The organism is Aestuariibaculum sp. M13 (assembly GCF_024723255.1).
Taxonomy (GTDB): domain Bacteria; phylum Bacteroidota; class Bacteroidia; order Flavobacteriales; family Flavobacteriaceae; genus Aestuariibaculum; species Aestuariibaculum lutulentum.
The window spans coordinates 634,388-692,058 of record NZ_JANIAC010000002.1; the positions used below are offsets into that span (position 1 = coordinate 634,388).

The 57,671-nt window shown below is 35.6% G+C and carries 45 protein-coding genes (2 of these 45 running past the window's edge); 25 read left to right on the top strand and 20 right to left on the bottom strand.

Going from position 1 to position 57,671, the window contains the following annotated elements; genetic code table 11:
- From NO995_RS09785 to NO995_RS09810, 6 genes are all read left to right on the top strand, one after another.
- Positions 1-156 carry the 3' portion of a Maf-like protein gene (locus NO995_RS09785; RefSeq protein ID WP_258227350.1) on the top strand. It extends 438 nt beyond the left edge of the window, so 156 of the gene's 594 nt are visible here — the last part of the coding sequence; its start codon lies off the left edge, out of view; the stop codon is at positions 154-156.
- Between the two features lie 56 nt (positions 157-212).
- The gene (locus NO995_RS09790; RefSeq protein WP_240574591.1) at positions 213-752 is read left to right on the top strand and encodes a mechanosensitive ion channel domain-containing protein; all 540 of its coding nucleotides are present in this window, start codon (positions 213-215) and stop codon (positions 750-752) included.
- Between the two features lie 20 nt (positions 753-772).
- Complete coding sequence (gene corA / locus NO995_RS09795) at positions 773-1,840, top strand: magnesium/cobalt transporter CorA (RefSeq protein WP_240574592.1); 1,068 nt, start codon at positions 773-775, stop codon at positions 1,838-1,840.
- Positions 1,841-1,929: 89 nt separating this feature from the next.
- Positions 1,930-4,455: a PIG-L family deacetylase gene (locus tag NO995_RS09800; RefSeq protein ID WP_258227351.1), complete on the top strand. Its 2,526-nt coding sequence runs from the start codon at positions 1,930-1,932 to the stop codon at positions 4,453-4,455.
- 114 nt (positions 4,456-4,569) lie between these two features.
- Positions 4,570-6,330, top strand: coding sequence for a sodium:solute symporter (locus tag NO995_RS09805; RefSeq protein ID WP_258227352.1), 1,761 nt, complete (start codon positions 4,570-4,572; stop codon positions 6,328-6,330).
- A gap of 4 nt (positions 6,331-6,334) precedes the next feature.
- Positions 6,335-7,321 carry a Gfo/Idh/MocA family protein gene (locus NO995_RS09810; RefSeq protein WP_258227353.1) on the top strand — a complete coding sequence of 329 codons (987 nt, stop codon included), beginning with the start codon at positions 6,335-6,337 and terminating at the stop codon, positions 7,319-7,321.
- Between the two features lie 55 nt (positions 7,322-7,376).
- Here the strand turns inward: NO995_RS09810 and NO995_RS09815 are convergent, their stop codons facing one another.
- Positions 7,377-7,871, bottom strand: coding sequence for a hypothetical protein (locus tag NO995_RS09815; protein ID WP_258227354.1), 495 nt, complete (start codon positions 7,869-7,871; stop codon positions 7,377-7,379).
- A gap of 214 nt (positions 7,872-8,085) precedes the next feature.
- Between NO995_RS09815 and NO995_RS09820 the strand changes: the two genes are divergently transcribed.
- Positions 8,086-8,781: a DsbA family protein gene (locus NO995_RS09820; RefSeq protein WP_258227355.1), complete on the top strand. Its 696-nt coding sequence runs from the start codon at positions 8,086-8,088 to the stop codon at positions 8,779-8,781.
- Positions 8,782-8,835: 54 nt separating this feature from the next.
- Here the strand turns inward: NO995_RS09820 and NO995_RS09825 are convergent, their stop codons facing one another.
- A complete protein-coding gene (locus NO995_RS09825) occupies positions 8,836-9,684 on the bottom strand; it encodes a DUF2911 domain-containing protein (protein ID WP_258227356.1) in 849 nt (282 codons plus the stop codon).
- Between the two features lie 177 nt (positions 9,685-9,861).
- On the opposite strand from NO995_RS09825, the gene NO995_RS09830 reads away from it, so the two are divergent.
- From NO995_RS09830 to NO995_RS09915, 18 genes are all read left to right on the top strand, one after another.
- Positions 9,862-10,518 (top strand): TetR family transcriptional regulator C-terminal domain-containing protein, encoded by a 657-nt coding sequence (locus tag NO995_RS09830; protein WP_258227357.1) that lies wholly within the window; start codon positions 9,862-9,864, stop codon positions 10,516-10,518.
- A gap of 9 nt (positions 10,519-10,527) precedes the next feature.
- Positions 10,528-11,841 carry an AarF/ABC1/UbiB kinase family protein gene (locus NO995_RS09835; protein WP_258227358.1) on the top strand — a complete coding sequence of 438 codons (1,314 nt, stop codon included), beginning with the start codon at positions 10,528-10,530 and terminating at the stop codon, positions 11,839-11,841.
- Positions 11,838-12,467 carry a flavin reductase family protein gene (locus NO995_RS09840; RefSeq protein WP_258227601.1) on the top strand — a complete coding sequence of 210 codons (630 nt, stop codon included), beginning with the start codon at positions 11,838-11,840 and terminating at the stop codon, positions 12,465-12,467. Before NO995_RS09835 ends, NO995_RS09840 begins: the two co-directional genes overlap by 4 nt.
- A gap of 17 nt (positions 12,468-12,484) precedes the next feature.
- Positions 12,485-13,909, top strand: coding sequence for an SDR family oxidoreductase (locus tag NO995_RS09845; RefSeq protein WP_258227359.1), 1,425 nt, complete (start codon positions 12,485-12,487; stop codon positions 13,907-13,909).
- Between the two features lie 2 nt (positions 13,910-13,911).
- Complete coding sequence (locus NO995_RS09850) at positions 13,912-14,064, top strand: DUF2256 domain-containing protein (RefSeq protein ID WP_258227360.1); 153 nt, start codon at positions 13,912-13,914, stop codon at positions 14,062-14,064.
- Positions 14,034-15,347 carry a DASH family cryptochrome gene (locus tag NO995_RS09855; RefSeq protein ID WP_258227361.1) on the top strand — a complete coding sequence of 438 codons (1,314 nt, stop codon included), beginning with the start codon at positions 14,034-14,036 and terminating at the stop codon, positions 15,345-15,347. The genes NO995_RS09850 and NO995_RS09855 overlap by 31 nt, the downstream gene beginning before the upstream one ends.
- Before the next feature lie 3 nt (positions 15,348-15,350).
- Complete coding sequence (locus tag NO995_RS09860; RefSeq protein ID WP_258227362.1) at positions 15,351-16,883, top strand: cryptochrome/photolyase family protein; 1,533 nt, start codon at positions 15,351-15,353, stop codon at positions 16,881-16,883.
- A gap of 7 nt (positions 16,884-16,890) precedes the next feature.
- Entirely contained in the window at positions 16,891-18,375 is a 1,485-nt protein-coding gene (locus tag NO995_RS09865; protein ID WP_258227363.1) for a cryptochrome/deoxyribodipyrimidine photo-lyase family protein, read from the top strand.
- 90 nt (positions 18,376-18,465) lie between these two features.
- The gene (locus NO995_RS09870; protein ID WP_258227364.1) at positions 18,466-18,891 is read left to right on the top strand and encodes a hypothetical protein; all 426 of its coding nucleotides are present in this window, start codon (positions 18,466-18,468) and stop codon (positions 18,889-18,891) included.
- Complete coding sequence (locus tag NO995_RS09875) at positions 18,891-19,172, top strand: TIGR03643 family protein (RefSeq protein WP_258227365.1); 282 nt, start codon at positions 18,891-18,893, stop codon at positions 19,170-19,172. Before NO995_RS09870 ends, NO995_RS09875 begins: the two co-directional genes overlap by 1 nt.
- Before the next feature lie 48 nt (positions 19,173-19,220).
- Positions 19,221-19,451: a hypothetical protein gene (locus tag NO995_RS09880; protein ID WP_240574608.1), complete on the top strand. Its 231-nt coding sequence runs from the start codon at positions 19,221-19,223 to the stop codon at positions 19,449-19,451.
- A 1-nt stretch (position 19,452) separates the two neighbouring features.
- The gene (locus tag NO995_RS09885) at positions 19,453-20,136 is read left to right on the top strand and encodes an SDR family NAD(P)-dependent oxidoreductase (protein ID WP_258227366.1); all 684 of its coding nucleotides are present in this window, start codon (positions 19,453-19,455) and stop codon (positions 20,134-20,136) included.
- Between the two features lie 44 nt (positions 20,137-20,180).
- On the top strand, positions 20,181-20,696 hold the full coding sequence (locus NO995_RS09890) for a glutathione peroxidase (RefSeq protein WP_258227602.1): 516 nt from the start codon (positions 20,181-20,183) through the stop codon (positions 20,694-20,696).
- A complete protein-coding gene (locus NO995_RS09895; RefSeq protein WP_258227367.1) occupies positions 20,693-21,154 on the top strand; it encodes a TspO/MBR family protein in 462 nt (153 codons plus the stop codon). Before NO995_RS09890 ends, NO995_RS09895 begins: the two co-directional genes overlap by 4 nt.
- A gap of 3 nt (positions 21,155-21,157) precedes the next feature.
- Positions 21,158-21,619 (top strand): SRPBCC family protein, encoded by a 462-nt coding sequence (locus NO995_RS09900; RefSeq protein WP_240574611.1) that lies wholly within the window; start codon positions 21,158-21,160, stop codon positions 21,617-21,619.
- Positions 21,620-22,927, top strand: a complete 1,308-nt coding sequence (locus NO995_RS09905; RefSeq protein WP_240574612.1) for a deoxyribodipyrimidine photo-lyase — start codon at positions 21,620-21,622, stop codon at positions 22,925-22,927. It begins immediately after the preceding gene.
- A gap of 80 nt (positions 22,928-23,007) precedes the next feature.
- The gene (locus NO995_RS09910; protein ID WP_258227368.1) at positions 23,008-24,675 is read left to right on the top strand and encodes a formate--tetrahydrofolate ligase; all 1,668 of its coding nucleotides are present in this window, start codon (positions 23,008-23,010) and stop codon (positions 24,673-24,675) included.
- Between the two features lie 62 nt (positions 24,676-24,737).
- Entirely contained in the window at positions 24,738-26,144 is a 1,407-nt protein-coding gene (locus NO995_RS09915; RefSeq protein ID WP_258227369.1) for a hypothetical protein, read from the top strand.
- 19 nt (positions 26,145-26,163) lie between these two features.
- On the opposite strand, the gene NO995_RS09920 is transcribed toward NO995_RS09915, so the two are convergent.
- The 18 genes from NO995_RS09920 to NO995_RS10005 all read right to left on the bottom strand — a co-directional run.
- The gene (locus NO995_RS09920; protein ID WP_258227370.1) at positions 26,164-28,110 is read right to left on the bottom strand and encodes a sialate O-acetylesterase; all 1,947 of its coding nucleotides are present in this window, start codon (positions 28,108-28,110) and stop codon (positions 26,164-26,166) included.
- A 5-nt stretch (positions 28,111-28,115) separates the two neighbouring features.
- Complete coding sequence (locus tag NO995_RS09925) at positions 28,116-29,615, bottom strand: alpha-L-fucosidase (protein WP_258227371.1); 1,500 nt, start codon at positions 29,613-29,615, stop codon at positions 28,116-28,118.
- A 1-nt stretch (position 29,616) separates the two neighbouring features.
- Positions 29,617-31,701, bottom strand: coding sequence for a beta-galactosidase (locus NO995_RS09930; protein WP_258227372.1), 2,085 nt, complete (start codon positions 31,699-31,701; stop codon positions 29,617-29,619).
- Positions 31,691-33,220 (bottom strand): family 43 glycosylhydrolase, encoded by a 1,530-nt coding sequence (locus NO995_RS09935; protein WP_258227373.1) that lies wholly within the window; start codon positions 33,218-33,220, stop codon positions 31,691-31,693. The genes NO995_RS09930 and NO995_RS09935 overlap by 11 nt, the downstream gene beginning before the upstream one ends.
- Positions 33,221-33,231: 11 nt before the next feature.
- A complete protein-coding gene (locus NO995_RS09940) occupies positions 33,232-34,800 on the bottom strand; it encodes a glycoside hydrolase (protein ID WP_258227374.1) in 1,569 nt (522 codons plus the stop codon).
- A gap of 10 nt (positions 34,801-34,810) precedes the next feature.
- Complete coding sequence (locus tag NO995_RS09945; protein ID WP_258227375.1) at positions 34,811-36,325, bottom strand: cellulase family glycosylhydrolase; 1,515 nt, start codon at positions 36,323-36,325, stop codon at positions 34,811-34,813.
- Between the two features lie 15 nt (positions 36,326-36,340).
- Positions 36,341-38,590, bottom strand: a complete 2,250-nt coding sequence (locus NO995_RS09950; protein WP_258227376.1) for a glycoside hydrolase family 3 C-terminal domain-containing protein — start codon at positions 38,588-38,590, stop codon at positions 36,341-36,343.
- A 50-nt stretch (positions 38,591-38,640) separates the two neighbouring features.
- Entirely contained in the window at positions 38,641-41,517 is a 2,877-nt protein-coding gene (locus tag NO995_RS09955) for a TIM-barrel domain-containing protein (protein WP_308813196.1), read from the bottom strand.
- 170 nt (positions 41,518-41,687) lie between these two features.
- Positions 41,688-43,619: a hypothetical protein gene (locus NO995_RS09960; RefSeq protein WP_258227377.1), complete on the bottom strand. Its 1,932-nt coding sequence runs from the start codon at positions 43,617-43,619 to the stop codon at positions 41,688-41,690.
- A 24-nt stretch (positions 43,620-43,643) separates the two neighbouring features.
- The gene (locus tag NO995_RS09965; RefSeq protein WP_258227378.1) at positions 43,644-45,230 is read right to left on the bottom strand and encodes a RagB/SusD family nutrient uptake outer membrane protein; all 1,587 of its coding nucleotides are present in this window, start codon (positions 45,228-45,230) and stop codon (positions 43,644-43,646) included.
- A gap of 13 nt (positions 45,231-45,243) precedes the next feature.
- The gene (locus NO995_RS09970) at positions 45,244-48,675 is read right to left on the bottom strand and encodes a TonB-dependent receptor (RefSeq protein WP_258227379.1); all 3,432 of its coding nucleotides are present in this window, start codon (positions 48,673-48,675) and stop codon (positions 45,244-45,246) included.
- Between the two features lie 103 nt (positions 48,676-48,778).
- Positions 48,779-49,939, bottom strand: coding sequence for a FecR family protein (locus NO995_RS09975; RefSeq protein ID WP_258227380.1), 1,161 nt, complete (start codon positions 49,937-49,939; stop codon positions 48,779-48,781).
- Between the two features lie 147 nt (positions 49,940-50,086).
- The gene (locus NO995_RS09980) at positions 50,087-50,656 is read right to left on the bottom strand and encodes an RNA polymerase sigma factor (protein WP_258227381.1); all 570 of its coding nucleotides are present in this window, start codon (positions 50,654-50,656) and stop codon (positions 50,087-50,089) included.
- Between the two features lie 699 nt (positions 50,657-51,355).
- On the bottom strand, positions 51,356-52,777 hold the full coding sequence (locus NO995_RS09985) for a T9SS type A sorting domain-containing protein (protein WP_258227382.1): 1,422 nt from the start codon (positions 52,775-52,777) through the stop codon (positions 51,356-51,358).
- Between the two features lie 32 nt (positions 52,778-52,809).
- Positions 52,810-53,958: a cytochrome-c peroxidase gene (locus NO995_RS09990; RefSeq protein ID WP_258227383.1), complete on the bottom strand. Its 1,149-nt coding sequence runs from the start codon at positions 53,956-53,958 to the stop codon at positions 52,810-52,812.
- A gap of 4 nt (positions 53,959-53,962) precedes the next feature.
- The gene (locus NO995_RS09995) at positions 53,963-55,438 is read right to left on the bottom strand and encodes a hypothetical protein (RefSeq protein ID WP_258227384.1); all 1,476 of its coding nucleotides are present in this window, start codon (positions 55,436-55,438) and stop codon (positions 53,963-53,965) included.
- Positions 55,425-56,870 carry a RagB/SusD family nutrient uptake outer membrane protein gene (locus tag NO995_RS10000; RefSeq protein ID WP_258227385.1) on the bottom strand — a complete coding sequence of 482 codons (1,446 nt, stop codon included), beginning with the start codon at positions 56,868-56,870 and terminating at the stop codon, positions 55,425-55,427. Before NO995_RS10000 ends, NO995_RS09995 begins: the two co-directional genes overlap by 14 nt.
- 2 nt (positions 56,871-56,872) lie before the next feature.
- On the bottom strand, positions 56,873-57,671 hold the 3' portion of the coding sequence (locus NO995_RS10005; RefSeq protein ID WP_258227386.1) for a SusC/RagA family TonB-linked outer membrane protein. 2,357 nt of this gene lie beyond the right edge of the window; only the last 799 of its 3,156 coding nucleotides appear in the window; its start codon lies off the right edge, out of view; it ends in the stop codon at positions 56,873-56,875.

Below are 57,671 nucleotides of genomic sequence, written 5' to 3' on the forward strand. Positions count from 1 at the left end.
ACCTGTAAGCCTTTTGACAAAGCTGGTGCTTATGGCATTCAGGAATGGATTGGTCAAATTGGCGTTACCGAAATTAAAGGCTCATACTTTAATGTTATGGGCTTACCAACACACTTAGTTTATAAGACATTAAACAGTATTGCCGAAACTTTTTAATCTTACTTTAATTCGATTAAAATTGAGGCTCATGTTTAATTTTAAAAATTAATATTATGGTTTTAGACATTTTACAAGACAACAAAAAAGAAATTATATTTTCTACTATTGTCCTCGTTATACTTCTTATTATCTATTACACTTTAAATTTTGCAGTGACTAAAATTGCAAAAAAAAGCGGTTTTAACGATGCTCGTATCCGACTGGTTCGGCGCTATATTCACGTTACCTTATTCTTTACCGGACTCATTACATTGGCTTATATTTTTGGCACAGATTTTAAAGATTTAGCCGTTATTTTTTCATCGGTTTTTGCTGTTATTGGTGTTGGTTTCGTTGCCGTTTGGTCTATTTTAAGCAACATCACTTCAGGAGTTATTATGTTTTTTAACTTTCCGCATAAAGTGGGCGATAAAATAAAAATTCACGACAGCGATTTTCCTATTGTTGGCATTATTGAAGATATTGCCGCTTTTCATCTTCATTTAAGATTAGATAATGGTGATTTGGTAACCTACCCTAATAACTTAATGTTACAAAGAGCAGTAACATTAATCAAAAAAGACGCTATTGAGGATGATGCCGATGCTGTTTAAATATTCTATATATTTATAACATGGCTAAGAAAAGAACAAAAAAACAAAACAAAAAATCGGGTCTTGCTCCTGGAAGTGTTATTTACACCGGAGATAAATCCGATAAAAATCTGTTTATTGAAGTCTTCGATTACAATAAAGAGCAGTGTATTGAAAAGGAATTACACAGCATTGAAGAAGCTTTCGATTTTAAACTTACCGACTGTGTTTCGTGGATTAACATTAACGGTTTAAACCATGTTGATTCAATTGAAAAGCTTGGAAACCACTTTAGCTTACATCCTTTAGTAATTGAGGATTTGGTAAGCATTTCTCAAAGGCCTAAAATTGATGAATATGAAGATTATTTATTTGTTGTCCTTAAAATGCTTCATCTTGATGCCGAAGAAAAACTAAATTACGAGCAGGTCAGTTTTATTTTGGGGCCTAATTATGTGTTATCATTTCAGGAATCTGAAGGCGATGTTTTTGGTTCGGTAAGAGAACGAATCCGCCAAGGTAAAGGCCGCGTAAGAACCATGCAATCAGACTATCTGCTTTATATTCTTATGGATGCTATTGTCGATGAATATTTTAGCGTTATTGAAACTTTAGGAGATAAAATTGAAGATTTAGAAGCCGATATTTTTGAAGGAACCATAGATGAATCTGCAACAAAAAACATTCAGGAGCTAAAGAAAGAAGTTCTTAAAGTTAGACGTTCCATTTTCCCTCTTCGTGAAGTAATTAATCGTATTGAAAAACATGAGAGTGACCTCATTCAACAACGAACAAAAACCTATTACCGAGATATTTACGATCACCTCATTCAAGTGACTGAAAATATAGATATTTACCGAGAAATGATCTGGAGTTTAATGGATATGTACATGACAACCATTAGCAACAAGATGAACGAAGTCATGAAAGTACTTACCATTATGGCTTCTATTTTTATTCCGTTAACCTTTATTGCCGGTATTTATGGTATGAATTTCGAGTACATCCCTGAACTGCATTATAAGTATTCTTACTTTATTTTGTGGGGGGTTATGATTGTCCTTTTTATAGCCATGCTTATTTATTTCAAACGTCGAAAATGGCTTTAAACCTTAGTATTTTAACGTTAAAGAAATTCTAAACCCTTCGATTACCGCTATTAACTTTGGTATATTTGGATTTAGCTAACAACTCAACTATGCGAAAACTTACCCTATTGTTCCTTATTTTTTTCCTAACCTTTTCGTTTACACAGGCGCAAAAACCGAAAACACCAGCTTCGTCAGAGATTTTTGAATCTATTCAAAAACTAAACTTTTTGGGTTCTGTTTTATATATTGCTGCGCACCCCGACGATGAGAATACAAGACTTATTTCATACATGTCTAATCATGTTAAAGCAAGAACTGCGTATTTATCGCTTACTCGAGGTGATGGCGGTCAAAACCTTATCGGACCAGAAATAAGAGAGCTTTTAGGCGTTATAAGAACCCAGGAATTATTAGCGGCTCGCCGTGTTGATGGTGGCGAACAACTTTTTACCAGAGCTAACGATTTCGGGTATTCAAAACACCCGGACGAGACTTTGGAAATCTGGGAAAAAGATGAAGTTTTAAGCGATGTAGTTCTCGCTATTCGAGAATTCCAGCCAGATATTATCATAAATAGATTCGACCATAGAACACCAGGAACCACACATGGGCACCATACCGGCTCTGCGATGTTAAGTTTTGAAGCTTTCGATTTAGCCAGCGATAAATCGGCCTTTTCTGAACAATTAGAAACTACCGAAACATGGCAGCCAAAACGCTTATTTTTTAACACTAACTCCTGGTTTTACCGTAGTCAGGAAGACTTCGATAAAGCCGATAAAAGCAACATGCTAAGCTTTGATATTGGGGTTTATTATCCGTTGAAAGGTTTATCAAATAACGAAATAGCATCTATTGCCAGCAGTCAGCACCTGTGTCAAGGCTTCGGAAGGCTTCATCAGCGCGGTTCTCAAAAGGAATATATTGAGTTTTTAAAAGGCAACCCTGTAACAGATAAATCGGATGTATTTTCTGGCATCGACACTTCGTGGAATCGAATTAAAGGAGGAAATGCCATTGGAGATATTTTGAATGCTATTGAGCAAAACTTCAATTTCAATAATCCATCCATCCATATTCCTGAGCTTTTAAAAGCCTATGAATTACTACAAAACATTCAAAATGAACATTGGAAAATTCAAAAAACAAAAGAATTAAAAGCCATTATTGAAATGTGTGCCGGGTTGTATTTGGAAGCGTCCGCTGAAGCGCCTTCAAGCACACCTAATACCTCTGTGAAAATAAATATTGAAGCCTTAAACCGAAGCAACCAAAATATTGTTTTAGAAAGCATCACCCAAACCGATGGTAAAATCTTAGACAAACATCTTGTTCTGGAAAATAACGATTCAGAAAAATTTGAAAGTACATTTCACATTTCTGAAAATTCCGACTATACGACTCCTTACTGGTTAGAAAAGAAAGGAACTTTAGGCATGTATACCGTTGAAAATAAAAACCTGATTGGAAAACCCGAAACACCAAGAAGTGCTGTTTTCAACTTTAATTTAAAAATAAATAATACACCTATCACAATTAGTAAACCTGTTGTTTATCGCTATTCCGAGCCCGACAAAGGCGAATTATATCGTCCGTTTGAAATCATCCCCGAAACATCAGCTAAAATCACAGAAAAGGTTATTATTTTCGATAACGGACATGAACATACTATTACACTTGTTGTAAAGGCAGGACACGATAATTTAAAAGGGGCGGCTGAAATTTGTCATCCAGAAAACTGGAAAGTCTACCCTGAAAAACAAGACGTAAACATTGCTAACAAAGGCGAAGAACAAATACTAACATTTACCATTATTCCACCTATAAATCAGGATGAAGGTTATATTAGTCCTATCATTCATATTGGTGATAAAACCTATACCAAAGAACTTATAGAAATCAATTACGAGCATATTCCTTATCAAACTGTATTGCTTCCGAGTGAAAGTAAAGTGGTTAGATTAGATATAAAAAAACATGGAGAAAACATCGCTTACATTGCCGGTGCAGGTGATGTGGTGCCGGAAAGCTTAGAACAAATAGGTTATCAAGTACGTGTTATAAACCCTGAAGATATTACCAGAGAAACTTTAAGCCGTTTTGATGCCGTTGTTGTGGGTATTAGAGCCTACAACACTATTGACAATCTTAAATTCAAACAACAAATTCTTTTCGACTTTGTAAAAGAAGGCGGAAATATGATTGTTCAATATAATACCAATCGCGGATTAAAAACCGACAATTTAGCTCCATATAGTTTATCCCTTTCGCGAGATCGAGTAACCGATGAGAATGCTGAAGTTAAAATTTTAGACCCGAAGCATCCGTTATTGAATTCACCTAACAAAATCACACAAAAAGATTTTGAAGGCTGGACTCAGGAACGAGGCTTATATTTTCCCAATAAATGGGATAAAGCTTTCACTCCTATTCTGTCAATGCACGACAAAGACGAATCGGATAAAGAAGGTAGTTTATTAGTGGCGCAATACGGAAAAGGCTACTATATTTATACAGGATTGAGCTTTTTCAGAGAATTTCCAGAAGGTGTTTCAGGGGCTTACCGCCTATTTGCCAATATGCTTTCTATTGGAAAAGATCATTTACAACCCAACCAAAAACTAAACGACTAATTATGGAAAACAATGACCAACCCAAGCCCAAATGGTTAAAATTATATTCTCTGGTATTAATCGCCAATGCCATTTATTTTTTCATATTCTATCTAATTACCAAGGCTTTTTAATATGCAGACATTAAACTGGATAGATTGGGTCGTTCTTTCTTTAACTCTTTTTGCAATAGTTGCTTACGGTACATGGCAAACCCGTGGCAGTAAAAATGTAAAAGATTACTTAAAGGGAGGCAGCGCTTCGCATTGGTGGACTATAGGTTTATCGGTTATGGCTACACAAGCCAGCGCAATAACCTTTCTATCAACCCCCGGACAAGCATTTAATGAAGGTATGGGCTTCGTGCAATTTTATTTTGGCTTACCTATTGCCATGATAGTTATTTGTATGGTGTTTATTCCTTTATATCACAGATTAAAAGTTTACACCGCCTACGAATTTCTTGAAAATCGCTTCGATCTCAAAACCAGAACACTTACTGCGATCTTATTCTTAATTCAACGGGGCTTGGCCGCTGGAATTACCATTTTTGCTCCGGCTATTGTCCTTTCGGTAGTCCTAGGGTGGGATTTACTAACACTTAACATCATTATTGGTGTCATCGTAATAATTTACACGGTTTCTGGAGGAACACGTGCAGTGAATGTAACACAAAAACACCAAATGGTTGTTATTTTTATAGGTATGCTAGTCGCTTTCTTTTTAATTGTTAGCGATCTTCCGGAAGATATTACGTTTAGAGAAGCTGTGGATATTGCTGGTGCCAGCGGGAAAATGGAAGCTTTAGATTTCTCTTTTAACCTTAACAACCGATATACGTTTTGGAGTGGTATTATAGGAGGCACCTTTTTAATGCTTTCCTATTTCGGGACAGACCAAAGCCAGGTACAGCGTTACCTTTCTGGAAAATCGGTTAAAGAAATGCAACTTGGTTTAATTTTTAACGGACTTTTGAAAGTACCCATGCAGTTCTTTATTTTGTTTATTGGTGTTATGGTATTTGTGTTTTATCAGTTCAATGAAGCACCAATTAATTTCAACCCAACCGCAACAGAACTAGTCTTAAATTCTGAATATTCCGAAGACTATCAAACCCTTCAAAACCAACAAAAACATATTTTTAAAGAAAAAAAAGAGCTCATTTATTCTTTTGTAAATCAAGACAATCAGCAAGCTAAAGAACAACTGATTGAGATTAACGAAAAATCAAATAAGCTAAAACAACAAGCAAAATACTTAATTGAGCAAGCTGGTGAAAAACAACAGATTAAAGTTGAGAGTAACGATGAAGATTATGTGTTTATTCATTTCATTTTAAACAATCTACCCAGAGGTTTAATAGGCTTACTCCTGGCAGTAATTTTAAGTGCAGCCATGTCAAGTACTGCCAGTGAATTAAATGCGTTGGGCTCGACTACTACTATTGATTTATACAAAAGGAATGTAGGAGAAAAAACCGAAGAACAAATGGTTTCTGCATCAAAATGGTTCACTTTACTTTGGGGTATTATCGCCATAGGCGTAGCCTGTGTTGGTGAACTTGCTGAAAATTTAATTCAGCTAGTAAACATTATTGGCTCCATTTTTTACGGTAATGTGCTTGGAATATTTTTAGTCGCTTTTTTCTTTAAAAGCGTTAAAGGAAACGCCGTTTTTATTAGCGGTATTATAACCCAGATAATCATTATCGGATTATACTTTTTAAACCTTTATGAATTTATAAACTTGCCGTTTCTTTGGTTAAATTTCGTAGGCTGTATGGTTGTTATCATTTTAAGCCTAATTATCGATTTCAACAAAACAACTCACATCGACAAAGGTATTTTAGTAGCCTTAATAGGCATACTATCTTACTTTGGCTCTCTAATTGTCTAAACTTATGAAAACGCCAATTGAAAAAAGAAAAATACGTTGGGGCATTATAGGCCTAGGAAAAATAGCAGATAAATTCGCCACCGATCTGGCTACCATTCCTGATGCTGAACTTTATGCTGTAGCTTCCAGAAATCAAGAAAAGGCCAACGAATTTTCTAAAAAGCATAACGCTTTAAAAGCCTACGATAGCTACGAAACTTTAGCGAACGACCCCAATGTTGATGCCGTATATATTGCGACACCGCATACTCTGCATAGAGAAAACACCATCATGTGTTTAGAAAAAGGCATTGCCGTATTGTGTGAAAAGCCTTTTGCTATGAATGCTGAAGAAGTAGAAGAAATGATTTCTGTAGCCAAGGCAAACAACACCTTGCTCATGGAAGCGCTTTGGACCTACTTTTTACCACATTACCAATATGTTTTGAAACTCATAAAAGATAAAACCTTTGGTGACGTACAATCATTATCAGCAGATTTCGGGTTTCAACGCCCTTACGACACGAGCACAAGACTATTTAATAAAGACTTAGGCGGCGGCAGCCTTTTAGATATTGGCATTTACCCTGTTTTTGCTTCCCTGTCAGCTTTAGGATTACCTGAAAACATTGAAGCAAATGCTACTTTTTTTGAAAATGGAGCAGACTCTACTTGTAGCATGACATTTAATTACCCCAATAATGTGAATGCCTATTTAAAAAGTTCACTCATTGAAGAACTTCCTACACAAGCCATTTTTGAATGCGAAAAGGCAACCATTAAAATAAACACACAGTTTCATGCACCAACAACCGTATCTATCATTAAAGATGGACAAGAAGAAATAAAAGATTTTAATTATAACACTATTGGGTACAATTTTGAAACCATTCACTTTAACAACTTACTTCGTGAAGGAAAAACTGAAAGCAGTATCATGACATTCGACTTTAGTCGCAATCTTATAAAAACACTGGATAAGCTTAGAAAACTTATAAACCTGGAATATTAATGAAAAAGCAAAATCCCATCGGAAAGGGATTTTGCTAAAACATAATAAAAATAAATTAATATTTCAATGAACCTTCAGAATCGAGCTTTAACTTTTTTGTCTTGTTTCCTTTTTTTACTGTCACTTTATAAGTCTTATCCGCAACGGACTTATCAATATCATAAAGAACAGAATAATTAACCTGGTCTATCGACCAATCAGGAAATTCCTCATAAACAGAATATCTGATATGCTCAGGAATCTCAATGTCGTTGTACTTTTCCGAAGTACTTAATATTTTACCTTCTTTATCATAATACGCATCTATAAATCCTTTAGTTCCGGTTAAACGTGCTCTAAACTCTTCATCTCTGCCATCATACAATGGAGAATCCAATACATTATGCCTAGAAGCGGCATATTCTAATTTTCTCACAATTTTAGCAACATCTCTATCTTGAACTATAGCTAAATAATCGCCATTAATATTGGTTACCACTATATCATCCAATATCACTCTATGAAACTCCCAACCTCTATCTTGAGAAAAACCAAGATTAGTAAACCACATAAACAAAAAAACAATTAATAAATTTTTCATGACAATAGATTTAAATTAAACAAATACTATTGCTATTATTTAGGGAGAAAAATTCAATGTCAAAATTAGGTTTTTAATTAAATCAGCCATGCTACTTAAGTAGCTACTTTTAATATTTTTGTTTTAAACATTCTGAAAGTTTCAATTAAAGAACACGTCTAATTGCAAATACAAAGAAAAAATTATGCATATAAAAATATGGTCCGATATACGTTGCCCCTTCTGTTATATCGGAAAAAGACATTTTGAATCTGCTTTAAACAGCTTCCCTGAAAAAGAAAAAATAACCGTAGAATGGAAAAGTTTTGAGCTTGATCCTAATTTACAAACAACAACTACAACAGATGCCTTAACGCATTTTGTAGAGAGCAAAGGCATTGATCCTGAACGCGCCAAACATATGTTTAATAATGTGACGGCAATGGCTGCTAGTGCAGGATTAGATTTTTATCTGGAACAATCTGTTCCTGCCAACTCCTTTAACGCGCATCGTCTTTTACATTATGCCAAAGAAGAAGGACTAGCTAACAAAACAAAAGAAGCACTTCTTAAGGCACATTTAACTGAAGGTGAAAATATTGATGATCATACGGTTTTATTAGATCTTGCAAAATCTGTAGGCTTAAATACTTTAAAAGTGAAACAAATGTTAGAATCTGATGATTTCGCCTACGACGTAAGACAAGACCAAATGGAAGCCAGAAATCTGGGGATTAACTCTGTGCCGTTTTTTGTTTTAGATAACAAATATGGAATTTCTGGGGCACAACCTGTTGAAGTATTCTCTAAAGCTCTTCAGGATGCCTGGTATAAACACCAAAATAATTTAACAATAGTTGCGGACGACAACTCCTGCGATATAAATGGAAACTGTTATTAAAATAAAAAAAGCGCCTTAAATAAGGCGCTTTTTTTATATCATATTGAAATACCATTACATAGCACCCCACTCTTTTAAAGAATCTTTGTTCATTTTTACATAATCAGCATTTCCGGCAGCTTCAGCGCCAGATAAAGATTTCTTAGCAGCAGCAATAGCACCTTTCTTATCACCGGCCTTTGCATAAATTAAAGACTGTTGTCTTAACTGCCAAAACGGTGCTTTATCGCCAGACATCTCTATCGATTTATCAATCCATTCCTTCGCTTGATTAATGTCTTTACCTTCTTGTAAATAATATACAGCCGCAGAATAATAATCACCTGCACCCGGCCCATTCATCGTTTTTTCAATAGAAGCTGAAACTATAGACTCGGTTGGCACATCAATTTTTACGCCTACATAAACATCTTCCCATAAAATACCTAATATTGCCGAATTGTTTGTTAAATCGTCAAAGGTCATGGTAAAAGTTTCAATCTTTACCGGCATTTTGTAAACTTCGGCTTTAGCCTTAGCAACTACTTTAGAATCATCCCATTTTTGAGGTGTTCCCCAGTTTGACGTATCACTGTAAAACACAACCTCCCACGAGTCCTTTCCTGGCGTTGCAAAAACAGCATATTCCCCTGCCTTAACTTTAGAATCGCCAATAGTTACATCGGTGTTAAAACTAATTTTGGTGTTGGCATTGGCCCCCAAACGCCATAACTTGTTATAAGGAACCAAATCTCCAAATATAACCCGCCCTCTCATGCTTGGGCGACTGTATTCTAAAGTCATATTAGTTAATCCAACCATTTGTTCAATTTTAGAAGTCGGACTAGGTTGCGGTGTTTTAATCTGTGAAAAGCCTGTGAATGACATGGCCACAAATAAAACAGAAGCGATAATTTTTTTCATTTTGATGTAGTTGTTTAGTTATTGAATCTTAAAATTAATAAAACTTCTTATACTCCACTAAAAATAATCAAATCTCACGAAACAAACTCGATTATTAAAATTAACAAAATATTTTGTTTAACTTTAACTTTAAAAAATTAAACATTTTGTATCTTTACAAATAAATAAGCTTCAGTTATGGCTAAAAAAAAATCTATCTCGAAAGAAGACTTTATGTCTTATTATATGAATTATGTTCTGGAACATAACGAACGCCCAAAGACTATATTTTCATTATGTAAAGTTATGGGAACGGAAGAACCGTTCTTCTACGAATTCTTCGGTTCTTTTGAAGGTTTAGAAAAAAACATTTTCAATCAGTTCTATATAAACACCAAAAATCTACTTGAAAAAGCCCCTGATTTCAGCGCTTTCGATTCCAGAGACAAGCTTTTGAGTTTTTACTATACATTTTTTGAAATACTGACTGCTAACAGAAGCTTTGTAGTTTTTATGTTAGATGGTTATAAAACAGATTTGAAACGTTTAAAAGTACTTTCTACACTAAGACAAAGTTTCATTGAATTTATTGAAGACTTAAACATTGAAACCATTGAAACGAAACAAAAAGACATTGATAAATTTCAGCAAAAAGCATTGACCGAATCTGCCTGGCTTCAACTAGTAGTTACAATAGAATTCTGGCTAAATGATACCTCTGCAAAATTTGAAAAAACAGATATCTTCATTGAAAAATCGGTTAATACCAGTTTCGACATTATCAATACAACACCAATAAAAAGCATAATCGACCTTGGAAAATTTCTGTTTAAAGAAAAAGTACAAATGTCTTAAACAACAGCCATGAAAACCATAGATCACATACCAACATCCAAAATTCAAAGGGCCACGAAACTCGTTTCTACTGGTGCTAAAGTTGGCGTGAATTATTTAAAATATTACGGTGATAAAATCACTAAATCTGAGGCCGAAGCCTTAGAAACGCTTAACAAAAATAACGCTGAAGATATTTACGACAGCCTAAAACAGCTTAAAGGCAGCGCTTTAAAAGTGGCACAAATGCTTAGCATGGAAAAGAATATTTTACCAACGGCCTACGTCGAAAAATTTTCTTTGTCGCAGTTTTCTGTTCCGCCGCTATCCGCGCCTTTGGTGCTAAAAACATTTAAAACAAATTTAGGGAAGTTACCAAGCCAGATTTACGACTCTTTTAACCTTAATTCTGTAAATGCTGCCAGTATTGGTCAGGTACATGAAGCCGAAAAGGATGGGAAAAAACTTGCTGTGAAAATTCAATATCCTGGAGTCGCTAACAGTATTGCCAGCGATTTGGCTTTGGTAAAACCTATTGCCATTAAAATGTTTAATATTAAAGGAAAGGATTCTGATAAGTATTTTAAAGAGGTAGAAAACAAACTTATTGAAGAAACCAATTATATTTTAGAAGTTGAACAAAGTAAATTTATTGCAGAAAGCTGTAAACATATCCCGAACTTAAAGTTCCCCAATTATTACGAGAACTTGTCATCGGAGCGCATTATTACTATGGATTGGATGGACGGTGAACACCTTTCGGAATTCAACGCCCACAATTCCGATGATAAAACAGCTCAAAAACTCGGTCAGGCACTTTGGGATTTTTATATGTACCAGATGCATGTTCTAAAAAAAGTCCATGCAGACCCGCATCCCGGAAATTTTCTGGTTTCCGAACATGGAGAACTCATTGTTCTCGATTTTGGTTGTATTAAGACTGTTCCCGATAGCTTTTACAAACCTTATTTTGAGTTAGCAAAAAAGGAAAACATCAATAATCCAGAAGTTTTTAAGGCCAAAATGTTTGAATTAGAAATATTACGAGAAGATGACAGTAAAAAAGAATTAGAGTTTTTCTCAGCTATGTTTTTCGATATGCTTAGCTTGTTTACGCAACCATTTCATGCCGAAACTTTCGACTTTTCAAACAAAGCATTTTTTAGAGCTATTTCCGAAATGGGACAACGTTACAGTAAAAGTACCGAACTTAAACAAATGAATGGCAATCGGGGTTCTAAACATTTTATTTACATCAACCGAACCTTTTTTGGCTTATACAATCTCATGTTCGATTTAAAAGCAAAAGGCATAAAAATCAACAATTTTAAAACGCTTCAATAATGTATTTCAGTAGGAACGATATTAATGACATGCATCATCTGTACCGCATCAATTTAATTAATAGTTGTTCGGGATTTAAAAGCGCCAATCTCATTGGCACCAAATCTAAGGATGGCATTGAAAATGTGGCTGTGTTTAGCTCGGTAACGCATTTAGGTAGTCATCCGCCACTTCTCGGTTTCGTCCTGCGACCAACTACCGTTCTAAGAAATACCTACGAAAACATCAAGGAAACCGGTGTTTACACCATTAATCACATACATAAATCCATTATTGAAGATGCGCATCATACGTCGGCAAAATACAGTAAAGACGTTTCTGAATTTGAAGTAACAAACTTAATATCAGAATATAAGACTGGCTGTTTTGCTCCATTTGTTCAAAATGCTCCGGTGCAGTTACAAATGAGATATGTTTCTGAATATTTTATTAAAGAAAACGATACCATTCTACTTATTGGAGAAGTTGAAGGCTTGTTTTTAAATGATGATTTACTCGAAGACGACGGATTTATAAATCTTTCAAAAGCTGAAATTGCTTCCATTAACGGACTAGACGCCTATACGATTCCGAAGTTTGAAAAACGTCTGGAATACCAGCGCCCAAAGCAATTATCAGAAAACTAATTTAAAAATATACAACCATGAAAGTTCTCATTACAGGAGCAACAGGCTACATTGGGAAACGCATCATCCCTCTCCTTTTAAACGAAGGGCATAGTGTAGTTTGCGCTGTTCGCGGAAAACTGAGAACCGAACAAAAATTTTTTGATGAAGAGGACATTGAAGTTGTTGAAGCCGATTTTTTAAAACCCGAAACATTAGGAAATATCCCGAAAGATATTGATGCAGCCTACTACTTGATTCATTCCATGTCTACGTCGGTAGACCAGTTTCATAAAATGGAAGAAGCCTGTGCTGTTAATTTCAAAAACTATATCGAAACCACGAATGCCAGACAGGTTATTTACCTAAGCGGCATTACCAACGACACCAAGCTCTCTAAACATTTGTTATCGAGAAAAAATGTAGAAAACACTTTAAAATCTAAGGTTTATGCCTTGACCGTCTTCAAAGCAGGTATTATTGTAGGTTCTGGTAGTGCCAGCTTCGAAATCATTAGAGATTTAGTTGAAAAACTCCCTGTGATGGTTACTCCAAAATGGCTGAATACCAAAACACAGCCTATTGGTATTAGAGATGTTTTAAGCTTTTTGGTTAAGGCTTTAGGCCGAACAGAACTTTATAATAGATCTCACGATATTTTCGGTCCGGAAATTTTAACTTATAAAACCATGTTGCTGGAGTTTGCTGAAATCCGACAATTAAAACGATACATTGTTACGCTCCCGGTTATGACACCTAAACTATCCAGTTACTGGCTGTATTTTGTTACATCCACATCATACAAACTCGCCAGAAGTCTAGTAAACAGCATGGGGATAGAAATTATTGGAAAACCCAGTAATATTAATGCGTTATTAGAAGTTAAGCCTATGACTTACAAAGATGCTGTTGCATTAGCGTTCGAAAAAATTGAAAGTAATCATATTGCCTCAAGCTGGAAAGATGCCCTTATTAATAGCCGACACAAAAAACGCGCTTCAAGTAAATATTTAAAAGTTCCTAAATACGGTTGTTTTAAAGATATAAAAGAACGGCACGTCATAGACGAACAGCGCACGTTAGATAAAATATGGTCTATTGGTGGCGAAAACGGCTGGTATTATGGTAATTTTTTATGGCAAATTCGAGGGTTTTTAGACAAACTTGTTGGAGGGATTGGTTTACGTCGTGGTCGAACTAATAAAACAGAAATACACACCGGAGATGCTTTAGATTTTTGGCGTGTGCTTATAGCCGACAGACAGCAAAAACGGTTAGTTCTTTTTGCTGAAATGAAACTACCCGGAGAAGCCTGGCTGGAGTTTAGAGTCAACAAAGGTAAAGTCTACCAACGCGCCACATTTAGACCACGAGGTCTAGCCGGAAGACTCTATTGGTATTGTGTTTTACCTTTTCATGGTTTTATTTTTAAAGGCATGATTAACCAATTAGCCAAAGCTTAATTGTGCCAAAAACAGTAAAAAAAGAAAATTTACCGGTTAAAATATGCCCGGTTTGTAACCGACCCTTTTCGTGGCGTAAAAAATGGAAAAATCACTGGAACGATGTAAAATATTGTAGCGAACAATGCAAACGCTGGAAAACAAAACAAGCTTAATCTGGTTTCGAAATAATTTAAGGATTCATGATAATTCGTCCATAACAAAAGCCATTACTAAGGGCAAGAAAGTCATTGCTGTTTACTGTTTCGACCCCAGACAATTTAAAATGAACCGTTTCGGATTTAAAAAGACCGAAAAATTTCGTGCCAGATTTCTAATTGAATCTGTTTCCGATTTAAAAAATAATCTTAAAAAACATAACATTCCATTATTCGTTTATCTCGATAAACCTGAAAACTGCATTCCTAATTTAGTTGTCAACCATCAAGTTACCGAAATTTATCTTCAGGAAGAATGGACACCAGAAGAAACTTCTGTACTTAGAAAAGTTAAGAATCAACTTTCCAAGAATATTCTTTTTACAACATCTTACGATCAGTTTTTATTTCACCCACTAGATTTACCATTTAAAATTGAACATCTTCCAAATGTATTTACCGACTTCCGGAAAATTATTGAAAAACAGATTAATGTTCGGCCCATTTGTAAAGACTACCTCATTAATTTCAATCAACCAAAAATTAATAATACCACTAAAATTCCTTCGTTAACAGATTTAGGATTTGAAGATTTCAAGACACACCCTAAAAGCGCATTTCCTTTTAAAGGAGGTGAGACCAAAGCCTTAAAACATATTCAACATTATATGTTCAACACTAAAAACCTAGGGGTTTACAAAAACACAAGAAATGGACTTATTGGTACAGACTACAGCTCTAAGCTATCACCCTGGCTAGCCAATGGATGCGTTTCTGCTAAACTTATTTATTATAAAGTAAAGCAGTTTGAAAAAGAATATTTCAGTAATCAATCCACCTACTGGCTCGTCTTCGAACTCATCTGGAGAGACTATTTCAAATACCTATCTCTAAAAAACGGAAATCTCATTTTTAAAATTGAAGGCATCCTTGATAAAACTTACCCATGGTTAAACGATAATGATATCATTCTAAAATGGATAGAAGGCAAAACACCTGAACCTTTCGTTAATGCTAATATGATTGAACTTAACAAAACAGGCTGGATGAGTAATCGTGGTAGACAAAATGTAGCCAGCTACTTTGCTAAACATTTAAAATTAGACTGGCGCATTGGAGCCAGTTATTTTGAAATTCTGCTTCTTGATTACGATGTGCACAGCAATTATGGTAACTGGATGTATGTAGCAGGTGTAGGCAACGACCCAAGAGACCGAAAATTTAATATAAAGTCGCAAGCCGAAAATTACGACAAAAACGGTTCGTACCAACGCTTATGGCTTAAAAATACGCTGTTTTAAAATTTGAAAACCCTTAGACTTATACTAGGCGACCAACTAAACAGCAAACACAGCTGGTATAAAACAAAGCAGGATAATTACGTGTATTGTATGTTTGAAATGCGTCAGGAAACCGATTATGTCACGCATCATATTCAAAAAATTACTGGCTTCTTTGCTGCCATGCGCGATTTTGCAAGGTTATTAAAATCTAAAGGCTTCCAAGTTGAATACATCACGTTAGACAATCCTAAAAACACTCAAAATCTGGTTGAGAATTTAAATATACTCATCAATATCTTTAACATTGAAAAATTTGAATACCAGCTTCCTGACGAGTATAGATTGGACGAGCAACTACTTAATTTCACAAAAACACTGGCAATACCATCGCGAGCATTTTCAACCGAACATTTTTATACGAAACGCTTTGATTTAAAAACTTTTTTCAAGGATAAAAATCACCACCTTATGGAAACGTTTTACCGCCATATGCGTAAAAAACACAACATTTTAATAGTTGCGAATCAACCGGAAGGCGGCAAATGGAATTTCGATAAAAGCAATAGAAACAAATGGAAAGGCTCTCCCGATATTCCGCCATATAAGAACTTCGATAATGAGGTTTCAAATATTCTGGAATTGATAAAAAGTAAAAACATAAAAACCATTGGAATATTTGAGGCTCATACTTTCGAATACCCTATAAACCGAGAGCAAGCTTTAAGTCAACTTAAATACTTTTGTGAAAATCTTCTGGTTCATTTTGGCGATTATCAGGACGCTATGCACACAAAGGAAGTGAATCTATATCACTCTCGATTGTCATTTGCAATGAATTTGAAACTCATTTCACCAAAAAACGTTGTCGATACCGTTTTAAATTACTGGACCCAATACGGTAATCACATCCAGATTTCACAAGTAGAAGGCTTTATAAGGCAAATTATTGGCTGGCGAGAATATATGAGAGGCATGTACTGGGCTTTCATGCCGGATTACAAAACCTTAAATCATTTAAAAAGCACCCAAGCACTTCCTGATTTTTACTGGACAGGAAACACAAAAATGAATTGTCTGAAACATTGCATTACCAACAGCTTAAATAACGGTTATGCACACCACATTCAACGCCTTATGGTTACAGGTAACTTTGCATTATTAGCTCAAATTCATCCAGACGAAGTCGATAAATGGTATTTAGGGATATATATAGATGCTATAGAATGGGTGCAACTCCCAAACACGCGAGGCATGAGTCAATTTGCCGACGGTGGAAAAATCGCAACAAAACCTTACGTTTCCAGTGGAAGATACATTAATAAAATGAGCAATTATTGTGACTCCTGTCTATACAATAAAAATGAAAAATCAGGAGATAATGCCTGCCCCTTTAATAGTTTATACTGGAATTTTTTATTTGAAAAACGCAATGCTCTAAAAGATAACCATCGTATGCAGATGATGTTTAACCTTCTTGATAACATGGATAAAAATCAATTAATAAAAATAAGAGCACGAGCACAGAAAATTATTGAATCGCCAGATGAATTTTAACAAAAACATGAAACAAAATTTAAGCATTGTCTGGTTAAAAAGAGATCTTCGATTACATGATAACGAAGCTATTACGAATGCCATAGCAACTAATCATCGGGTACTCCTGCTCTATGTTTTCGAAGACTTCTTACTTCAAGACCAACATTATACCGAACGGCATTGGAATTTTGTAAAAGAATCTTTAAAAGACCTAAACAACACGCTTGCGAATTATCATTCAAAAGTATTTATCATCAATAGTTCCATTGAAAGAACGATACAATCGCTTCAAAATAGTTTTAACATTCAAGAGGTATTTTCACATCAGGAAACAGGAATAAATTCTACTTACAAAAGAGATATCGCTTTTGCTGAATTTTGCAAATTAAACAACATAACATGGAAAGAAAACATAAATAACGGCATTCAAAGGGGCCTTTCAAATCGAGCCACATGGATTAAGGACTGGGAATATTTTATGTCTATACCTGAATTCATTTTCAACCCTAAACCAGAACAACTACTTTCTATAAACGAAATCAACACCTTAGAAATACCTTTTAAGACGGTTAATTTAATCACACTTGGCACCAATACATTTCAGAAAGGAGGAACAACTATGGGCTTAAAATACATGAGATCTTTCTTTAACAATCGCTTTGAAAATTACATGATTCACATTTCAAAGCCCTCAGAGTCGCGAACTGCCTGCAGCCGATTATCCCCTTACCTGGCATGGGGTAATATATCTGTAAAACAGGTGTTAAACGCGGCCCAAAAAACTTATCAAAATTCAAAACATAAACGTCAATTAAACGCCTTTACATCACGTTTGCGCTGGCAGGCACACTTTATTCAAAAGTTTGAAATGGAACATGAGATGGAGTTCAGGAGTGTAAATAAAGGATATTCCATTCTAAAAAAACCAAAAAACAACGACTATCAGGAAGCCTGGAAATCGGGTAACACTGGTTTTCCTTTAGTTGATGCATGCATGCGCTGCCTTAAGGAAACCGGCTATTTAAACTTTAGAATGCGGGCCATGGTCGTTTCATTCTTCACGCATAATTTATGGCAACCGTGGGAAGATTTAAGCCCCTATCTTGCCAGTTTATTCCTTGACTTCGAACCTGGTATCCACTACCCTCAAATTCAAATGCAGGCCGGAGAAACCGGAATTAATACGTTACGTATTTACAATCCTTTAAAAAACAGTATAGAACTTGATCCCAAAGGTACATTTATTAAAAAATGGGTTCCTGAACTTGAGGGGCTGGAAACACCTTTTATTCACAACCCTAGTAAAATGACCTATTTTGACCAACAACTTTCAGGTTTTGAAATAGGAAAAGATTACCCATTTCCCATTGTAGACGAGCAAACTACCCGTCAACATGCCAGCAAAATTTTATGGAATATGAAAAATAATACATTAGTTAAACAAGAAAGCTTTCGCATCTTAAAACGTCATACCTTAAGTAGTAAGAACAACGAATTAAAAAATAAGTAAAGCCAAAACTGTGTAGATTGTTAATTTTTGTTTAACTTTTACAAACAAAAGATAAACATTATGTATTTTTGAATCATAAAATAACACCAATTGATTTTAGACACTTCATATACAAACAAGGCTAACAACGAATTAATAAATGATTTGGTAGGTAGACCTTACAGTATTTTTGAAAAATTAAAGTTAAGAGGCGTTGGATCTAAACGAATGATTATTGAGCAGGCAAGTCCTAATTTTAAACCTTTTTTGAATAGTAATTCAAATATTAATTACGCTAATTTAGAATTACGTCCTAAAGGCCTTTTAATTCGATTTAACAAAGGATTACAAACCTTCACCTGGATTATACCCTTTTATCATCTGACTTTATTTAAAATAAACGGATCCAGCATACATGCTCAAGGAAAATTTATTCATTTTAAAAACAACATCACGTTTAAAGAAAATAAGAATTTCTTTAAAAAATTAATCGATAGAAAATTACAGTTTGACAAACAATATAATTTCAATTTGTAATGATAAGCAGCATATTTTCAGAACGAGAACTTGACCGAATTATTGAAATGGCCTGGGAAGACCGTACACCTTTTGAGGCTATAACATTTCAATTTCAACTTAAAGAACAGGAAGTTATCGAAATTATGCGAAAAGAAATGAAACCCGGAAGCTTTAAACTTTGGCGTAATCGGATACAAGGAAGAGTCACTAAACATAAAAAATTGAGAGACTTCGAAAATGGACGATTTAAAAGTTACAGCCAAAAACAAATCACAGGAAACAAAATTTCAAAAAGGTAAACATAGTAGAGACTTAAAATAAAAAATAACATCTAAACTAAAAACACCATGAGTACAATTGAACAAGCCTTAGCATTTGAACAAACCAGCCTAAAATCATTATCTACTAACGATCGCATTAAATTATCCAGACAGGCAAAAGCCTTGATTTTAGATTTAAATCAAATCTACAAAGCAAAAAAAGACCAAAGCATTATGGATTTAATGAAACGCTTAACCGCCATTAAACGTAAAGTAGAAAAGCGCTTAAATGGTAAGCATTTACTAAACAATATCTAAAATGAAATCAGTAATTATTATTGGAGGAAGTAAAGGCATTGGCAATGCTATTTTAAATCAGCTTATAGACACACACAAAGTCATAAACCTGAGCAGAACAGCTCCCAGTCAGCAACATACCAACCTTCTACATAAAAATTACAACGTTTTAACTGACGAGTTACCGGAAATTGAAGCAGCCGATGCTTTAATTTACTGTCCGGGGAGCATTAATTTAAAACCCTTTTCAAGATTATCAATTGATGAATTTAAAGCAGATTTTGAAATTAATGTCTTAGGCGCCATTAAAGTAATTCAACACTATTTACCTGTTTTGAGGCAAGGAAAAAACCCCTCAATACTCTTGTTTAGTACGGTGGCAACAAAGTTAGGCATGCCATTTCACACCAGTGTAGCCATGGCTAAATCGGGCGTTGAAGGTTTGGTGAAATCTTTAGGAGCCGAACTCGCACCCAGCGTTAGAATAAATGGTATCGCTCCCTCGGTTACCGATACCGAATTAGCATCGAAATTACTTAGAAACGAAAAAATGATTGAAACGATTACAGAACGCCATCCATTAAAAAAACTATTAAAACCTGAAGAAGTTGCGGAATTGGCTGTATTTTTAATTTCCGATAAAGCATTAGCCATGTCTGGACAAATTTTCCAGATGGATAACGGCATCGTAACATTTAAAATCTAAATAAATAACATTCAATGAGAAATTCAATTTTAATCCTAATTACCATGTTTTCATTCTTTACAAAATCTAATGCACAAGCCACCCCTGTAGAATCCATTTATGACATACAAATTAACAGTCTTGAAAGTGAACCTATAGATTTATCAACCTTTAAAGGTAAAAATATACTTTTTGTTAATGTGGCTTCAAAATGCGGATTTACCGGGCAATATGAAGATTTGCAAAAGCTTTATGACACCTATCAAGACAACCTAATGATTATTGGAGTGCCTTGTAACCAGTTCGGTAGTCAGGAGCCTGGTACTGCCGAAGACATTCAAACGTTTTGCCAACGAAACTATGGGGTAACGTTTTTAATGACCGAAAAAGTCAATGTTAAAGGCGACAACCAACATCCGCTTTACCAATGGCTCACCCAAAAAGCAAAAAACGGGAATATGGATACCTCAGTAAAATGGAACTTTCAAAAATATTTGGTAAATGGCAATGGACAATTAGTTGATTACTACCTATCGGCTACAAAACCTTTAAGCGATAAGATTACACAACATTTACAATGAAAAAAGTAAAGTATTTTTTAGTCTTTCTTATCATAAATTTCGGAGCTTTAGCTTTAGGGGTCTGGTTGATGCAAAATGGCCCCCTTTCGGAATGGTATTTTAATTTAAATAAAGCCCCCTGGACACCTCCGGGCTGGGTCTTTGGTGCGGCATGGAGTTTCATTATGTTCTGTTTTTCAATCTACATTGCGTTTTTATGGAACAGCGATTCTTCAAAAAAAGTAAAATCACTTTTTACTGTTCAATTTTTACTAAATGTAGGTTGGAATTATGTGTTTTTTAATCGACATCTGGTAGGTTTGGGCCTTGTAGTCATACTGCTTCTAACAGCTATTATCTGTATTTTTCAATATGATTACCGAAAAATTCTGGGTTTAAAATCCTTGTTTATCACCCCATACATGCTTTGGCTATTTATTGCAAATTCACTTAACTTATACATTTGGCTTTACAACTAAATTATGAAGATTTATACTTTACATAAAAAGCAAAACTTACCCATTAGCGTTGACGAAGCCTGGGCATTTTTTTCGGATCCTAAAAATCTAAAAACCATCACGCCCGATTATATGAGCTTCGATATCCTTTCGGGTGCCGATCGTCCTATGTTTTCTGGTCAGATTATACAATATATCGTCACGCCTATTTTAGGCATAAAAACCAAATGGGTTACCGAAATTACACATGTGGTCGACAAACAATATTTTGTAGATGAGCAACGCTTCGGCCCCTACCGTTTATGGCACCATAAGCATTTTATAAAACCTATTGATGGGGGTGTTGAAATGGAAGATATTGTAGATTACAAGCTTCCTTTTGGATTTCTTGGTCAACTCGTTCATCCTATCATGGTTAAACCTAAACTTGAAGAAATTTTTAACTACAGAACTAAAAAATTAGAAGCCCTTTTCGGAACACTATAAATGAAAAAAACAATAAACATCTTCTGGTTTCGTCGCGATCTACGACTTCATGATAACCACGGACTTTTTGAAGCCTTGTCATCTGAACATCCTGTTTTACCTGTGTTTATTTTTGACATTGAAATCTTAGATAAACTCCCTAAAGATGATGCCAGAGTTACTTTTATTTTTGACGCACTTGAGCACATCAAATCCACTCTTAAAGGAAAGCATCGTAAATCGTTAGCCATTTATTTTGGTAAACCTTTGGATATTTATAAAACCATTTGCGAAACCTACCACATAAATACGGTGTTTACCAATCACGATTACGAGCCGTATGCTATGAAACGTGATGCAGAAATTGAAGCGTTCTTAAAAACCAAAAGTATAAATTTCAAAACATTTAAAGATCAGGTAATTTTTGAGCGTAACGACATTACAAAAGCCGATGGCACCCCTTATGTTGTGTATACGCCATATATGAAGGTTTGGAAATCACATTTTAAATCTCAAAAAATCACATCTTACCCAAGCGAATCTTTATTAAATGAAATAATTGATGAGCAATCTTTACCAAATGTCGATTTAGAAACTATCGGCTTTACAAGGTCGGCACAACATATTGAAGATTATAAAATAAATCCTGAACTCATTTCAACTTACGAAGACCTAAGAAATTTTCCTGCTAAAGACGCCACTTCAAAATTAGGCCCTCACCTACGTTTTGGTACGGTAAGTGTGCGAGTTATGGCCAATAAAGCCAACCAATCTAAAAATGAAGTCTTTCTTCAGGAATTAATTTGGCGTGAGTTTTTTATGCAGATTTTATGGCATTTTCCACATACGGTTACCAAAAGTTTCAAACCATCCTACGATAGGATTATCTGGAGAAATAATGAAGAAGAATTTAAAGCCTGGTGTGAAGGAAAAACAGGTTATCCTCTGGTTGATGCCGGGATGAGACAACTCAATGCTACCGGATTTATGCATAACCGTGTAAGAATGCTTGTTGGTAGCTTTTTATGTAAACATTTATTAATCGACTGGCGTTGGGGTGAAGCCTACTTTGCTGAAAAACTGCACGACTACGAGATGGCCAGTAATATTGGAAACTGGCAATGGGTGGCTGGATCTGGTGTAGATGCTGCTCCTTACTTTAGGATTTTTAATCCGACCACACAAATTGAAAAATTCGATAAAAATTTAGAGTATATCAGACAATGGGTTCCCGAATTTCAAGAACTCACCTACCCGCAGCCCATAGTCGATCATAAATTTGCTCGCGAACGCTGTTTGAAAGTCTATAAGGAAGCTTTAAACAATTAAAGAGTAAGTATAAAATGACAAAAATCACGTCATAACTAGTCTTTATTTTTTAACTTTAGAAGAACTAAAACTAAAATGACATGACTGATTTAGACATAGCAAAAACTGTTACTCTAAAACCTATTACTCAAATTTCTGAAATGTTTGGCATCAACCCCGACGACATTGAAATGTACGGAAAGTATAAAGCCAAGATTCCATTACAATATATTAACAAAGAAAAGGCTCAAAAAAGCAACCTGATATTAGTTTCTGCTATTTCACCTACTCCTGCAGGCGAAGGTAAAACAACCATGTCTATTGGGCTTTCTGAAGGCTTGAATCGGTTAAACAAAAAAACAACCGTTGTTTTAAGAGAACCATCTTTAGGACCTGTTTTTGGAATAAAAGGTGGTGCCACTGGAGGTGGATATTCGCAGGTACTTCCAATGGAAGATATTAACCTTCATTTTACCGGTGACTTTTCAGCCATTGAAAAGGCACACAACCTCTTGGCAGCCATCATCGATAATAATATTCAAAGCAAAACCAATTCGCTGCAATTAGACCCAAGAACCATAAGCTGGAAGCGTGTGGTTGATTTAAACGACCGTGCCTTAAGACGTGTTATTGTAGGATTGGGCGGAACAACATCGGGTATTCCAAGAGAAACGGGGTTCGACATTACGGCGGCCTCTGAAATTATGGCCATTCTTTGTTTGGCTCAAAATATTACCGATTTAAAAACACGATTAGGCAAAATTTTTATTGGCTACACCTTTAATAAACAACCTATTTACGCTAAAGATTTAAAAGCCGAAGGTGCCATGGCTGCTTTATTAAAGGATGCTATAAAACCTAATTTAGTCCAGACTATCGAAGGTAATCCGGCCATTATTCATGGTGGACCATTTGCAAACATCGCTCAAGGAACCAACTCGGTTATTGCGACACTTATGGGGATGTCGCATTCTGAATACACGGTAACCGAAGCAGGTTTTGGTTTCGATTTGGGTGCCGAAAAATTTTTCGATATAAAATGTCAAAGTGCGGGATTAAAACCAAAAGCCGTTGTGCTTACCACTACTATTCGCGCTTTAAAATATCATGGTGGTGCCGATTTAAAATCATTAACCGAAGAAAACATTGAAGTTTTAAAAAACGGACTTCCCAACCTTGAAAAACACCTTGAGAATATTGCAAAGTTTAACGTGATTCCAGTTATAGCCATTAATAAATTTTCAAGTGATACTCAAGCTGAAATAGATGTCATTAAAACCTTTGCTGCTGCAAAACAAATTAAAATAGCAGTAGCCGACATTTGGGCCAAAGGTGGTGAAGGCGCTTTAGATTTAGCTCAACAGGTTATAGATGTTGTAGAATCTCCCCATTCAGATTTTAAACCGTTATACAACTGGAAATCGCCTGTTAAAACTAAAATAGAAACTATAGCAAAAGAAATTTATGGTGCCGAGCATGTTGATTATACAGCAAAGGCAAAATCTCATCTCCAAAAAATTTCTGATTTAAAACTCGATCACTTACCCGTTTGTATTGCAAAAACACAAAAATCATTATCCGACAATCCTAAACTGTTGGGGCGTCCAAAGGATTTTATCATTACTGTTAGAGAAATAGAAATTGCAGCTGGAGCCGGCTTTTTAATTCCAATCACCGGCGACATTATGCGTATGCCAGGACTTCCCGCCCACCCTGCTTCAGAACACATAGACATTAATGATAATGGAGAAATTAGCGGGTTGTTTTAAAAAATAGTTTTTAAATTAGAAATTTTTTAAACACTGAACTTAACCCAATTCATCTTACTTATATGAATTTACTGAGAAGCTTCATTTTACTTCTAATATGTTTCTACACGCATTCGCAACAAAATAATAATTTATTTTCCTCCGAAGTAATAAACGCTAAAAATGAAGTTAAAACAATTGATTGGACACCATTTCAAGACCTTTCAAAATCGTCTCCACAACAAATTATGATGGGTAAAATATTACTCAACTCAAACAAATATGCATTAACAACCTGGTGGGAAAACCGTGGGTTTTCAGAAACGCCAATAAATAATTATCTAGATCTAAAAGGTATTACGGAACATAAAATTCGCCCTGTCGCTGCACAGGCGGAAGCTCTGGCTGGTTCTTTAAGAATGGGACTCTACAACTCTGAAATTACAGGAATTTCTGAAGGTGAAGCGCAAGCTAAAACGGTTCAGCTAATAAAAAGCTTAGCCCATACACATCAATCAAATTTTGAAGAAGGATGGGGACGAAAATGGCAATCGGCGTTATGGGCTGGTTACACCGGTTTCGCCGCATGGATGATGTGGGACAAATTAGATGAACAAACTCAGTTAGAAGTATTAAATATGATTTATAACGAGTGCGATTGGGTTATGAATAACAAAGATTCAAAATCCATAAAAACCTACCGAGACCTTACCGGAGTTATTATTAGTCCAGGAGATACTGGCGCAGAAGAAAATGCATGGGATAGCCTTATTCTTTCTGTTGCTTGTGCTATGATGCCTGAAAATCCAAACTATGATACGTGGATGAACAAAATGATTTTTCTTAACCTTAATGCCCTGGCGCGTCCATTAGATTTGAATTTAAATAAAAAATACAATGGCAAACCATTAAATGAATGGTTGGTTGGCACAAATATTAATGACGATGGTACTATTGTAAATCATCATTTTATTCATCCCGATTATATGACATCGCCTTTTGAGTTTAATCCTATACGTTTTTTTTCACTCGCCCAAACACCTGCTCCCAAAGCCTTAAAACGACATTTGGATTTAGTATATAAAGCATTTACAGAATTACATTTTCAGGAAGGAGATTCCATTACAGGTGGACAAGTAAAATCTCCCGGAGGAACCATTTTCAAAGAGGATACAAACACTATTTTTTACCCTTTAGGTACCGATTGGGGCGAAGGCAGACGCATGAACTTTGTCTCATTTTGCAGTACTGTAGGAACTTTTGCAAATAACCGTAAAATCAAAGAGGATGCCTCGATGTGGATTTTAAAATATGGGCAATTGGCTCTGGACATGCAAAGCCGATTTAACGATGGACATACCTACACAGATAAAAGTGAAGACAGTTACCCTTCCCGAGAAGAATGGGTGGCAGATAAGGCCTTAACAGCCTATCTAACTGAAACTTTAAAATTAATTAACAAAACTAAATTTACCAATAAATCGTATTGACGTTTTTTTCCTATTAATTTTAAAACTTATAAATTTCATCTTTGGTTAATGTCTTCCAATTATCAGTTCTAAATGGTAAGGCAGGAAAACCTTCGTTATTATACAGATTACAATCGCTTGCATCATCTGCCCATCCGTAGCGAACAGCCTGTGGATTTGTAACGTCTTTTGAATGTGCAATTACTTTATCTCCTTCAATATATGCTTGTGCATAATGAAAAATCTGATCTGCACCTGCTATTTCAAAACCTTTTAAATACCCATATTTGTCTGAAGTTTTTAATCCTGTTCCTATATTATTAAATATCAGGATTGCCTTGTTGTTATCAATTTCCATAGACTTAAATGCAGGACCACGGCTTACTATTTTTTCTTGATAAATATCGTTTAATGCCATCGCTGCCAGTCGCTTCCCTACCTCTTGTTTATTTGTAGGGTGTATATCTTTAGGATTTCCTATATCTATAGTTACTGCCATTCCGGTATTAATCACATTCGCTTCGGTGTTATTCTGCGCTTCTCTTAATTCTGCCCATTTACTACCCGCATTGCTATTACCTCCAAATTCATCAAACGTTGATAATTGGACAAAATAAAATGGAAAATCACCCATATTCCAATGTTTACGCCAATCTGCAATCATTAAAGGAAATGCCTTTTTGTATTGTGCTGCGCGATTAACATTAGCTTCTCCCTGATACCAAAGTACGCCTTGACAAGCAAAAGGTATTAATGGATTAATCATGGCATTAAATAACAAGGACGGATATGAATTAGGCGATACAGAACTTTTTACATCGGTTACCAAATATTTCCACTTCCCTGATAGTGGAATTTCAGTTTGACCTACATTCAATTTTAAATCTGAAGCTTCTCCCCATATTCCACCACCACCCGCATAATCGAATATTTTAATAGAAATAACATTTAAACCTTCTTTTAAAATGTTCTCTTTAATTTGATATACTCGGTCTTCATCATACCGATTGGTGGTTCCTACTTGTACCCCATTTACATAGGTCGTATCCTGATCGTCTATTTTTGCCAACTTCAACACAGCCACCTTACCAGCATCTTCTTTAGATACATTAAAGGTTTTACGCATCCATACAACACCATCAAGCTCTCCCAATTCCTGGAGTTCCCATAATTTAGGCGCATACATTTCAGGCCAATTCGAATCATTAAAACCTACATTTTTGTATTCCCCTTGATTAGATGCATTAATTATATTTCCTTGAACCTGTTCTATACGGCTGTAAACCTCACTTTTTTGTTGCTCCTGAAGTTCGTCAATATCGACGTCAGGCATTTGTGAAATCATATTTTTAAACTCTGTACTTCCCTGAAAAGCCTCTCTACTTGTCCAGGTTTCAACACAGGTACCACCCCATGACGTATTAATAATCCCGATTGGAATTTTTAATTTTTTATATAATTGTTTAGCAAAAAAGTAACCTACTGCGGTAAAGTCGCCTACTGTATTTTTATTACATATTTGCCAATTACCGCCTGTTAATGTTTTTTTTGGTTGCCCGCTCATAGCCTTTTCTACCAAAAACTGCCTGATTTCAGGGTAATCACTATCGTTTTGTTCTGTATAAAAATTATCAGCTTGACTTACCGGCCATTCCATATTTGATTGTCCGCTGCAAATCCAGACTTCGCCAATTAAAATATCTGTTAACTCGATCTGGTTTTTACCTTCTATAATCATTTTAAAAGGCCCTCCCGCTTCCTGGTCTTTTAAAACTACGCTCCAATTCCCGTTCCTATCTGCCTTTGTTTTTAAAACCTGATTTTTAAAAACTACCTTTATAGGCTCATGAGGTTTAGCCCACCCCCATACCGGTATAGGTTTATTACGTTGCATCACCATGCCATCTGAGAACAATTTTGGTAATTTAACCTGCGCACCCACAGTGATGCTTAAACATAGAATTAAAAATGATAAAATAGTTTTCATGGTTTTTACTTTATTTCAATTTTCACGACAAATGCTCTGTTATCAATTATTTCACGGGGTGTTTTAAAATGCAGTCCGGTGTCATTCTGATTAAACACGACATCTTGCTGGTAACCCAAAATAGAAAGCTTATCTACATTTGGCACTTGTTTACCTAATACGTCGCTTGTAAAAGAATTTAAAGTTACAGGCACATGCTCCCCTGGCCAACCTAAAACAATCGCATAAATAGTATTTCCTTTTTTAGTATAACGCACATCTTGCGCCGTATAAGTAATTTTATCTAAAAACATGCCTGATTTCTCCTGCTTGGTTGGACCTTCGCCAAAAACCTGCCAGGGCCGAGTTTCATAAATAGCCTCGCCATTAACATTTAACCACTCGCCTATTTCTAATATAATGTTTTGCTGATTTTCAGGAATAATTCCATTGGCTTTTGGGGAAACGTTAAGCATTAAAGCGCCATTTTTACTAACCACATCAACTAATACATGAATAATCTCGGCTGTTGTTTTTAAAGCTAAATTCTCTGTATAGCTCCAACTTCCCAACGATACTGTTTCGTCTGTTAGCCAAAATTCTTCGGTGATTCGGTTCATTCTTCCTTTTTCAAAATCCTCTAAACTCACAGATTTCGGGAACTCTCCCTCTTTATGTGTAAATACTACTTCTTTATTTTTCTTGTCGGCATCATTAAAATAATAAGCGGCAAATTCTTTTTTATAAGACTCTGGAATTTTTTGTGTCTGGCTATCAAAATAAATTAAATCCGGACTATAATTATCAATAACTTCTTTTAACTGACCCAGCCAATCTTCACTGAATTTATCTTTTGAAATATTGCCGTACATTTTAGCGAATAAAGGATCTTCTGAAGATGTTGGCATTTTAGGATTATACGGAAAATAAGAGGTATCATTTAACCATTTTTGTGGTTGCTCTTTAAATATCTGAAGATTTCTGGCCATATGAAAAGAAGCCACCAATTTCATGTCGCGCTCATGAATAGCCTTAGCCAATTCGCCATACACGTCGCGTTTTGGCCCCATATCAACTGCATTCCATGGATTTATTTTACTCCCCCAGTTGGACCAACCATCGTGATGTTCGGCTACCAGACCCGCAAACTTTGCTCCCGATTTTTTAAACAAGTCTGCCCAGGTCTCGGCATCAAAATTCTCGGCTTTAAACATGGGCACAAAATCGTGATATCCAAACTCAGAAGGTTTGCCATAAGTTTCTACATGGTGTTTATACTCATTACTCCCTTCAATATGCATATTTCGGGCATACCAGTCGTTGGCGAAAGCCGGCACCGACATAACACCCCAATGGGCATAAATACCAAATTTAGCATCTTTAAACCAATCGGCAGCTTCCTTGTAATTAGATAAAGATTCCCAGTCTGCTTCGTATTTATCATTAGTAATTTCGACTTTGGTTGCCTTTTCCTTACAGCCCCATATAAATATTACGAGACCTAATGTGCCTATTATTTTTTTCATTTTATTTTTCTTTCCAAACCGTTACACCTCCAGGTTTTAAAATGGTTGTTCCCATAATTATTTCTGAATTTGCAGGTATTGTTAACATATAATCTTCAGAAGAATAATTTACCGCTACCCAAAAACCATCTCGCCATTGTACATAAATACCTTCCGGATAATTTTCAATGGAAGCGCCAGTTTTTTGATAAACCGATTGTAGAATGTCCTTTTCCAGCTTAGCATCATCAGTATCTACACCAATATAAGTTACTGTGCCTTTACCAATGCTATTCGTTACAACTGCTGCTTTACCTGCATAAAACTGATTGGTATAAGTTGCCAGCACATTTCCTGAATGGTTAGCATCAATTAAGTCCGCCCAATTATTCCAGAAATATGTTTCACCATTCGCATTAATTGTACCCTTCATATTTGGTAATAAATGATCGAAATATTCTATTTCAGCATCTATTAACGGATACATTTTTGCCCCGTAACCCGATTGAAATAAATGTCCGTTATTATCTTTAACCCCTGTTCTGGTAGTTAGTACTAAATTACCTCCTTGCTTTACGTAGTTAGTCCATTTCTCAATAATTTCATCATCTATCAATTCAAAAGCAGGCGCTATAACAAGGGTATAATCACTTAAATCGTCATTTTCATAGAGTATATCAACAGGTGCACCGAAGGATTTAACTATTTCTAAATACTTCTGAAAAAATCCTAAAGTATGCCATTGACTGGTTTGTGCTTGTCTATCTAAACTCCAGCGGTTATCGAAACTCCAGAGCATAGCCGTTTTTCGTTTCTTTAATGCTTCAGGCATTTTAGCCGATGGATTATAAGCTTTTTTCAATAATTTCATTTCCTGAATAACCTGCTTATATTCCTTTCCACCTTGCGACAAACTCACACCATCTAAGGTGGTAATTCCACTATGATACTGCTCTGCTCCATAATTTATTTGACGATAACGATAGGAACAAGCAAAAGATAGGTCACCGCCAAAACAATGATACAACCACATACGTAACGCTCCAGGTTGTAACAACGGATTAATTTGCCCCCAATTCACAAAGCCTGGTTGTAATTCCATAACCCCGGAAATTGTATTTTGTTGTTTAAAAAAGCTCAAGGCAAAAGACAGTTCTTTGGGGTCTCCTAATCTAAAACCTAAATCTCCAATATTAGCCTGGCCTTTATTCGGGTAGCTGGTAAACGCATTAAAATCCAGATTTTTAGTTCGGCGCGGGTCTGCGCCATAAGTTGTCGCTGTATAATTGGTAGTGATATACTGATTTGTTGAAATTAATGGTCTTAAAATATCAGCTTGAAAATCTAAAAAATCAGCCTGAGTATCTGCTGAAAAACGTTTAAAATCCAACAAAGCGTGAGGATTTGTTCCCCACCACCCTACATGACTGGCATTATGAATTTGTACTTGATTAAAATCACTATAGGTCTGACTCCAGAATTGCGTGCCCCAGGCTTTATTTAAAGCTTCAATAGATTGGTATTTCTTTTCAAGCCATTTACGAAAAGCATCCTGAGAGGACGGACTATAATCTTCCTTTGCTTCAGGTTCATTATCTAATTGCCAACCAATTACCGTTAAATTATGTCCATATCGTTCGCCTAATTTTGTGATTATCTTTTCTGAAAACGCTCTCCAAATTGGATTACTTAACGATTGCTGAGCTCGTGTTCCATGTTCGGCGCGTAAATAATTTGCCCCCATAGCATAAATCTCGGGATATTTTATCCCCATCCATACCGGAGCTATCGCAGTTGGTGTTCCCAAAATAACTTTTAAATGATATTTTTCGGCTAAGGCAATGACCTCATCTAACCAACCAAAAGTATACACGCCTTCCTGTGGTTCTAAATTAATCCAAGCAAATTCTGCTAAATGTATAAACTCGAAACCTAACTCCGATATATTCTTAATATCACGTTCCCATTCGCTCTTATTCCAATGTTCAGGATAATAATAAATGCCTATAGACATTAAATCTTCCTTTTGAAAAAACACATGTTTTGATTGAGCATTAAGCCCAATTGAACAAATGAATACAAAAACTAAAAAAATACTATTCCTCATGAGTTATAGACTGGTATTTAAAGTTTTTAAATTTTACTTCACCATCGCCCATAGACACCAAACCAATACGTAAACTTAAAAATCCGCTGAGCACATTATGGTTATACGACCCAGCCTCTAATGAATTTTCTATTTTATTCCAGATTTTCCCATCTAAACTATAAAACATATCAACGGTATTCGACGTATTTTTCAATCGTAAAAACACGTGATTATTGATAACATTCGATTCGGTTACAAATTGCCATCCTCTTAGATTGGCCAAAATATTATTAGAATCTGCCAAAATACCAGAAAATGCACGTTCGTTATAAAACAGAATCAAACCACCAACAGCCTCATTACTTAGTTCCATTTCAACATCAACTATATAACTATGATCTAACGGAATAGTTAATAAAGGTGAAGTATTTGCTACGTTGTCACCCATAGCTTTCACTATTAAACTTTCATCGATTAAATGAAATCTATTATAACTGAAACCTTTATAAAACGTCCATTGCGATTTTAATGTTTCCCCTGAAAAATCATCGTTTAAATCGAACGATTTTTCAATATTATTTTTTAATGGCGGTACTTTAATAGGGCTTTCCAAATCTATTTCATCCGGTATTTTGTACCAGCCATCTTCTGTCCAAGTAATTGGTACAAGCATGGTTTGTCTTCCTTTATTATAAAATTCATTTTCATAACCATGAAACACCATATACCAGTTATCCTGGCTATCATTAAATACTGTTCCATGCCCGACAGACCACCATTTTTCATTTTTAGATGTGGTTCTTAAAATTGGATTTTGCGGTGAGTTTTCCCAAGGTCCCAAAGGAGACTTGGAACGTGCTGAAATCACCATGTGTCCTGTTGCCGGCCCCGCAGTTCCTCCTTCGGCGACGGTTAAGTAATAATAATCGCCACGTTTGAATAATTTTGGGCCTTCCATACAAAAGCATTCAATAGACCACTCCCGTGGTATTTCCCATCCATCATACACATGCTTTACATCTCCGGCTACCGAGAGCCCATCTTTTGATAGCGGCACATAACTTCCACTACTAAAATACAAATATCGGTTACCCTCATCATCGGTAATATGCCCCGGATCTATCATTGAAACTTTTAATTCTATTGGTGCACTCCAGGGACCAGCAATATTATCGGCTGTTATAACATAATTGGTATTACTTGCAGGAAAATAAATAAAATATTTATTCTCATATTTCACCAAATCTGGCGCCCATACCGACCCTAAATATTCGGTTAAAGCATGCGTTACCGGTTCCCAGTTAATTAAATCTGTTGAATGCCAGATTAAAAGTCCCGGATAATATTCAAATGAAGAATGCACCATATAAAAATCGTCGCCATCACGTAGTATACTCGGGTCTGGATAATCTCCTGAAAAAATGGGATTTGTATAAGTATTTGATGCAACTGACGGGGTGGCAACTTCTACCTTTATCTCCTCTTTGCAGGAAAAAATAAATAATAAAACCAAACAAGTTACTATCCTGAATTTCATATCATTATAATTTAAAGCCGCTTAAAATTTAATAGACATACTTCGTTTTCATTAAGAGGCATACTCTGTTTAAAAATTTGATTTGCAGGTATTTTGATTCTCTTCACTATTTCAGGTTTCCCTGAACTTTTATCCTTTAGCATTTCTACCTGCGCCTTAGTGAGTTGAGAAGGTTTATTTAATTCAAGATAATGTGTAAAAGGATCATTGTGTTTATAGCCTATTTTAGAAATTTCCAGTTGATAATTGCCTTTTGGAATATTTAAAATTTCAATTTCAATCTGTCCTTTTTCTTTTGAAGGCAAATTTCGATTGTAATAATCCTGATTATTCGTGTTCTCAGGTAAGGTATAGGTGTAATCCCATAATAACACCTGAACATCTCCGGCTTCAGATTTTGTTACCCATGACTCCCGATCTGAATTCTCCAATTCCAGATTTCCCAATGTATTCAAAAAGGCATAGGCGTGATATGCGGGCTTTTTAATCCCCTGGATATTCATTAAACCAAAACCACCATGAAAAGGTGTAAACCTGGGTCCTGGTTCCTCAAATATATCTGTAAACACCCAATAAGACATCGAATTTGCGGCGTTACCTATCTGTTTTATTTTTTGAAGAATATAGGCCGCCTCATGATAGCTATCATGCAATGGATCGGCAGGTGTATAAGAGGAACTCCACTCGGTGTAATGCAATTCTAAATCTGGTCTCGAAGATTCTAAAATTTCATGTTTAGACTCCTTAACTTCTTCGCTTACGCTCCATTCATTCTTACTTAAAACAGTACCTGCCCCCCCGTATTCATCTAAAAAACCAACATCTACGCCGTAGGCATGTGTACTTATAAAATCCAGCGGCACCTTGTTTTGTTCGCAATACTTAATCATTTCAGGTTCCCAGGCGGCTCCTGCTGTTGCCGGGCCTCCTATTCTATAATCTAAATTTACCTGTTTTACTGCCTGTGCAGCGTACTCATATAATTTAAAATATTCCGCCTGCGTTCCTGTCCAGAACCCAGGAGTTAAATTAGGTTCGTTCCAGACTTCAAAATACCAGGTTCTAACCTCATCACTTCCGTATCTGTCGGTCCAGTGCTGAACCAAATTTTCAACAAGTTTTCCCCATTCATTATAATCCTTTGGAGGTGTTACGTTACCCTTCCACCAAAATATAGTCTGGTTTCCGCTAGCCATTGCCGAAGGCATAAACCCAAGTTCTACAAACGGTTTCATTCCTATACTTAGAATATAATCGTAGAGTACATCAATGTATTGATAATTATAAACGGTCTTGCCCTGACGGTCTGTTTTATAAACCGCCATATCATCGCATAAAAGCCCATGCATTCTTATATACTTAAAATCGCAGTCTTGTTTTGCAATTTTTAACTGCTGTTGCCAGTCGGCTCTAAGTCCTTCATTTGCTCTGCCCGCACCAATACATTCTTTAAACATGGAGTTGGTTTTTCCCTTTTCTTTTAAAAAATCTACAGTTATATGCCTGTTCTGAGCAAAACCAGAAAACCCGGTTGTTGCTAGGTAGAATATAAATACATAAAACATGTGTTTGTTTGACATAAGAAAGCTATTAATTTAACCCATTGATTAAAGCATCTAAGGCCTGTTGATCATAAACCGTATTATTAGATCTGTTGAATAAAGCCGAAGAATGATTCCCCATATTTCCGGCATCCCAATAAAAAGGCAGCAAACCATTGGCTTTGGCCTGTTGCACCACCGATTTTAAGTAATACGCTCTGGAATTAAGATGTAACTGTAAATTTTCGCCTGATAAATTCTCACGTTTTATTGCTGCAAACTCTCCCAATACCACAGGAATACCTTTATCTACAAATTGAGATTTCATGAGTTTAAAATAATTTTGCAAAGCAGCTTCTTCCCCCCAATTGGCATTTCTGGAATTGTCGGTGGCAGAATGGTAGTTTGTTCCCCAGTAATAAAACATTTTTCCCCAGGTAGCATCTTCAGTCATTAAGGCAAATTGATAAGGTGTGTAGTAATGTACTTCGACCATTAAGCGGTTCTCGACAGCATCAACAGGTAAACTAGTCATTAACGTATTTGTTTTTTCTACATCGGTTGAAGGCCCTTGAACCACCAAGGTTCGATAAGCATTTTTACCTCCTGTAGAACGCACTGCATCAATAAAAGTCTGGTGATAACTGTTTAAAACAGCCATTTGCCCTTCATCTTCTGCGTTAGGTTCGTTAGCACTTGCAAACAATAAACGTTCGTCAAAATCTCTTAAATGAATAGCTATCTGCTCCCAAAATGCCTTTTGTTTGGCGTTTACATTTGTCTTACTGGTTTCATTAACATTGTTTTCCAGCCAACCGCCATCCCAATGAATATTTAAAATGACATGCATATCGTTATCTATACAATACTGCACCACCTCTTTTACGCGATTTAACCAGCTCTCCTTTAGTTTTGCATTATCCGCATCTTCTAAATACTGGTTCCATGAACAGGGAATTCTAATGGCATTAAAACCATTTGCTTTAACCGTGGAAATTAATTCTTTAGTAACCATAGGGTTACCCCAAGCGGTTTCTCCTCCTATAGCCTCCAAAGTATTTCCAATATTCCAACCTAATGAAATTTTTGCTGCTATTTCCTGAGCTGTACTGGACATACCAGTGGCATCAGCAGGAATAGGATTTAAATTATAATCCGGATAAATGCCATTACTTGAAAATGCCCCTTTTTGATTCACTGCAATTTTTACAGCTGAAATGCCATTGGCATTAACCGTTATTATAGCAGAGCGTGCAGCTATACTTGAATTATTTTCAGCAGAAATAGTTACCGTTGATACGCCTGAACTTCCGGTTGTTTTATCTAATGACAACCAACTGGTTCCTGAGGTACTAATAACCCAGGTTTCTACATTTGTATCAATAGATAACTCAAAATTGCCTTCTGCATTTTCAAAATCGATAGCATTAGCATTAACGGTTAACGTTTTTGCAACGGGTTCTTCTTCAACCTCTTCAATGGGGTTGCTATCGCTGCTACATGACCAAAATCCCAAAAGAATGATTGCCATAAAATGTCTTAAACTAAATACTTTAAATTCCATTTGATTAATTATTATCTATTTATGTATTTCTATAACAACCTCTTTTTCAATATGCCTTGAAGAATTCCCTAACTTAAGAATATACGTTCCCGGTTCTACTAACCAACTTTTTTTAACCTCGTTATAATAAGCTAATTCTTTAACCGGTAGTGTCATAACTACTTCCTGATCTTCACCTTGTTTTACAAATACTTTTTTAAAACCTTTTAGCTCTTTGGCGGCCTTCTCGACATAAGATTCGGGGTCGCTAACGTAAAGCTGCGCCACTTCCTTTCCACTAAAGTCACCCGTATTTTTCACTTTGAAAGAAACCTGAATAACCTCATCTGTTTTATAAGTAGACTTATTGGTTTTTAAATCTGAAAACTCAAAATTCGTATAAGATAATCCGTAGCCAAAAGGATATAACGGCGCTATATTTTTGGTGTCGAACCAACGATAACCAACAAGAATGCCTTCGGTATAATTAACCGATTCGTCACCAGGAAAACTATGTGTGGCATGTGCTGGTGAGTCTTCCAGTTTTTTAGGCATGGTCCATGGTAATTTACCTGACGGGTTTACATTTCCTAAAATAACATCTGCCAGAGCATTTCCACCTTCCGATCCGTTGAACCAGCTCCAGATTAGCACTGATGATTTTTGACTGATATTTTGAATATCGAAAGGTGCTCCTGCTATAATAACTACAATAGTATTCGGGTTAACCTCAAGAACTTTTTCGATAAGTTCCTCCTGACCAAAGGGTAATTTTAAACTCGCTCTGTCTGATGCTTCTGTTTCATAATCTCTGTTTGATCCGGCGAAAATAATGGCCACATCAGAGCTTTTAGCGGCCTTTATAGCCTCTTCTAACATATCGGGTTCCAGCTTATCAATAGTTACAGGCCCATTAAGTGTAATATCGCCTAGTTTTGCCTTTTCATCGTTAGAATAACGCTCTAAATACCCCTCGGCATAATTAATGGTTACCGATTCTGGTAATCGGTTTTGTAATCCTTCAAGAGGTGTGACTTCACGTTTGGTTTTCACACCAGCTCCAAATCCGCCCAAAGCATTTTTCTTTTTAGCATTGTTACCAATAACCGCAATACTTTTAACACCGTCTAGTTTTATTGGCAATTGATTGTTCTCATTTTTAAGCAACACTACCGATTCGGCTGCTATTTTGTATGCATCCTGAAAATGATCTTCTGTATTGATACTTCCTTTTGCACGACCAGCATCGTCTATACTTTTTAAACTAAACATGAGTTGTAAAACACGTTTTACATGTACATCGACATCGGCTTCAGCTATAACACCAGATTTTACTTTTTCTATCAAGGCATCGGCGTAATAGAATTCGTTAAAGGGCTTAGGTGTACCCATTTCAACATCCAGTCCGTTTTCTATAGATTTTTTAGTATCATGAACTGCTGCCCAATCGGAAATAACAATGCCTTTAAAACCCCATTCATCACGCAACACATCATTTAGCATATAACCATTTTCACATAAATATTCACCCCTAAATTTATTATAAGCTCCCATAAAACTGTAAGCCTGTGCTTCCTGAACAGCGGCTTTAAAGGCTGGCAAATAAATTTCACGAAGTGCTCTTTCATCAATTTGAACATCGACATAATCTCTATGTGTTTCCTGGTTGTTAGCGGCATAATGTTTAACACAAACCGCTACGTCGTTCTCCTGAACACCAACAATAAAAGGCACGGTTAATTTCTTGTTTAAGAACGGATCTTCGGTAAAATACTCGTAAGTTCTTCCTCCTAAAGGCGTCCTGATAATATTGATGGCAGGAGACAGTAAAACATCTTTATCCCTAGCTATAGCCTCCTCTCCTACACTGGTCCCAAACAAATACGATAACTCGGTATTCCAGGTAGCAGCCAGCCCGCCACCGGCAGGGTAATAGGTTGCAAAATCGTTATCCCATCCTGCAGCCGCCCAAGAATCTCTGGAAATTTCTTCTCTTACCCCTAAAGGCCCATCGGCCATGGTAAGTTCCGGAATTCCTAAACGCTCAATGGCTTTTGTTGCAAACATACTGTTACCATGTAGCATGCCCGTTTTTTCTTCAATCGTCATTAAAGCAATAAGGCTATCTATTTTAGAATCATATGCATTGGTTATCGGCACTCCTTGGTAGGTAACCTCAACCGTTTCTTTGGGTTTTATCGGTTCTGTTTCTTTTTCATTTTGCTTACACGAAGATGCAAACAAAAACGCAGATAAAACCGTCATGTACATTACATGCTTTTTCATTTGTTATTAGTTTAAGTTAAAGCCTGAAAAGACTTTCTAAATAATTTGGTTTAGTTGTTTTTTAATGAAATAATCTGAGATTCTCCATTATATTTAACCGTTATTCCCTGAGGATCGAACTGAAAAGGTTTGGGTTCTTCTTGACTCACCGGAACAACAATAAATATTCTGTTTTTCAGGACACCTTCAAAAGTTCCCTGTCTTTCACCTATGGTTAAAGTTTCTTCTGTATCATTATAGCTAAATGAAATGGTTGCATACGCGTCCTTTTCATAATTATAATTCACACCTTCATCTTCGTATAATTCAAATTGTCCGTCTTTACCTTTGTAAACAAACAACGTCATGGTTTCTGCAGGTTTTTCATCGGTATACTGAATCTCCGGCCCCACAGGAATTATCGCGCCTTCAGGAATAAATAAAGGAATTTGCTCGTAAGGAGCTTCAATATTTAGATGTTGACCTCCCTGTATATAGGCTCCCGAATAAAAATCGTACCAATTGCTTGTTTTAGGAAAATATACCTGTCTGTTTCTGGCTTCGTATTGGTATATAGGGCAAACCATTATGGAAGGCCCAAACATGAACTGATCGCTAATATTTTGAACCTTACTATCATTTTGATAATCCATTACCAAAGGGCGCATAATGGTATAATCGTCGAAATAGGTCTTTCCCGCCAAACTATAGATATACGGCATGAGTCGATACCTTAAATTGGTATAATACACAATAGATTGATATGCCGGGTGACCTTTAGGAGCAATATTCCAGACTTCACGAAACGGAAATTGCCCATGCGCTCTAAATAGTGGCGTAAAAGCTCCAAATTGATACCAACGGGTATTTAACTCGCGCCACTCTTTGTAATCGGCATTTTCTTGTCCGTTTTTATAATATTCAACTTGAGCGGCAACATAGCGGTCCTCAACACAAAACCCGCCAATATCCATGGTCCAGTAAGGAATTCCGCTAACTGAAAAATTTAATCCTGCAGCCAGTTGCGCTTTCATATCTTCCCAACGGGTAGCAATATCGCCACTCCAGGTAGCTGTAGAATACCGTTGTAATCCTGCAAATCCCGAACGCGTTAAAAGGAACACCCTTTTATTCGGGTTAACATCACGCTGCCCATTATAAATAGCTTCGGCATTCATTAAAGCATAAGTATTAAAAAACTCGGTTGAAGGCCCTAAAGCCGTTGGACCCTGAAGTGATTTTCGATAATCCATATCTGTACAATCAAGTACATTTGGCTCGCTGGCATCCATCCACCAGGCATCAATATTTAATGGATAATAATGTTCATAAATTTGATTCCAAAACAGTTTTCTGGCTCCTGCAGAATAGGCATCGTAAAACGATCCTATATAGCCAGGTCCTACCCAATCGCGTATACTATCCTTTATGGCTTGTTGGTACATCCAGCCTTTTCCATCAAATTCTTTAAAGTGTTCTGTGTTTTTATAAAATTTAGGCCAGACCGAAATCATCATTTTACCATGCATGGCGTGAATAGAATCGACCATAGCCTTTGGATCTGGAAAACGTGCTTTATCAAATTCATGACTTCCCCACTGGTCTTCTTCCCAATGATTCCAGTCTAAAACAATATTATCGATAGGTATTTCGCGTTCTCTGAATTCTTTAAGCACGCCTAAAATCTCATCTTCGGTTTTATAACGCTCACGGCTTTGCCAATACCCCATGGCCCATTTTGGCATAATTGGAGATTTTCCGGTAAGGGTTCGGTACCCTTTTATAACTTCATCCATGTTATCCCCATGAACAAAGTAATAATTTAAAGACTTGTTCATCTCACTCCACCATACCTGTTTCCCTAATTCTAATTCCGGCTGGGGTGTTCTAACACGTAATCCGCAATACGAAGTTCCTCCGTTCGGTTTCCATTCTATGCGCAATGGCACTCGTTTTCCTTGTTCTAAATTAAAATTAAATTTATAAGCATTCGGGTTCCACGCGGTTCGCCAGCGTTCTGGCACAACCAATTCGTTATTTACAAAAACCTTTATATATCCGGCATAATAGAGAATGAATTTAAATTCGCCTGTTTCTTGAGCTTCTATATCACCTTCATAAACCACATTGGCATTTTTTAAAGGAATATCTTTTGGCAAATTCTTGATGCTTTTCTGGTCTTCAAAAAAGATTGAAGGCTCCTTTCTTATAATATCATTCTGAATTTCTGATGCCGCGTATGTTCCTGTTAACCCACCTGATTCTCCGTTTTTATCATAGAGTTTAAACACGTCGTTTAATTGTTGATAAGAACGGCTATCACCAAATCGGCTTAACGAATAGCTATCCCAAAGCAGACCGTAATTTTTATTTGATACGATAAAAGGAACAGACACTTTAGTGTTGTACTGAAATAACTCTTCACTTTTATTTTTATAATTAAACTCATCAGACTGGTGCTGACCAAGCCCATAAAAAGCTTCGTCGTCTGGCGACTCAAAAATCTGACGCACGGTTTGGCCTTTTGTTCCTTCTACCTCTATAGATGTAAAGGTTTTTCCTCCTCCAGCGACTTCTGTTAAAACCGCCTGATCATTTTTGTCTTTAAAACAAATACCTCCATCTATTTTTGAAACCCAAACGCTAAGTTTAGAAGTTTTCAATATAATAGAATCCTGATGTTCTTTAACAGAAAAAGGTACTGTTTCTTGATCAGGTACAATAATTAAACTGGAATCCTTTGGAAATTCATTTTCAGGTGTTGCCGAAACATGTATGAGCTCCTCTCCCAACACCTTTAATTTCATTTTTTTTACTTGTGTATCTGGATTGTTTAAACTTATAACAATACCATCTTGAACCTGATTATAATTTTTATTTTCACAAGAGTATATTATGAATAAAAGAAAAATTAATGGATATAATATTTTCATTTTTGAATATTTCATTTGGTAGCATTTACTTCAATACACTCTCTATTTTTAGCACAAAAAAAACGCAACAAAACCCTGTAAACAAACCTCATAAGATTTATTCAATTCGTTTCATGCTGTTATTAGATAAATGTATTTTTAGATTATCCGGGGATATACCAGCAGCACATCCCCGGACTTTAATTTTATGATTTAGGAACAAATACCCAGGTAATCCAGAAAGCATCTTCTCCTGATCCGGCAGGGTCTCTGTTTGCTTGTAGTAACAAAGCTCCTGGTTCAATTTTAAAAGTTCTGATTGCGGTCCAGTCTGCCACGTAATTATCACCAACAAGGCTTCCGTTTACCTCATGAGTTGCAGACCAAGGATGTAACATTTCGGCAGTTATCGTTAATTCACCTTCAGTTACACTCCAGTTTCCTGTTAACTGCACCATAGATCCCGTATCTGCCCACTGGTTAACAACCATAGTACCATCGGCATTAAACGTCATATCTCCATAATCGACGCCTACATCTCCTGCTGCATATTGATCACCAGGCATTGGATTCCAAGCCCAGGTGGCAAAATCGGAATAAATTGTAGGCCCTTGTAAAGCACCATAACTGGTTGCTACATCGTAAGTTCTATTAGAATCTAATACCCATGTGTTACTGGTTAAAATTGACTTAACCTCAGCATCTGGGTCGGTATCTCCATTATCTAAAACAAAGTGGAATACCATATATTCACTTTTACCAGATTCATCTCGTTTACCAAACCAAATATCTGTAACGACAGAACCTGTAGTGGCAGTTTTAACAATTTTCCATTGGTTTTCTGATGTGGTCCCCACAGTTGCCCATGAACTTCCAATAGGGAAATAAGGTGTTATACCTTCAAAGGAAATTATGTTGGTTGATTGATCTGTTGTATAAGTTCCAGACATTTCTGTTCCATTACTGTCTATTGTTGTTACAGTACCATCGTTAGAAAACGTAATTTTATTATTTATAACAGTTGCCTGATCCGCAGAAGTGTACCCTGGCCAACCGGCAGCTTCATAGTCAGCAGCTGTTTGCCAACCATTTAATAACGTTCCGTTTAAGTCAGTCCAGTCGAAAGGACTATCCGGGCTTAAATGCCAGGTTTTTGTGGTCGTTGTTGTAGTAGATAATAAATCGCCAACTGTACCCCCATTTAAATCAATATCCGGTGTTGGATCTGGTACATCTTCAGGCACCCAATTGTCGTTATAATTTTTAGAAATGAAATTAAATACTAATAATACGCGGCCACCACAACCATCTTTTCTAAACACCCCTAATTGCATAGTATCTTCGGTAAGCGAAAAAAGTTTAGCATCAGACCAGCTTTCAACACAATCCTGATTTCCAAAATCATGTAACATGGTCGCATCTGTAAAAGTTAAGGTGTGATTATCTTTATCTAAAAAGTAGGTTCCTTCTTCATTTGTCCCCGTTGATAAATTGTTTGTAGTTACAAAAGGACCTCCATCCAAACTAAAGGTCATGGTTCCAAAATCTTCTGCACCGTTAGGGAATAACCATTCATTACCATTCCAATCGGGATTCCAGTTCCAGCAATCTCCGCCATAACATCCTCCATCTCCACCTTCAAGCCATCCCATATCTGTACCATAAAAATACATAGGGCCTGCAAAGTACTTAGAAACCCCTTCAGCATTTAAATCTAAATACCAGGTTTTAGAATTGCCAACCCCTCCGGATAGATACGTCCATAAAGGATCGTTTACATAGTTTAAATTATCGTCGGTTACCGTTATGGTTACGGGATCTAATTCAACCAATCCTCCAGCGGTTACAGCCGTTATTTTTATGGTATAATCGCCTTTGAAAGCGTATTGAACTGTTTCCTGTTTTTTGTTAGACCGTCCTGTTCCATAATCCCAGGTAAGGGTAACCCCATCGGTAAGATTGGTCATATTTACGGTATTCCCTCCCGGATCTACTGCAAAATCCTGAGAAATTTCAAACTTAATTTCAGATTTATCGGGCAACTTACCTAAAGAGTAGGTTTCCGGATCACATGATGAAGCCAGGTAAGCAATACCTAACGTCAACATTAAAGCTATAAATATTTTAATTTTTTTCATCTTTAATAATTAGTTTAGTTATTATTACCAACCTTGATTTTGTTTTAAAACACCACTAGATAGAGTTATCTGAGTATTTGGTATTTGCTGTAAACCTTTAGTCGTTTCAATATTACTTGCAGAAATGGTTTTAGTCTCTTCTACTCCACCACTTAAAAGTATTGTGGACTCTGCAATGGTTGCTGCGGCTGTACTCACACCTTGTCTTAATAAATCCCAATATCTAACGCCTTCTAAAGCAAACTCTAGATAACGTTCTTCTAAAATATTAGCCTGAGACACTGTTTTTGATACAAAATTTCCCTGATAAGCACGTTGTCTCACCTTGTCATAATAGGCCTGTGCATTACCACTTCCTAATTCGGCAGCCATTAAAAGGACATCTGCATAACGCATTACTACATAATCCTGATATTGATTAATTTGAAAATCGCTCACTCCATATTGGTTAACAGAAGACACGGTATTTCCTTCTTCGTCTACCATAGACATTGGGGTATACTTTTTATTATAGTAGCCGGTGTATTCACGCTGATTATCAATTTTATCGAAGGGAATTTCTTCATCGTCTATACTAATTATACTAGCGGATCTTCTGGTGTCGTTTTCATTGTAAGCATTCCATAATTTTGGATTTACCGTAATTCCCCAACCACTACCATAAGGCAATGAGGTAAACTCACGCATTCCGAACATAACTAACCAGTGGTTGCCATCTGTATTTCCATTATAATCACTGGTATAGGTATAACGAATTGAAAAAACAACTTCTTTGTTATCTTCACCGGCAAAGTTTTCTACAGAAGCTGCTGGCCATAGCGTTGAAAAATCGCTAACCAAATCATGACCACTTGAAGAAATAACATCTTCAAGATGAGCCAAGGTCTGAGATTTTGTAACCACGCCAACCAAATCGGTTGCGCTATAATACCCCGTGTAATATAAAAACACTCGCGCTAATAACGATTTTGCAGCCCATTTAGTGACTCTTCCCGTTTCAACCGAAGTATAGGCATCGGATGGCAAATTCTCCGCAGCAAACGATAAATCTTCGGCAATTACTGTGTATACTTCATCTGGAGTTGCCTGAGGTACGTTTTCGGTTGTTGGTTCAATGACTAAAGGAATATTTCCCCATAATCTAACCATTTCAAAATACAGGTAAGCACGAATAAATCGAACTTCAGATTCATAACCGGCACGTAGTGCATCATCACCCTCCCAGTCGATTTGATCCATTTTTAAAAGGAATACATTGCAACGGTACAAGGCTTTATAGTAATTTATCCAGTTACTATTATATAAATCAACGTAAGACGGCGCCCGAGTAATATCGAACTCGTCGATAGCTGCATAATTATACCCATCGGCATTTCCTGTTCCTCCAAAACAATTATCAGACATAACCTCACTTACTACAGGAATTCCTATTCCTGATGCTCCTGAAACTACCTGTAATCCGTCGTAACAGCCTACTAAAGCCGATTTGGCATCGTTTACATTTAAATAAAATGTAGTATCGGTTTGTTCTGTATAAGGTTCGGTGTCCAGACTACAAGATCCTAAAGTTAAAACTCCCAAACCTAATATGTATAAAAATATATTTTTCATGTTTTCCAGTTTTTTAAAGTTTAACATTTAATCCCATCATAAAGGTTCTTGGTCTTGGGTAATACCCCACATCGACACCTGAAGAAAAGCTTTGAGTACTATCGGAAGAACCAAAACCAATTTCAGGATCCATACCGTCATACTTTGTAAAGGTGTATAAGTTTAACGCTGAAAAATAGATTCTGAATTCTTTAGCGAAGAACTTATTGCTTTGCTTAATTTTCGCTAAATCAAGACCGAAGGTTAAGTTTGTTAACCTTAAGAAATCACCATCCTGAACATATAAATCTGAAAACTGGCTAAAGTTTCTTCCATCTTCTGTTACCCTAGGCATGATGTTTGACGATCCTTCACCTGTCCATCGTTGTAAAATAGCAGAAGTATAATTTCCTAAAGCACCTGGATTCCTGTACGATTGCACGATTTGATTTCCTGCTACGCCATTTGCTGTTAGTGAAAAATCGAAAGCCCCGTAATTTCCTGAAAAGGTAAATCCATACGTAAAATCTGGATTTGGGTCTCCAATCTCGGTTTTGTCTTCACTGTTTATAATATTATCTCCATTAACATCTGCATAAATAATATCACCTGGTGCTGCATTAGGTTGTAAACTATTATCTATCTCATCTTGATTTTGGAAAACACCTGCTGTTTTATACCCCCAGAAATATCCTAGCGGAAAACCATCCTGAGCACGGTAAAATTCCTGAGAATTGTCATAAAGTTCATTGCTTAAACCATGGATAATACCGTCGGCCGTTGGTATTTCTCCAACTTCATTTTTATTGTAGGCACCATTGGCTGCGATAGTATAATTAAAACCACCAATATGGTTTTGGTAACTTAATGCCAGTTCGACCCCTGTATTTACAACATTTCCTCCGTTAATATAAGGAGCATCGGCTCCGGCAGTCGCTAGGATTGGTGCTAAAATCAACCAGTCTTTATTTGTTTTCTCGTACCAGTCAAAGTTTACACTTAGATTGTTTTTGAAAAAGCGTGCATCCAAACCTATATTAAGTTGTTCTGAAGTTTCCCATTTTAAATCAGGGTTTGGCAATCTATTAGGATAAGCTCCAGGTGTTAAAACGCCTTCTTCTCCTCCAAAAATATAATTGGTATTATCTGTTTTTATTGGTGCTAAATACTGAAAAGCCCCAACATTCTGGTTACCTACCTGTCCCCAGCTTGCTCTAATTTTAAGGAAGTTTATTGCTGTTGATGTGCTTAAAAAATCTTCATTTGTTACAACCCAGCCTCCTGAAATTGATGGAAAATAGCCCCATCTGTTATCCGGGTGAAAATTTGAGGATCCGTCTGCCCTAAAAGTCGCATTAAGAAGGTATTTATCTTTAAAGTTATAATTAAATCTTCCGAAATAAGACATTCGCTTATTTTCAGATTTTCCACCTCCAAGACTCATTAAAGGTGCGCCCAATTTATTAGTCGTATTATCTAACCAGGCATTGTTTAATCCGCTGAATACATTATCTACATTAGAACCACTTATATAGGTTCCGTCGTAGTTTATAGAGGAAGAACCTACCATGGTTTCAAAATGATGATTTTCTGCTACATCAAATTTGTAAGTCAACAGATTGTCCCAAGTAAGTGATTTTCCTTTATTCATACTTTGAGAAGTTCCATTTTGTCTTCTAAAGGAATAAATCGATAATTCATATATAGGACTATAAGAATGGCCTTCACCCGCATAATAGTCTAAACCTAAAGTTGTTTTGAACGTTAAATTTTTAATGGGTTCAATTTGCAGATAAACATTTCCTAAAAGCTTTTGGTTATTGCTTTCATTCTGGTTGTTGTAAATCATTTCGGCATATGGATTCGACGAACCGTTTAACCAGGGATCAGTATCGTTAAAGGTATTGTAATAATTACCATCTGCGTCGTACATAGGTAACAACGGACTTACTCTAAAAGCACTTCTTAAAGCATTATTATACTGATTTCCTACACTAATACCATTTTGATTGATGTAGGCGAAACTTAAATTTTCACCAACCGTTAATATATCATTATAAAGTTTATGCTCTGAATTAAATCTGAAGTTATAACGTTCGTAATTCGATAAATCTTTACCACCAACAACACCTTCTTGCCCCAGATATGATAATGATCCCGAATACACTGAAGCTTCGGTACCTCCGGAAACGCCTAACGAATAATTTTGAGTCACGGCATTATCTACAAACATTTCATCCATCCAGTTGGTTCCTTCCCCCAGAGTTGCTATTTCTGCATTGGTAAAATAAGGATTCTTACCCGAATTAACCGCTGCTTCATTAAGCATGACAGCATATTCTGTGGCATTTAACAAATCTATTTTTCTTGCCACAGACTGCAAACCGTAATACTGATCGAAGGTTAATTGAGCCGCCGAACCACGTTTTCCTTTTTTAGTAGAAACTAAGATAACCCCGTTTGATGCCTGAGATCCATAAATGGCCGCCGAAGCCGCATCTTTTAGTACCGATATCGACTCTATATCAGAGTTATTTAAATACGATATATCTCCAGTTAAAATACCATCAACAACATAAAGCGGTGTGCTTCCTGCAGTAGAACCAACCCCTCTAATTACAACATTTAAGCTTTCTCCTGGCTGCCCTGATGTTGAGGTAATCTGTACTCCTGGAGTTTGCCCCTGCATGGCCTGAAGTGCATTAACCGTGTTCATTTTTTCTAAATTCTCTCCACTAACCTGAACACTGGCACCAGTTACTAAAGCTTTCTTTTGAACACCATAACCTATTAACACGACTTCTTCTAAAGCTGCAGTTTCTTCTTCTAAAGTAATTTTTAACATGGTTTGCCCTGAAACATTAACCTCTTTGGGCTTGAAACCAACATACGAAATTATTAAAATGGCATTTCGGTTAGATACATCTAGTGTAAAATTACCATCAAAATCAGACTGCGTTCCATTTGTGGTTCCTTTTTCGATGATATTGGCTCCCGGCAATGGTTGTCCGTTAGTATCAATAACACTTCCTTTAAGGGTAAGCTCCTGAGGTTGATTAACATCTGTCGCCTCCGTAGTTATTATAGATGGTTCACTTTCTACTCTTTTTAAGAGAAAAATTTGTCGGTCTACAATATTATATGCAGTTTCTGTTTCAGCAAAAACCTGATCCAAAATAGATGCAATCGATTGTTTTTTTGCGTGAATAGAAATATTCCTGGTCAGATTTACGGCATTAATTTTATAAACAAATCTAAATTCACTTGTACTTTCAATCTCATCGATTAACCGACTTACAGTTACATTATTTAACTCCAGAGATAGTTTAGTTTTTTGTGAATATGAATTATTTGCCTGAAGAGAAAAGAATACTAAAAACATCAATAATGTGCTTAGTTTCACCTTCAAATCAAATGATCTCAAAGAAGAATGATGGCTTCTTTCTTTGTTAAGAAGTTTTTTCATACTTAAATAGTTTAATGTGGTTATTAGTTTAGTTTCTCATTTCTCTCCCAAGAAATGATGGGTTTAGTTGTTGTTATGTTTTATAGCATAGGCATGGTGCGATTTATTGAATTAAAATTTTATTGTCTTTTATTTCATAGTTAATTCCGTAAGTAATTTTAAAATATTCGAGAATTTTTTCTATAGGTTCTTTTCTAAAACTGGCGTTAAACTTCTCTTCTTTTAACTCTGAATTATTATTTACTATTTCAATATTATAGTGGCGCTCCATACGTTTAAGCATGTCTTTAAAAGTTATGTTTCTAAACACCAATTCGCCATCTATCCATGCCGTATAAATACTTGTAATTACAGGCTTTTTTTCAATTTTATCCTGAGAAAATTTATTAATAGATCCCTTAAATCCAGGTTCTAAAATGGCACTATTACCTTTATCTTTTACAGCAGTTAGATAAACGGAGCCCTCTAATAACACCACATCGGTATTTACATCTTCAGGGTAACTGGACATGTTAAATTGTGTTCCTAAAACCTGAACATCTAAACCATCGGAGTTTACAATAAACGGATGCGTTTTATCTTTGGCCACATTAAAAAAAGCCTCACCTTTTAAGAAGACGGTTCTCTGTTTTCCTTTTATAAATTTCACAGGGTATTTTAGTGATGTTCCTGCATTTAAATTAACAACCGTTCCGTCTGATAATTGAATTTCAAAACGTTTACCGTAAGGTACTGTAAGCGTATTATAAACCAGTTTATCCTGATTGTTTTCATCAGTATAAACCAGCTGTGTTCCCGTTTGCGAACCAACAATTTCTCCTTTGGAATTGGTTACCGTAGAAGATCCATCTTCGTTTATAACTTTTACATCGCCATTCTCTAACTGAAGGGTTATTTTCTCGTTAGGAAAAACCAATTGCGGTTGAGAATTAAAATATCCTGTGTTATAAATAACTCCTATTCCAAGTAAAATAATAACAAGCGCAGCATACCTTAGTATCTTTTTAATTTTCAAGCGACGCTCCTTTTTGTCGCTTTCAACTAATCGCTTTTCCAGGCTATGGTATATTTTATTGGTATCAATTTTCTGATAAATAGCCAGTTTACTTTGAATATAATCGCTATTGGTAATCCTTTGGTATAATTCAAAATGTTCCTTATCGGTTAACCATTCATTTAAAATAATCTCTTCCGAATCAGATAATGTATGGGTAATCGATTTATAAATTATTTCTGCTATATAATGTTTTTCTCTATTCTGCATTTTCAATGATTAAATAATCAAAATAACTATATCGTAAAATTTAATACTTTTTATTATGGATATACCACAATTAAGTATCACCTTTTATTAATATGACTATTTAAAAAGATTTTCGGGTGGAAAAAAAATGAGAAATTTTAAAAAAATTTAAAGCGAAGCCAAAAACACCGCATAAAACGGGTGGTCTTTTAAATATAATTTTAATAAAGATATTGCTCTTGCCCGTTGTGATTTTACTGTATTCAGGCTAATTTTAAGATCTTCTGCTATATCTTTATATTTTATTCCATCCAGACAGGATAACTCAAAGACCTTGCGACATTTTTCAGGAAGTGTTTCTAAAGCAGCATATAAAGCGGCGTGGGTTTCTTCTTCAACCACAAACGGGTCGTTTAATGAGACATTATCATGCTTTTTAATATCGAGACGTATCAACTTTTTCTCTTTCTTATTATAATCAACGCAGGCATTTCTAACCATGGTGTATAAATAAGATTTTAAGTTTTCTACATTGTCTAACTTGGATCGCTTTTGCCAAAGTTTAAGCAAGGTATTTTCGACAACTTCTTCAGCTGTAAACTGGTCTTGAACATAATTTAAAGCAAAAACACATAAACGTTTAAAATATATATCGAAAATAGACTTAAAAGCGCTTTTGTCTCCCTTTTTTAGAGATTTTAATAATTGGGCTTGATTAGTCACTTCTCTATTGCTCAAAATAAACTATGGATTACATTTTGGTAAAGAATAGAGTAAATATAATTGATTTTCTCTTATAAAATACTTACAAAAAACAAAAGAAATTTAATATTGCTTTTATTCAATTCAATCCTACCAAAATATAAAATTATCAGCTCTGAATAAATGTAGCCAACTTATTTTACTGTTTTTTGTGCACAAATCATTACTTAGGTTTTATCCCATCTAGAAATAAGTTAATATTAATTCTACCTTTTAATATTAATCATACTAAATAAATACCCAAACACAAAACAGGACACAACCCCAACAAAAGAATACATTAAAAAGTTCAAATTAGTATATACACTAACATACCATTCAGTATTCACTTTCGTATTCACCTTGCAATATATCAGAAATATTGGACATAAAAAAAACGGCTCAGAAAACCTAAACCGTTAATTGTAAATTGATTACATTTTGTAGCGAGAGCGGGGCACGATATCGCAACCTCCGGGTTATGAACTCAACTATCGTGTTCACTAAAACACATTTATTGGTGTTCACAGAGCCTAATTACTTATAATCGTGTTCACAAACGTGTTCAGGTTTGTGTTAAATTTTTAATATTTTAATTAAAGCAATTTAATTAAAATATTTTAAAACTAGTTATAAATTAAAAACCTACTAAAACATAATGTTTTAGTAGGTTTTTAATTATCTACGATGATTTTGTTATTCTACTATAAGTTTTTTAGTAAGAATACTAATGTCAGTTTTAATTTTTAACAGATATAATCCAGAACTTAAATCGAACTTTATTTCATTTGAGGATATCAACCCTTTCTTTACAATTTGACCGTTTGTACTGTAAATGGCATATTCCGAATTTTTAAGATTTTCAGGGACTTTTATAAAGTCTGTTGCTGGATTTGGATACACTTGAACAATTTCTCTCTGTGTTTTTTTAGAGGACAGGGTTGTTGTGTCTAAACTGTACAATTCGTTACCTGTTGTTCCGTCACTTCCCTCAAAATAAATAACATTATTTAGAACCGCTAAATCATCTATACTTCCAATAGTTGAATCTAATCTTGTAGTCGTGGTACCATCTGTTCTGAATAAATATTTTACTGAATTATCAGAAACTTTACCAGCATAATACAAATAATCGCCATTTGCAGCATAGTCTGATGGATCGTGGTTGTCTCCACCAGTAACAGTACTACTGCTTAAGTTACTTACGTTGGTTAAAACACCATTACTTGGATTATAACTCCATAATTGGTCTTCTGACGTTCCGTTGTCGCCTTCAAAAAACAAAAGTCCCTTCCAAGCATACAAACTTGTAATTCCTGCTAATGCAGATGCTTCTGTAACAGCCATAGTCCCGGATTCAGTACCATCGGTTTTCCACAAGGAATCCAACGCTTCAAAGTATAATTCATCGCCCAAGACAGTAAAATTACTAATGCTTGCATCAGAGGCATCTCCCGTTACATTCTTAATAAGACTAAAGGTCTCTGAAACAGGATTGTACTCATAAAGTTCTCTTCCAATAGTAGCTTCATCTTCAGAATAGTCCATATAGCAAATAATTTTATCTTTAAATGTGGTTATTGTTGCTCCTAAAATTGAAGCTGTTCCAGTGCCTGAATTTGGCACAATATTAGCGTTTGAACCATCAAATTCATATAATTTATTTGAATCGGTGGTTAGAACAAAATAGACTTTGCCGTTTAATTCGGTTTGATTAAAAATAAATGGAAATGATGTTTGAGTAGTACCTGTATCAGTCCCATCTGTTGTAAAAAGTACATTTCCTGATCCTGTATTCGCTGAAAAATAAAGAGTGTTATTTAATTCGAAAAAGAAATTTGGAGTGGAACTATCGGAACCTGACCTTAAATCTTTAACAAAAGAGGTTCCGCCTCCGGTCCCATCACTTATCCAAAGTTCTTTGCCTAAATCGGCTCCACCTGGCGAATTGGAGCCACTAGAATCGTCTGCTGCAAAATATATTTTATTATTAAACACTGTTAAACTTGCTGGAAATGATCCTGAAGAGCCACTGTCATTAATATTTTTTACTTCAGAAATTTGACCTACGGTAATTATAGGCAATAGTAGTGCTAAACAAAGTAATTGTTTTTTCATAAGTTGAGAGTTTGTATTTGTTAATTAATTATTTATTCAGGAAGTTCTGGAATTAAAATTCTTCCTCTTGAAGAACTTAAAGTTTCCAGAAAAGCGACTAAGGCATCTATTTCTGTTTTATTCAAATCTAATTTTTTAAGTATCGGTGATATTTCGGGAATTAAAGTGTCTCTAGCTGTTCCCAAATACTTTTTTTGTATTGGTGCCGGATTACCTAAATTGTATAATTCGACAACATCTAGTAAGCTAGGAAAATGACCGTGATGCATCCAAGGCCCCGTTCTTGACACTTCACGAAGTGTTGGTGTTCTGAATTTACCAATGTCGTCAACATTATTCGTAACATTGTATCGACCAAAATCTTCAAACTTGGTTCCGAACAAAGTTTGCCCGTCATTATGGAATTTGTTATCGCTAAAATATGGGGTGTTATGGCAGTTAATACAACGCGCTTTGGTTCTAAATACATGAAGTCCTAAAACCTCTTGGTTATTTAATTTTGTAGAGTCGCCTTCAACAAATTTATCGAATCGGGTTTTGTAACTTGTTATTGTTCTTTCGAAAGTTGCAATCGCCTTTTGGATCCGTTTAAGAGAAATAGAATCGTTGCCAAAAGCTGCTTCAAATAATGGTTTGTAACCTTTAATTTCTGCAATTTTATCAACGGCTATATTAAGTTCTTCATTCATTTCTACCGGATCCTTTATAGGAAATCTTGCTTGATCTTCAAGACTGATTGCACGACCATCCCAAAAAAGACTATGTGCAAAACCTGCGTTTAAAATAGTCATGGAGTTTCTTGCTCCTGTTTGACGATTATGACCAAATGAACGAGTAGAATTATCTGTCCAAGCCAACTCCGGATTGTGGCATGAAGCACAGGCAATCTGTCCACTAACCGATAATCTCGGGTCGAAAAACAAAATTTTACCTAGTTTTTCCTTTTCTTTTGAATACGGGTTGTCTTTGGGGAATTTCACTTTTCCTAAAGCGCCAATATCTTCAAATTCAGCTTTGTTAATTGTGCTATCTAAATTAGGTTTAGGCCATTTAGATATATCTCCACTCGAATAAGCAGTTTTAAGCTGGGTGATATCAATATAATTTTCATCTTTCGATATATTATTACAAGATGTAACTAGAACAAAGACTATTATTAGTAATGTGATGTTTGTTTTCATTGGGTTATAATGAATATTCTTTTAAACAATTGGTTGTTGTCAAATCTTCAGGATCTGGATAGCTTCGGTTATTATATAATCGATATTCGGCTGTCACGGTTCCTCCTAAAACTTCTTCGTTTGTTAGATGTAATTGAAACTTTATTTCGAAAAGACCTGTAGCGATTTCTTCATAAGTACCTTCACCTGAAATTGCAAATACATGACTGGTATCATTATTTCCTCCAATTGTTATATACTGAGGAATTACAAGTACAGTCCCTTGGGTTTTACTTGTTCCATTCTCAGGAAAAAATTCTAAAGCTGGGCTAATATTAAATCCTGGTGAATTGGCAGCAGATGTCGATTCATTTGAAAACCATCTTTTTATATTAAATGAGTTAGTTGTAGAGGTAGCTATGGTGCTGTTAAAACCAATTTTAAATGCATCATGGTAAATATCGTCTGATGTGTCAATAGTACCTAAATCGTCATAAAGAATCGCATTTGCATCATTCACATCCACAATTACCGGATAGGTAAACGCGTTAAAACTTGACCACTGACAAATGCCATCATCATTAAAATCATTCCAGGTTTCACCGTAAGTTCTGTAATATTGGTCTGCAAGATTATAGAAATTAGCCGCCGGATTGGTATTAATATCCCTTTCAGACTTTATAGGTTTAACGATTTGTAAAACAGAATTTCCTGTGGGCACATAGCCATTATATTCCTGTAAGCTAATAACCGTTTGATAATATACATCATCGTTATTGATAGCTTCATTTAAAGTTATTGTAAATGTTATGCTATTTGCATCTTTAGAGGTTCTATTAATTGTATAATCAAAACCATTTAAGAAACTAAAAATTTCCGATTCATCGATATCATCATTAAAATACCCTAAAGGGAAATTCACTTTTACCTCAATTTCATCAGAAGGGTCTCCCGAAATTTCAATTCTATTGGTATTAAAGGCGTATTGAAAGGAGGGTTTGTTGAAATTTACAACTAGCTCATCATTCGGTTGTAAACTATTAGGAATACCTATTTGAATATCCGAATTACTTACCTCCGACAAACCAAGTTTTAATTGTGGGATTTGCGAAAAATCCCAACGTTTATTAATGGTTACATAAATGGTGTCTACCAATTTTGTTGGTGAAAACCTAAGTGTCTGTTCAGGTTGAATTGTTAAATCTATATCACCATCAATAGAAGTGGTAAAAGTTGCCGTTGTGTTTTCGGTAATCTCAGTAGCTGTCAGAGCCACCGGGATTTTTAAGGTTTTTATATCTTCCTTATTAAACTCTGATACTGCCGAAAGTGACCCATTACTACTAGGGTATTCTAAGGCATTATTATTGGAATCTACCAATAGAAAAAAACGTATAAACTGCTCATCATCACCATTTAGCAGTTTACTGGATTCATCGCTACTACAAGCGAATAACAATGAAACACCTAGTATGCTGTATAATATTTTAATAGCCTTCATTTTGTGTAATATTTTCATTTAAATCTGTACTTGAAGATGGAATAGGTAAAATGTATTTGTTAGATGGATAGCTTAATCCGCATACTGTACTAATACAACCTAAATTTCGGTTAACATCCTTTTTAAAACGAGCCAAATCGAATAGCAAATGTCCTTCGAAGGCCAGTTCTTTACGACGTTCTGTAAAAATATCGTCAAGTAAAGTTGTCGTATCTGTTAAAGTTGGAATATTAGCGCGTTCTCTAATAATATTTAAATCTGTTAATGCATCATCCAACAGGTTTTGTCTGGCATTAGCTTCTGCTCTAATAAGGTACATTTCTGAAAGTCTTATAAAGGTTGTACCAGCATTATCCTGAAATTTTTTAGTGAAATAATAAGATTCATCTGTTGTAATGTTATTTACGCTAGTTGGTAAACTTACCTCTAAAAACATATTTTTTCTGATATCTTGGGTATCATAAAGGTTTACTAAATCTCCTGAAGCCACATATCTTCCATAGTTGGTATTAGAGTTATAGATAAAATGAGCTGAAATACTAGAAGAAACCTGACCTTCGGTTGTTCTTGGCGCAGAGAATTCGAGTATTACTTCATTAACAGGGGTCTCGTCGGCTTCCCATTCTTTAATGTAATTTTCCTTACTTGTTAACGAGATTCCTGAAGTTTTAATTACATCATCAGACATGGAAAATGCAGTTTCCCAATCGTTCATTTGCAAAGCGATACGTGCATACAAAGCTTTGGTAGCATTTGAATTAAAATAAGAATATACCGGACCAGTTAAAGACTGGTTTTCTGTATACAAATCAAGTGCTTCATTTAAATCTGATTTTATGTAATTATAAGTTTCAGACATGGTTAATCTAGACGGAAAGTCTTCTCCAATGGTCAGAGGAGCCGTGTTATAAACAATTCCTAAGTGGGACGCATCGTTTGTGAAATTATAATTTTGAGCATAATGAATGCAAATTTGATAATGAGCAAAGGCTCTGGTGGTTAGCAATTCTGCTTCCAACTCATGGCGCTCATCGTTGGTTAAAAATGTAAAATCAGACAAATAAAACAACAGTATATTTGTCTGATTAATAATATCATAAAATGTGGCATAATATTCTGAGTAATTTGATTCATCTTCTAAATCTGAAAAATTATAACTGTTTTCTATTACCGATGGAATTTCAACAAGATTTGTAACAGTACTTGGTGTAAAAGTTATATTACCTCCTTGCACATCTGCATAAATCACATGACGTGAAGACATTATATCTTCAATGTCTTTATAAATTCCATTTAAAGCTGCTAATACACCATTTTTATTGGATAGTTGCTCCTTTATTGATATTTGTTCTCCTGGTACCTGATCCAGGAAATCACTACAAGTAAAAAGTGTTGTACTTATAAACAGGATATATATGATTTTCTTTTTCATAATTAAAATGTTGTATTAATTCCTAAGGTAAATGTTCGCATTTCCGGATAGGTATTTCTAAATTCCGCAACTCCATTTTTATTTTTAGGACTTTTATCTTTAAACCAATAATGCAGGTTAGATCCATTAACAAAGAAGCTTAAAGTTTTTAGCGGTAATTTGTAATTGTTTACAGGAAAATTGTATGTCAGGTTTACCGATTTTAATTTAATATGAGAAGTGTCGAACAGGTACTTTGTGGAATTTGAGATTATCCTGTTATTGCTTGATATTATTGGGTAAACTGCCTGATCTCCTTGGTTCTGCCAGGCATCTTCATAAACATTAGCATTTATATTTCTGTTTACTAATATTCTGTAGTTGTCGTAAATATTTCTATCTACCAACATATCTGCCCCATAGGTGTATGACATTATAATTCTAAGTGTAAAATTGTTTAGTTTAAAACTGTTATTTAGCCCGCCATAAAAATCAGGTTGTGAATCCCCGATAGGTACCCAGTCAGTATTATCAAATTGACTTGCAACGGTAGATGAATCGTAAATATTTCCATCAATATTATACAGTTCTCTTCCGGTTGCCGAATCAATGCCTATAAAATTATATCCCCAAATGGCAGACGTTGGATAACCAATGGTTTGCGATCTTGCAACTTCAGCCGTTGAAAATGCAGAACCTAAACCAACTAAATCAGTAATTCTGTTTTTAATTTTTGTAAAATTGAAATTGGTATCCCAAGAGAAATTTTTATTCTTAAACCAATCGGCGTTTAAACTAAACTCAATACCTTGGTTATACATG

Coding starts and splice junctions, on each gene's coding strand:
- NO995_RS09815 (WP_258227354.1), bottom strand. CDS start 7,871: ATGTGGTTTACTAATCTTGGTTTTTCTCAAGATAGAGGTTGGGAGTTT.
- NO995_RS09855 (WP_258227361.1), top strand. CDS start 14,034: ATGCAAACGCTGGAAAACAAAACAAGCTTAATCTGGTTTCGAAATAAT.
- NO995_RS09910 (WP_258227368.1), top strand. CDS start 23,008: ATGACTGATTTAGACATAGCAAAAACTGTTACTCTAAAACCTATTACT.
- NO995_RS09945 (WP_258227375.1), bottom strand. CDS start 36,325: ATGGAATTTAAAGTATTTAGTTTAAGACATTTTATGGCAATCATTCTT.
- NO995_RS09915 (WP_258227369.1), top strand. CDS start 24,738: ATGAATTTACTGAGAAGCTTCATTTTACTTCTAATATGTTTCTACACG.
- NO995_RS09900 (WP_240574611.1), top strand. CDS start 21,158: ATGAAGATTTATACTTTACATAAAAAGCAAAACTTACCCATTAGCGTT.
- NO995_RS09825 (WP_258227356.1), bottom strand. CDS start 9,684: ATGAAAAAAATTATCGCTTCTGTTTTATTTGTGGCCATGTCATTCACA.
- NO995_RS09830 (WP_258227357.1), top strand. CDS start 9,862: ATGGCTAAAAAAAAATCTATCTCGAAAGAAGACTTTATGTCTTATTAT.
- NO995_RS09920 (WP_258227370.1), bottom strand. CDS start 28,110: ATGAAAACTATTTTATCATTTTTAATTCTATGTTTAAGCATCACTGTG.
- NO995_RS09875 (WP_258227365.1), top strand. CDS start 18,891: ATGATAAGCAGCATATTTTCAGAACGAGAACTTGACCGAATTATTGAA.
- NO995_RS09800 (WP_258227351.1), top strand. CDS start 1,930: ATGCGAAAACTTACCCTATTGTTCCTTATTTTTTTCCTAACCTTTTCG.
- NO995_RS09995 (WP_258227384.1), bottom strand. CDS start 55,438: ATGAAGGCTATTAAAATATTATACAGCATACTAGGTGTTTCATTGTTA.
- NO995_RS09925 (WP_258227371.1), bottom strand. CDS start 29,615: ATGAAAAAAATAATAGGCACATTAGGTCTCGTAATATTTATATGGGGC.
- NO995_RS09970 (WP_258227379.1), bottom strand. CDS start 48,675: ATGAAAAAACTTCTTAACAAAGAAAGAAGCCATCATTCTTCTTTGAGA.
- NO995_RS09965 (WP_258227378.1), bottom strand. CDS start 45,230: ATGAAAAATATATTTTTATACATATTAGGTTTGGGAGTTTTAACTTTA.
- NO995_RS09935 (WP_258227373.1), bottom strand. CDS start 33,220: ATGAAATTCAGGATAGTAACTTGTTTGGTTTTATTATTTATTTTTTCC.
- NO995_RS09865 (WP_258227363.1), top strand. CDS start 16,891: ATGAAACAAAATTTAAGCATTGTCTGGTTAAAAAGAGATCTTCGATTA.
- NO995_RS09790 (WP_240574591.1), top strand. CDS start 213: ATGGTTTTAGACATTTTACAAGACAACAAAAAAGAAATTATATTTTCT.
- NO995_RS09940 (WP_258227374.1), bottom strand. CDS start 34,800: ATGTCAAACAAACACATGTTTTATGTATTTATATTCTACCTAGCAACA.
- NO995_RS09985 (WP_258227382.1), bottom strand. CDS start 52,777: ATGAAAAAACAATTACTTTGTTTAGCACTACTATTGCCTATAATTACC.
- NO995_RS09890 (WP_258227602.1), top strand. CDS start 20,181: ATGTTTTCATTCTTTACAAAATCTAATGCACAAGCCACCCCTGTAGAA.
- NO995_RS09885 (WP_258227366.1), top strand. CDS start 19,453: ATGAAATCAGTAATTATTATTGGAGGAAGTAAAGGCATTGGCAATGCT.
- NO995_RS09805 (WP_258227352.1), top strand. CDS start 4,570: ATGCAGACATTAAACTGGATAGATTGGGTCGTTCTTTCTTTAACTCTT.
- NO995_RS09930 (WP_258227372.1), bottom strand. CDS start 31,701: ATGAGGAATAGTATTTTTTTAGTTTTTGTATTCATTTGTTCAATTGGG.
- NO995_RS09990 (WP_258227383.1), bottom strand. CDS start 53,958: ATGAAAACAAACATCACATTACTAATAATAGTCTTTGTTCTAGTTACA.
- NO995_RS09905 (WP_240574612.1), top strand. CDS start 21,620: ATGAAAAAAACAATAAACATCTTCTGGTTTCGTCGCGATCTACGACTT.
- NO995_RS09955 (WP_308813196.1), bottom strand. CDS start 41,517: ATGAAATATTCAAAAATGAAAATATTATATCCATTAATTTTTCTTTTA.
- NO995_RS09895 (WP_258227367.1), top strand. CDS start 20,693: ATGAAAAAAGTAAAGTATTTTTTAGTCTTTCTTATCATAAATTTCGGA.
- NO995_RS09880 (WP_240574608.1), top strand. CDS start 19,221: ATGAGTACAATTGAACAAGCCTTAGCATTTGAACAAACCAGCCTAAAA.
- NO995_RS09820 (WP_258227355.1), top strand. CDS start 8,086: ATGCATATAAAAATATGGTCCGATATACGTTGCCCCTTCTGTTATATC.
- corA (WP_240574592.1), top strand. CDS start 773: ATGGCTAAGAAAAGAACAAAAAAACAAAACAAAAAATCGGGTCTTGCT.
- NO995_RS10000 (WP_258227385.1), bottom strand. CDS start 56,870: ATGAAAAAGAAAATCATATATATCCTGTTTATAAGTACAACACTTTTT.
- NO995_RS09975 (WP_258227380.1), bottom strand. CDS start 49,939: ATGCAGAATAGAGAAAAACATTATATAGCAGAAATAATTTATAAATCG.
- NO995_RS09810 (WP_258227353.1), top strand. CDS start 6,335: ATGAAAACGCCAATTGAAAAAAGAAAAATACGTTGGGGCATTATAGGC.
- NO995_RS09845 (WP_258227359.1), top strand. CDS start 12,485: ATGAAAGTTCTCATTACAGGAGCAACAGGCTACATTGGGAAACGCATC.
- NO995_RS09835 (WP_258227358.1), top strand. CDS start 10,528: ATGAAAACCATAGATCACATACCAACATCCAAAATTCAAAGGGCCACG.
- NO995_RS09950 (WP_258227376.1), bottom strand. CDS start 38,590: ATGAAAAAGCATGTAATGTACATGACGGTTTTATCTGCGTTTTTGTTT.
- NO995_RS09960 (WP_258227377.1), bottom strand. CDS start 43,619: ATGAAAAAAATTAAAATATTTATAGCTTTAATGTTGACGTTAGGTATT.